This window comes from Streptomyces sp. NPDC058469, assembly GCF_042721125.1.
Lineage (GTDB): Bacteria > Actinomycetota > Actinomycetes > Streptomycetales > Streptomycetaceae > Streptomyces.
Genome location: NZ_JBHXME010000051.1, coordinates 4148 through 61558 on the forward strand (window position 1 = coordinate 4148; position 57411 = coordinate 61558).

At 70.2% G+C, this 57411-nt stretch carries 48 protein-coding genes and 1 pseudogene; 17 read left to right on the forward strand and 32 right to left on the reverse strand.

Features of this window, described 5'->3' with window-relative positions; genetic code table 11:
- The 4 genes from ACFWP5_RS22275 to ACFWP5_RS22290 all read left to right on the forward strand — a co-directional run.
- The coding region (locus tag ACFWP5_RS22275) for a subtype B tannase (RefSeq protein ID WP_384159115.1) at nt 1-1218 on the forward strand (1218 nt) is incomplete at its 5' end.
- 264 nt (nt 1219-1482) lie between these two features.
- Nucleotides 1483-2676, forward strand: coding sequence for a flavin-containing monooxygenase (locus ACFWP5_RS22280; protein WP_384159118.1), 1194 nt, complete (start codon nt 1483-1485; stop codon nt 2674-2676).
- A gap of 106 nt (nt 2677-2782) precedes the next feature.
- A complete protein-coding gene (locus tag ACFWP5_RS22285) occupies nt 2783-5008 on the forward strand; it encodes an acetate--CoA ligase family protein (RefSeq protein ID WP_384159121.1) in 2226 nt (741 codons plus the stop codon).
- Entirely contained in the window at nt 5005-5808 is an 804-nt protein-coding gene (locus tag ACFWP5_RS22290; RefSeq protein ID WP_384159124.1) for an enoyl-CoA hydratase/isomerase family protein, read from the forward strand. The genes ACFWP5_RS22285 and ACFWP5_RS22290 overlap by 4 nt, the downstream gene beginning before the upstream one ends.
- An 11-nt stretch (nt 5809-5819) precedes the next feature.
- Here the strand turns inward: ACFWP5_RS22290 and ACFWP5_RS22295 are convergent, their stop codons facing one another.
- Together ACFWP5_RS22295 and ACFWP5_RS22300 are read right to left on the reverse strand one after the other, a co-directional pair.
- Entirely contained in the window at nt 5820-6317 is a 498-nt protein-coding gene (locus ACFWP5_RS22295; protein WP_384159127.1) for a GNAT family N-acetyltransferase, read from the reverse strand.
- A 115-nt stretch (nt 6318-6432) separates the two neighbouring features.
- A complete protein-coding gene (locus tag ACFWP5_RS22300) occupies nt 6433-7026 on the reverse strand; it encodes an HAD family acid phosphatase (protein ID WP_384159130.1) in 594 nt (197 codons plus the stop codon).
- Nucleotides 7027-7300: 274 nt separating this feature from the next.
- Here ACFWP5_RS22300 and ACFWP5_RS22305 point away from each other — a divergent pair, with 274 nt between their 5' ends.
- Together ACFWP5_RS22305 and ACFWP5_RS22310 are read left to right on the forward strand one after the other, a co-directional pair.
- Nucleotides 7301-7909, forward strand: coding sequence for a flavin reductase family protein (locus tag ACFWP5_RS22305; protein WP_384159133.1), 609 nt, complete (start codon nt 7301-7303; stop codon nt 7907-7909).
- Nucleotides 7910-8098: 189 nt separating this feature from the next.
- Entirely contained in the window at nt 8099-8632 is a 534-nt protein-coding gene (locus tag ACFWP5_RS22310) for a VOC family protein (RefSeq protein WP_384159135.1), read from the forward strand.
- A 39-nt stretch (nt 8633-8671) separates the two neighbouring features.
- Here ACFWP5_RS22310 and ACFWP5_RS22315 read toward each other — a convergent pair whose 3' ends face one another.
- Nucleotides 8672-10018, reverse strand: a complete 1347-nt coding sequence (locus tag ACFWP5_RS22315; RefSeq protein WP_384159138.1) for an MFS transporter — start codon at nt 10016-10018, stop codon at nt 8672-8674.
- A 72-nt stretch (nt 10019-10090) separates the two neighbouring features.
- On the opposite strand from ACFWP5_RS22315, the gene ACFWP5_RS22320 reads away from it, so the two are divergent.
- Complete coding sequence (locus tag ACFWP5_RS22320; RefSeq protein WP_384159141.1) at nt 10091-11188, forward strand: GlxA family transcriptional regulator; 1098 nt, start codon at nt 10091-10093, stop codon at nt 11186-11188.
- A 57-nt stretch (nt 11189-11245) separates the two neighbouring features.
- On the opposite strand, the pseudogene ACFWP5_RS22325 reads toward ACFWP5_RS22320, so the two are convergent.
- The 4 genes and pseudogenes from ACFWP5_RS22325 to ACFWP5_RS22340 all read right to left on the reverse strand — a co-directional run.
- A pseudogene (locus ACFWP5_RS22325) lies at nt 11246-12478 on the reverse strand (MFS transporter); the annotation flags it as partial.
- 128 nt (nt 12479-12606) lie between these two features.
- Complete coding sequence (locus tag ACFWP5_RS22330; RefSeq protein WP_384159144.1) at nt 12607-13656, reverse strand: Zn-dependent alcohol dehydrogenase; 1050 nt, start codon at nt 13654-13656, stop codon at nt 12607-12609.
- The gene (locus ACFWP5_RS22335; RefSeq protein WP_384159147.1) at nt 13656-14810 is read right to left on the reverse strand and encodes an acyl-CoA dehydrogenase family protein; all 1155 of its coding nucleotides are present in this window, start codon (nt 14808-14810) and stop codon (nt 13656-13658) included. Before ACFWP5_RS22335 ends, ACFWP5_RS22330 begins: the two co-directional genes overlap by 1 nt.
- Before the next feature lie 135 nt (nt 14811-14945).
- Nucleotides 14946-15857 (reverse strand): SDR family NAD(P)-dependent oxidoreductase, encoded by a 912-nt coding sequence (locus ACFWP5_RS22340; protein ID WP_384159150.1) that lies wholly within the window; start codon nt 15855-15857, stop codon nt 14946-14948.
- Between the two features lie 95 nt (nt 15858-15952).
- Between ACFWP5_RS22340 and ACFWP5_RS22345 the strand changes: the two genes are divergently transcribed.
- Nucleotides 15953-16888, forward strand: a complete 936-nt coding sequence (locus ACFWP5_RS22345) for a cyclase family protein (protein ID WP_384159153.1) — start codon at nt 15953-15955, stop codon at nt 16886-16888.
- 375 nt (nt 16889-17263) lie between these two features.
- On the opposite strand, the gene ACFWP5_RS22350 is transcribed toward ACFWP5_RS22345, so the two are convergent.
- The 4 genes from ACFWP5_RS22350 to ACFWP5_RS22365 form a co-directional block, all read right to left on the reverse strand.
- A complete protein-coding gene (locus ACFWP5_RS22350) occupies nt 17264-17734 on the reverse strand; it encodes an ATP-binding protein (protein ID WP_384159242.1) in 471 nt (156 codons plus the stop codon).
- A 509-nt stretch (nt 17735-18243) separates the two neighbouring features.
- Nucleotides 18244-19185 (reverse strand): acyl-CoA dehydrogenase family protein, encoded by a 942-nt coding sequence (locus ACFWP5_RS22355; RefSeq protein WP_384159156.1) that lies wholly within the window; start codon nt 19183-19185, stop codon nt 18244-18246.
- Between the two features lie 3 nt (nt 19186-19188).
- Nucleotides 19189-20322, reverse strand: coding sequence for an acyl-CoA dehydrogenase family protein (locus ACFWP5_RS22360; RefSeq protein WP_384159159.1), 1134 nt, complete (start codon nt 20320-20322; stop codon nt 19189-19191).
- Between the two features lie 10 nt (nt 20323-20332).
- Complete coding sequence (locus ACFWP5_RS22365) at nt 20333-21529, reverse strand: amidohydrolase family protein (RefSeq protein WP_384159162.1); 1197 nt, start codon at nt 21527-21529, stop codon at nt 20333-20335.
- A gap of 85 nt (nt 21530-21614) precedes the next feature.
- Here ACFWP5_RS22365 and ACFWP5_RS22370 point away from each other — a divergent pair, with 85 nt between their 5' ends.
- Complete coding sequence (locus ACFWP5_RS22370) at nt 21615-23132, forward strand: class I adenylate-forming enzyme family protein (protein ID WP_384159165.1); 1518 nt, start codon at nt 21615-21617, stop codon at nt 23130-23132.
- Here the strand turns inward: ACFWP5_RS22370 and ACFWP5_RS22375 are convergent.
- On the reverse strand, nt 23111-23623 hold the full coding sequence (locus ACFWP5_RS22375) for an EF-hand domain-containing protein (RefSeq protein WP_317881955.1): 513 nt from the start codon (nt 23621-23623) through the stop codon (nt 23111-23113). The genes ACFWP5_RS22370 and ACFWP5_RS22375 overlap by 22 nt on opposite strands.
- Before the next feature lie 142 nt (nt 23624-23765).
- Nucleotides 23766-24155, reverse strand: coding sequence for an STAS domain-containing protein (locus ACFWP5_RS22380; protein WP_384159168.1), 390 nt, complete (start codon nt 24153-24155; stop codon nt 23766-23768).
- Between the two features lie 321 nt (nt 24156-24476).
- Here ACFWP5_RS22380 and ACFWP5_RS22385 point away from each other — a divergent pair, with 321 nt between their 5' ends.
- The gene (locus ACFWP5_RS22385) at nt 24477-25058 is read left to right on the forward strand and encodes a sigma-70 family RNA polymerase sigma factor (RefSeq protein WP_384159171.1); all 582 of its coding nucleotides are present in this window, start codon (nt 24477-24479) and stop codon (nt 25056-25058) included.
- A gap of 203 nt (nt 25059-25261) precedes the next feature.
- Nucleotides 25262-26596, forward strand: coding sequence for a zf-HC2 domain-containing protein (locus ACFWP5_RS22390; protein ID WP_384159245.1), 1335 nt, complete (start codon nt 25262-25264; stop codon nt 26594-26596).
- Between the two features lie 252 nt (nt 26597-26848).
- Here the strand turns inward: ACFWP5_RS22390 and purU are convergent, their stop codons facing one another.
- The gene (gene purU, locus ACFWP5_RS22395; protein ID WP_384159174.1) at nt 26849-27730 is read right to left on the reverse strand and encodes a formyltetrahydrofolate deformylase; all 882 of its coding nucleotides are present in this window, start codon (nt 27728-27730) and stop codon (nt 26849-26851) included.
- A gap of 93 nt (nt 27731-27823) precedes the next feature.
- The gene (locus ACFWP5_RS22400) at nt 27824-28324 is read right to left on the reverse strand and encodes a hypothetical protein (protein ID WP_384159177.1); all 501 of its coding nucleotides are present in this window, start codon (nt 28322-28324) and stop codon (nt 27824-27826) included.
- A gap of 117 nt (nt 28325-28441) precedes the next feature.
- Between ACFWP5_RS22400 and ACFWP5_RS22405 the strand changes: the two genes are divergently transcribed.
- On the forward strand, nt 28442-29752 hold the full coding sequence (locus ACFWP5_RS22405) for an ABC transporter substrate-binding protein (protein WP_384159180.1): 1311 nt from the start codon (nt 28442-28444) through the stop codon (nt 29750-29752).
- A gap of 19 nt (nt 29753-29771) precedes the next feature.
- Here ACFWP5_RS22405 and ACFWP5_RS22410 read toward each other — a convergent pair whose 3' ends face one another.
- Nucleotides 29772-31685 (reverse strand): hypothetical protein, encoded by a 1914-nt coding sequence (locus ACFWP5_RS22410; RefSeq protein ID WP_384159183.1) that lies wholly within the window; start codon nt 31683-31685, stop codon nt 29772-29774.
- A 212-nt stretch (nt 31686-31897) separates the two neighbouring features.
- A complete protein-coding gene (locus tag ACFWP5_RS22415) occupies nt 31898-33283 on the reverse strand; it encodes a transcriptional regulator (RefSeq protein ID WP_384159186.1) in 1386 nt (461 codons plus the stop codon).
- Nucleotides 33284-33539: 256 nt separating this feature from the next.
- Here ACFWP5_RS22415 and ACFWP5_RS22420 point away from each other — a divergent pair, with 256 nt between their 5' ends.
- The 3 genes from ACFWP5_RS22420 to ACFWP5_RS22430 all read left to right on the forward strand — a co-directional run bounded on the left by ACFWP5_RS22420 (nt 33540) and on the right by ACFWP5_RS22430 (nt 36707).
- Nucleotides 33540-34202 (forward strand): bifunctional DNA primase/polymerase, encoded by a 663-nt coding sequence (locus ACFWP5_RS22420; protein WP_384159189.1) that lies wholly within the window; start codon nt 33540-33542, stop codon nt 34200-34202.
- A 109-nt stretch (nt 34203-34311) separates the two neighbouring features.
- On the forward strand, nt 34312-35103 hold the full coding sequence (locus ACFWP5_RS22425) for an ABC transporter ATP-binding protein (protein ID WP_384159192.1): 792 nt from the start codon (nt 34312-34314) through the stop codon (nt 35101-35103).
- Nucleotides 35100-36707 (forward strand): transporter, encoded by a 1608-nt coding sequence (locus tag ACFWP5_RS22430; protein WP_384159195.1) that lies wholly within the window; start codon nt 35100-35102, stop codon nt 36705-36707. Before ACFWP5_RS22425 ends, ACFWP5_RS22430 begins: the two co-directional genes overlap by 4 nt.
- A gap of 169 nt (nt 36708-36876) precedes the next feature.
- Here the strand turns inward: ACFWP5_RS22430 and ACFWP5_RS22435 are convergent, their stop codons facing one another.
- Both ACFWP5_RS22435 and ACFWP5_RS22440 read right to left on the reverse strand, forming a co-directional pair.
- Complete coding sequence (locus tag ACFWP5_RS22435; protein ID WP_384159198.1) at nt 36877-37734, reverse strand: alpha/beta fold hydrolase; 858 nt, start codon at nt 37732-37734, stop codon at nt 36877-36879.
- Between the two features lie 596 nt (nt 37735-38330).
- On the reverse strand, nt 38331-39023 hold the full coding sequence (locus tag ACFWP5_RS22440; protein ID WP_019057324.1) for a metal-dependent transcriptional regulator: 693 nt from the start codon (nt 39021-39023) through the stop codon (nt 38331-38333).
- A 226-nt stretch (nt 39024-39249) separates the two neighbouring features.
- Between ACFWP5_RS22440 and ACFWP5_RS22445 the strand changes: the two genes are divergently transcribed.
- Nucleotides 39250-40005 carry an SIS domain-containing protein gene (locus ACFWP5_RS22445; RefSeq protein WP_384159202.1) on the forward strand — a complete coding sequence of 252 codons (756 nt, stop codon included), beginning with the start codon at nt 39250-39252 and terminating at the stop codon, nt 40003-40005.
- 51 nt (nt 40006-40056) lie between these two features.
- On the opposite strand, the gene ACFWP5_RS22450 is transcribed toward ACFWP5_RS22445, so the two are convergent.
- The 3 genes from ACFWP5_RS22450 to pdxH form a co-directional block, all read right to left on the reverse strand.
- Nucleotides 40057-41514, reverse strand: coding sequence for a PAS domain-containing protein (locus tag ACFWP5_RS22450; protein WP_384159205.1), 1458 nt, complete (start codon nt 41512-41514; stop codon nt 40057-40059).
- A 204-nt stretch (nt 41515-41718) separates the two neighbouring features.
- On the reverse strand, nt 41719-42177 hold the full coding sequence (locus ACFWP5_RS22455; RefSeq protein ID WP_384159207.1) for a GNAT family N-acetyltransferase: 459 nt from the start codon (nt 42175-42177) through the stop codon (nt 41719-41721).
- A 339-nt stretch (nt 42178-42516) separates the two neighbouring features.
- A complete protein-coding gene (gene pdxH, locus ACFWP5_RS22460) occupies nt 42517-43146 on the reverse strand; it encodes a pyridoxamine 5'-phosphate oxidase (RefSeq protein ID WP_384159249.1) in 630 nt (209 codons plus the stop codon).
- 263 nt (nt 43147-43409) lie between these two features.
- On the opposite strand from pdxH, the gene ACFWP5_RS22465 reads away from it, so the two are divergent.
- Entirely contained in the window at nt 43410-44522 is a 1113-nt protein-coding gene (locus ACFWP5_RS22465) for a citrate synthase 2 (protein ID WP_384159210.1), read from the forward strand.
- A 66-nt stretch (nt 44523-44588) separates the two neighbouring features.
- Here the strand turns inward: ACFWP5_RS22465 and ACFWP5_RS22470 are convergent, their stop codons facing one another.
- The 10 genes from ACFWP5_RS22470 to ACFWP5_RS22515 all read right to left on the reverse strand — a co-directional run bounded on the left by ACFWP5_RS22470 (nt 44589) and on the right by ACFWP5_RS22515 (nt 57208).
- Nucleotides 44589-45215, reverse strand: a complete 627-nt coding sequence (locus ACFWP5_RS22470) for a TetR/AcrR family transcriptional regulator (RefSeq protein ID WP_384159213.1) — start codon at nt 45213-45215, stop codon at nt 44589-44591.
- The gene (locus tag ACFWP5_RS22475) at nt 45203-45940 is read right to left on the reverse strand and encodes an enoyl-CoA hydratase family protein (RefSeq protein WP_384159215.1); all 738 of its coding nucleotides are present in this window, start codon (nt 45938-45940) and stop codon (nt 45203-45205) included. The genes ACFWP5_RS22470 and ACFWP5_RS22475 overlap by 13 nt, the downstream gene beginning before the upstream one ends.
- A complete protein-coding gene (locus tag ACFWP5_RS22480; RefSeq protein WP_384159218.1) occupies nt 45937-47532 on the reverse strand; it encodes a 4-coumarate--CoA ligase family protein in 1596 nt (531 codons plus the stop codon). Before ACFWP5_RS22480 ends, ACFWP5_RS22475 begins: the two co-directional genes overlap by 4 nt.
- A gap of 74 nt (nt 47533-47606) precedes the next feature.
- Nucleotides 47607-48737 (reverse strand): acyl-CoA dehydrogenase family protein, encoded by a 1131-nt coding sequence (locus ACFWP5_RS22485; protein WP_384159221.1) that lies wholly within the window; start codon nt 48735-48737, stop codon nt 47607-47609.
- A gap of 68 nt (nt 48738-48805) precedes the next feature.
- The gene (locus ACFWP5_RS22490; RefSeq protein WP_384159224.1) at nt 48806-50677 is read right to left on the reverse strand and encodes an acetyl/propionyl/methylcrotonyl-CoA carboxylase subunit alpha; all 1872 of its coding nucleotides are present in this window, start codon (nt 50675-50677) and stop codon (nt 48806-48808) included.
- 5 nt (nt 50678-50682) lie between these two features.
- Nucleotides 50683-52281, reverse strand: a complete 1599-nt coding sequence (locus ACFWP5_RS22495) for an acyl-CoA carboxylase subunit beta (protein ID WP_384159227.1) — start codon at nt 52279-52281, stop codon at nt 50683-50685.
- On the reverse strand, nt 52278-53993 hold the full coding sequence (locus ACFWP5_RS22500; protein WP_384159230.1) for an acyclic terpene utilization AtuA family protein: 1716 nt from the start codon (nt 53991-53993) through the stop codon (nt 52278-52280). The genes ACFWP5_RS22495 and ACFWP5_RS22500 overlap by 4 nt, the downstream gene beginning before the upstream one ends.
- Entirely contained in the window at nt 53990-54784 is a 795-nt protein-coding gene (locus ACFWP5_RS22505) for a TIGR03084 family metal-binding protein (protein WP_384159233.1), read from the reverse strand. Before ACFWP5_RS22505 ends, ACFWP5_RS22500 begins: the two co-directional genes overlap by 4 nt.
- 1567 nt (nt 54785-56351) lie before the next feature.
- The gene (locus ACFWP5_RS22510) at nt 56352-56747 is read right to left on the reverse strand and encodes a hypothetical protein (protein ID WP_384159236.1); all 396 of its coding nucleotides are present in this window, start codon (nt 56745-56747) and stop codon (nt 56352-56354) included.
- A gap of 59 nt (nt 56748-56806) precedes the next feature.
- Entirely contained in the window at nt 56807-57208 is a 402-nt protein-coding gene (locus ACFWP5_RS22515) for a hypothetical protein (RefSeq protein WP_384159239.1), read from the reverse strand.
- Nucleotides 57209-57411 lie beyond the last annotated feature (203 nt).

The window sequence follows — 57411 nt, forward strand, 5'->3', positions numbered from 1 at the left end:
GGCCCCGGCGCCGGTGCGCCCAGCGGCGCGGCCTCGTCCTCCGCCGGCCCCGCCCCCAGCGCCTCCGCCTCGAACGCGACCGGCGCGACCAACGGCACCGGCGGCGCCCTCTCCACCAACCAGCTCCTGGCACTGGCCGCCGGGTACGTGGTCGTCGAGCCCGGCGCCCGCGGCCGTACCCTCAAGAACTCCAGCGGCGCGTACTACGGCACAGCCCCGGCCGCGATCGTCGACCTCAAGGCCGCCGTCCGGTACGTGCGGTCCAACAAGGGCCGTATCCCCGGTGACACCGAGCGGATCGTTTCCGCAGGCACCAGCGCCGGTGGCGCCCTGTCCTCCCTGCTCGGCGCTTCCGGTGACAGCCCGATCTACGACACGTACCTCAAGGAGATCGGCGCGGCCGACGCCTCCGACGCGATCTTCGCGACCGGCGCCTGGTGCCCGATCACCGACCTGGAGCACGCCGACGGCGCCTACGAGTGGAACTGGGGCGCCAACGACCTGAGCACCGGCAAGCTGGTCGACCAGACGGTCTCCAAGGCGCTGCAGGCGCAGTTCGCCGAGTACGAGGCCGGGCTGAAGCTGCGCGGCCTCGGCGGCTTCGGTCCGCTGAACGCCCGCAACCTCGACGCGTACATGGTGAAGCAGTACCTGGAGCCCTCGGCCACCACCTACCTCGCCGCGCTCTCGGACTCCGCCCGCGAGACCTACCTGAAGGCCAACACCTTCATCACCTGGGCCGGCGGCAAGGCCACCTTCACCTGGGCCGACTTCCTCACCCACGTCGGCGCCCGCAAGAAGGACACCCCCGCCTTCGACGCCTTCGACCTGTCGGCCGGCGAGAACAACGAGTTCGGCGCGGGCACGACCCTGGCCCGCCACTTCACGGCGTACGGCGCGAAGAACGACTCAACCGGCCTGAGCAGCAAGCGAGTCGCGAGCGACATCCCCGCGAAGCTCGACCTGATGAACCCGATGTACCACCTGGTCGAGAAGGTCAACCCGAACCGTTCCCAGCACTGGTGGATCCGCCTCGGCACCAAGGACTCGGACACCTCGCTGACGGTCGCCGCCAACCTCGCCGCCCGCCTCGACAACCTCGGCGACGACGTGAACCACATCTACTACTGGGACGAGGGCCACGGCTCGAACACCGACCCGGCCGACTTCATCACCTGGATCGCCAAGGTGACGGGCCACAAGGCCAAGCGGAAGTAGGCACCTGGTCGCCCGCCCCCCAGAACGCGGTACCGGTTTCCCGTCATACGTTCCGGTCGCCGCCAGCACGACGCCGAGCCCCTTCGCGCACGATGCGGGCTCGGCGTCGTGTGCTTTCCCGGCCGCAGCGCCTTCATCCGCATCCCACAACCAGAGGCTCTACGCCACCAGCCTCACCCACTCCTCCACACCCGTGATCAATCCGCAACCAATTCCGGGCTTGACCGAGACCCATCAACGTAGTGCGTGATTACGCTCGCGCTCATGGCCGACTCCACAGCGTCCCCGAACCCCGCGGCGCAGAACCACATAGACCGCCCCGTGTACGTCATCGGCGGCGGCCCCGGCGGTCTCGCCGCCGCGTACGCGCTGCGCGCGCAGGGCATCCGTGCCGTCGTACTGGAGAAGTCGGACCGGGTCGGAGCGTCCTGGCGCGGGCACTACGACCGCCTGCACCTGCACACCACCCGGCGGCTGTCGGGGCTGCCCGGGCTCACGATGCCGCGCCGTTTCGGCCGCTGGGTCTCGCGGGACGACGTGGTGCGCTACCTGGAGAAGTACGCCGAGGTCCACGAGCTGGAGATCGTCACCGGCGTCGAGGTCTCCCGCATCGAGCGCTCGGCCGACGGCACCGGCTGGCTGCTGCACGCCACCGGCGGCCGTGAGCTGACCGGCCGCGCGGTCGTCGTCGCCACCGGCACCAACCACACACCCCGGTTCCCCGACTGGCCCGGCCGCGACACCTACACCGGCGAACTCCTGCACGCCGCCGACTACCGCAACGCCCAGCCCTACGCCGGGCAGGACGTCCTGGTCGTCGGCATCGGCAACACGGGTGCGGAGATCGCCGTGGACCTGATCGAGGGTGGCGCGTCCCGCGTACGCCTCTCCGTCCGCACGGCGCCGCACATCCTGCGCCGCTCGACCGCTGGCTGGGCGGCCCAGTACACAGGCGTTCTCGTACGACGGCTGCCGGTCGGCCTCGTCGACCGGCTCGCGGGGCCGGTGGCGAAGGTCAGCGTGCCGGACCTGTCGGCGCAGGGGCTGCCGCGCCCCGACACCGGGCTGTACAGCCGGGTCAACGAGGGGTCGATCCCCGTGCAGGACGTCGGGCTCATCGACGCCGTACGCAAGGGGCGGGTCGAGATCGTGCCGGCCGTGGAGAGCTTCGAGGACGGCAAGGTGGTCCTCGCCGGCGGCGACCGCATCGGGCCGGACGCCGTGATCGCGGCCACGGGGTACGTCCGCTCCCTGGAGCAACTCGTCGGTCACCTCGGCGTACTGGACGCCCGCGGCAAGCCGGTCGTACACGGCGCGCACACCCCGAAGGACGCGCCCGGCCTGTACTTCACCGGCTTCACCAACCCCATCAGCGGCATGCTCCGCGAACTGGCCATCGACGCGCAGAAGATCGCCAAGGCGGTCGCCAAGTCCGTCCGCAGGAGTGCCGTGAGCTAGGGTCCGTCCGTTCTTTGCGTGCACGACCGTTCCTGACGCAGTGTCAGTTCAGTAATCTGACACTGCGTCAGTTGACTATGCTGTCACACAGGAGCGGGGCGGACCGATGCTTGGATCAACCCACGGCACCCTCACCACCGACTCCCGCCGGGCCCGGGTCATCGCCTGCGGAGAGCAACCCGGCCCCGCCGTCCACGGCAGGCCCGCCGACGTCGACGATCTCGACGTCAGCGGGCGGCCGTTGTACGCGGGCGTACCCGACCTGGACCGTTTCTTCCGCCCCGAGTCGGTCGCCGTGATCGGCGCCTCGGACACGGAGGGCCGCCCGAACACCGGCATCACCCGCCAACTCATGGCCTGGGCGCAGAGGGTGGGTGCCCGCCTGCACCCGGTGCACCCCACCCGCGCCACGGTCTTCGACGTCCCCTGCTTCCCCTCCGTCACCGATCTCCCCGAACAAGTCGACTTGGCTGTGGTGTTGGTGGCCGACCCGCTCCCCGTGATCGAGCAACTCGCCGAGGCGAAGGTGAAGTTCGCGGTCGCCTTCGCGTCCGGCTTCGCGGAGACGGGCGAGGAGGGGACGCTGGCGCAGGCCCAACTGGCCGCCGCCGTAGGGAGGTCGGGTCTCCGTCTCTTGGGCCCGAACACCAACCTCAACGCCTTCGAGAACTTCCGCGAGGACCTCGAAGGACCCGCGATCGCCCTCATCACCCAGTCCGGCCACCAGGGCCGCCCGGTCTTCGCCCTGCAGGAACTGGGCATCCGCCTCTCCCACTGGGCACCCACCGGCAACGAGGCCGACCTGGAGACGGCCGACTTCATCTCCTACCTCGCCGAGCGTCCCGAAGTGGGCGCCATAGCCTGCTACATCGAGGGCCTCAAGGACGGCCGCTCCTTCCTCCTGGCCGCCGACCGCGCCGCCCGCCGCAAGGTCCCGGTGGTCGCGGTGAAGGTAGGCCGCACGGAGACCGGCGCGCGCACGGCCGCCTCCCACACCGGCAAACTCACCGGCGCGGACACGGTGGTGGACGCGGCGATGCGCCAGTACGGCGTGATCCGCGTCGACGGCCTGGACGAACTCCAGGACACGGCGACCCTGTTGGCGCGGGCGAAGGCTCCCGTGGCCGAGGGGGTGGTCGTGTACTCGATCTCGGGCGGCACGGGCGCCCACTTCGCCGACCTGGCGAGCGAGGCCGGCCTGCGACTGCCACAGCTGTCGGAGACAAAACAGTCCGAACTCCACGAGTGGATACCGCCGTACCTGAGCGTGGCGAACCCGGTCGACAACGGCGGGCACCCGGTGGGCGACTGGCGCGGCCGGAAGATCATCGACGCGATCCTCGACGACCCGGAGGTAGGGGTGCTGGTCTGCCCCATCACGGGCCCGTTCCCGCCGCTGAGCGACAAGCTGGTGGAGGACCTGGTGGCCGCGGCCGAGCGCACGGACAAGCTGGTGTGCGTGGTGTGGGGCTCACCGGTGGGCACCGAACCGGCGTACCGCGAGGCGCTGTTGGGCTCATCGCGAGTGGCGACGTTCCGCACGGTGGGCAACTGCATCACAGCCCTGCACGCCTACTTCTCCCACCACCGCTTCGTACGGTCCTACCGCTCCCCCTTCGACGAGGCCCCCCGCGCCGTCTCCCCCTCCTTCCGCAAGGCCCAGGCCCTGATGCGCCCGGGCCAGCAGCTGAGCGAGCACGCGGCGAAGCAACTGCTGCGGGCGTACGGAATCCGGGTGCCGCGCGAGCAGTTGGTGACCAGCGCGGCGGCGGCCGTACGGGCGGCGGGGCTGGTGGGCTACCCGGTGGTGATGAAGGCGTCCGGCGCGCGGATCGCGCACAAGACGGAGCTGGGCCTGGTGAAGGTGGGCCTGACATCGGCGAGTCAAGTCCGGGACGCGTACCGCGAGTTGACGGACATCGCGCGCTATGAGGACGTGGCCCTCGACGGTGTCCTCGTCTGCCAGATGGTCGAACGGGGCGTCGAGATGGTCGTGGGCGTCACCCAGGACGAGCTGTTCGGCCCGACGGTGACGGTCGGGTTGGGCGGGGTCCTGGTGGAGGTCCTGCGGGACGCGGCGGTACGGGTGCCACCGTTCGGCGAGGAGGCGGCGCGCGACATGCTCGCGGAACTGCGCGGCCGTCCCCTGCTGGACGGGGTACGGGGACGCCCCCCGGCGGACCTGGACGCGCTGGTGGAGGTGATCCTCCGGGTGCAGCGCATGGCCCTCGAACTGGGCGATGTGCTCTCGGAGTTGGACATCAACCCGCTGATGGTGCTGCCCAGGGGGCAGGGCGCGGTGGCGTTGGACGCGTTGGCGGTGTGCCGATGACCGAGCCGATGGCCGAGGTCACGCACACGATCGCGGGCGGCGTCGCGTACCTCACCCTCAACCGCCCCGAGGCACTGAACGCGATCACCCCGGCCCAACGGGACCGCCTGATAACCCTGTTGGGAGAGGCGTCGGCGGACCCGTCCGTACGGGCGGTGGTCCTCACCGGCACCGGCCGCGGCTTCTGCGCGGGCGCGGACCTACGGGGCGGCGGAGCGACGACCGGCGGCGAACGGGTGGCCGGTGACGTCGCCCGCGTGATCCGCCTGGGCGCGCAACGCCTCATCTCGGCGGTCCTGGACTGCGAGAAACCGGTGATCGCCGCGGTGAACGGCACGGCAGCCGGCCTGGGCGCCCACCTGGCCCTGGCCTGCGATCTCGTACTGGCCGCGGAATCCGCGAGGTTCATCGAGGTGTTCGTACGCCGCGGCCTGGTCCCGGACGGCGGCGGCGCGTATCTGCTGCCCCGCTTGATCGGCCCACAGCGTGCGAAGGAACTGATGTTCTTCGGCGACGCGGTGAGCGCGACGGACGCGGAACGGCTCGGCCTCGTCAACAGGGTCGTACCGGACGGGGAGTTGGAGAAGACGGCCCGGGAATGGGCGGAACGCCTGGCCACGGGCCCGACCCGCGCCCTCGCCCTCACCAAGCAGCTCGTCAACGCGTCCTTGGACAACGACCGGGCGACGGCGTTCACGGCGGAGGCGGCGGCCCAGGAGATCAACATGACGACGGAGGACGCGCGGGAGGGCGTGGCGAGCTTCGTGGAGCGGCGGAGTCCGGAGTATCGGGGGCGGTGACCCCCCGGGCCTCACGCCGAGGACGGCCGGTCCAGCGAGTACACCGCGACGGGGTTGCCCAGCAGCACGTCCTCGCGGAGCGGGGTGAACCCCAGTCGGCCGGCGACGCGCGCGGAAGCGGTGTTCTCGGGATGGATCATGGCGGTGAAGTAGTCCGCGTCCAGGGTCCCGAATCCCCACTCCAGGCATGCGCGAGCCGCCTCGGTCGCGTAACCGCGCCCCCACGCCTCGGCCTTCAGCGTCCAGCCGAGCTCCACCTCGTCGAAGGGCTGCCAGTAGTTCAACCCGGCCCGGCCGATGAAATCGCCGCCGTCCTTCAGCTCGATCGCACACAGCCCGTGACCGCGCTCCGTCCACTGACGGTCGATCAACCGCAGGCGCTCCAAGGCCTGTTGATGCGAGTAGGCGCCCACGAACCGGTTCACCCGGTCATCCGCGTGGAGCGCGACGAACGCCTCGACGTCACCCACGCCCAGAGGCAGCAACAGGAGCCGCTCAGTCTCGATCACCCGGCCCAGCGTATCCGGGTGATCGTGCGGGCCGCGCGAGAGTTCCCCGACCTCGACGACATCATCATGACGCTCGTTCGTTGAACTCCCCGCGGGCCCTGGGCCGTTGTGCGGGTCAGTCCAACAGGCCGTCGTAGTCCGGGAGTTTGTACGTCGTGTCGGCGTAACCGCCCGACAGGTCGGTCGTGTTGTTGCCGATGTTGGCGATGATGTCGTAGCCGTTCGCTTCGATCGCCTTGCGCTGGGAGGTCTTGAAGTCGGCGATGGACTCGGTCAGCAACTGGGCGACCGTGCGGGCGTAGAGGCCGTCGACCGTGTAGCCGACCGTCGTCAGGTTGGACTTGGTGACCGCGTTGAAGAGGTTGCTGCGGGCGCTGACGAAGAACACGCTGATGCCCTTGGCGTGCGCGTCCCGGGCGAGGGCGAGCACCGGCGGGGTGGCGGGGACGGTGATGCCGCCCTTGAAGTGGGTCTCCAGCGAGGTGTTGTCGATGTCGAGCACGATCGCCTGCTTGGCGCCCGAGGTGTTGGCGGCGGCGCGGGAGTCGATGTAGGTCTGCGCGGGGCCGGTGACGGTGGCGACGTCGGTCAGCCACTGGGACTCGGTCACGGCCGAGTCGGCGGCCTGCGCGGGCAGGGCGGCGGCGAGCGTCAGGGCGAGGCCGGCAACGGCGGCCACCGCGCCGCCGCGTGCGGTGAGACGGTTCATCGTGTGGGTGCTCCTCAGGTCACGGCAGCCACCGGTGATGTAACGGTGGCGGTCGTTCCGCAACACTGCTGGGGGTGGGCGTGCAGGGGGTGACCCGGAGGGGTCCGTGCGGCGACGTAACCCCCATGTTCTGCCCCGTAACCTGTGGTTTTCCCCTGAGGACGGACGAAGGACAGGCGAGGGACGGGCGACTTGAGCGAGCCTCCGGCTCCGGATGCCGGCGCTGCCGTACCCCTTCCTATCTGATGATCCGTCAGCTTCAATGGGTGATGTGATGGGACACGCAGGGGCGGCCGCGGCCGCCGTCCGGTACCTCAGGTCGGCCGGAAGCGCTCCGGCCGCGCAGCCTGTCGAGGCGCTGCCGCGGCCGGAGCTTCGGTGTGTCACGGACGACGAGCGGGCACCGGTCGACCAGGGTGAATTCCGGCGCGTACTGGGCACGTTCGCGACCGGCGTCACCGTGATCACCGCCCCCGCGGCCACCGGCGAGCCCGGCCCCGCCGGTTTCGCCTGCCAGTCCTTCTCCGCCCTCTCCCTCGACCCGCCCCTCGTCGTCTTCATGGTCGGCCGCACCTCCACGACCTGGCCCCGCATCGCCCGCGTCGGCGTCTTCTGCGTCAACGTACTCGCCGCCCACCAGGGCGAGTTGTGCCGCGGCTTCGCGGTGAGCGGCAGGGACAAGTTCGCGGACGTCCCCTACGACGCCTCCCCCATCTCCGGGTCCCCCCGCCTCACCGACGCCGCGGCCTGGGTCGACTGCACGATCCACGCGGTGCACACCGGGGGCGACCATCTGATCGTGGTGGGACGGGTGGACGGACTGGGGGTGGCGGACGACGGGGACGCGGCTCCGCTGTTGTTCCATCGAGGCCGGTTCCTCTGATCGACACCGACACCGGCGCCGGCATCGGCATCGACACCGGCGTCGACACCGCTCGTCCGCCCCTCAACTGGCCGAGCAGCGAACGCCGTTACGTGCGCCGTTACGCGTCTCCCCACCAGTGGGACAGAAACTGACCTACTCCGCCCCTACCGTCGCCCCCGACACCCGGCAGCGACGAAGGGACTCCCGATGCCCCACCAGACCAACCCCGCCCCGGAGGGCTACACCACCGTCGCCCCCTGGGTCGTCACCGACGACACGGGAGCCTTCCTCGACTTCGTCGCCACGGCGTTCGACGGGGAGGAACTCGGGCGGGTGGTGACCGAGGGCGGAGCGATCGGGCACGGCGAGATCCGGGTCGGTGACACCGTCGTGCTGGCCTTCGACCGAGCCGCGGACTGGCCCGTCATGCCGAGCCTGCTCCGCGTGTTCGTGCCCGACGCGGACCAGGCGTTCGCACGGGCCGTCGACGCCGGCAGCCGCATCGTCACCTCCCTGGCGAACGACGCCTTCGGACACCGCGGCGGGCGGGTCAAGGACCCCTTCGGCAACATCTGGTGGGTGGTCGCTCACGTCGAGGACGTCCCCGAGGACGAGATGTGGAAGCGCCTGCAGGAACCCGAGTACGCCGAGGCCATGCGCGTCGCCCAGGAGACGTTCGACGCCGAACTCAGCGGCCGGGGTCGCGGGCGCAGCAGCGCTCCGGTACGGACGGCCGACTGACGGCAGGGGGCGGAGGCCGCCCTCCTCACGCCGCCCTCCTCACGCAGCCGCCGGCATCACGCCCCGCCGCCGAATCACCAACGCCATCAACGCCGCCACCGCACACAGCGCCCCCGACACATACCAGACCATGTCGTACGACCCGAACGCGTCCCGGGCGACCCCGCCCAGGAAGGCGACCAGCGCCGCGCCGATCTGGTGGGAGGCGAGGACCCAGCCGAAGACGATCGCGCTGTCCTCGCCGTACTGCTCGCGGCACAGGGCGAGGGTGGGTGGGACCGTGGCGACCCAGTCGAGGCCGTAGAAGACGATGAAGAAGAGCATCGGGGGGTGGACGGTGGGGGCCAGCAGCATGGGGAGGAAGAGGAGGGAGATGCCGCGCAGGGCGTAGTAGACGGCGAGCAGGCGGCGGGGTTCGAAGCGGTCGGTGAACCAGCCGGAGGCGATCGTGCCGACGACGTCGAAGACGCCGATCACCGCGAGCAGCGAGGCCGCCGCCGTGATGGGCATGCCGTGGTCGTGGGCGGCGGGCACGAAGTGGGTCTGGATCAGTCCGTTCGTGGAGGCGCCGCAGATCGCGAAGGTGCCGGCCAGCAGCCAGAACGGGCCCGTGCGGACCGCCTTGAGGAGGACCGCGATCGTACGGCGGGCCGCTCCCGTCACCGGTTCCGGCTTCGGTACGAACTCGGTCGCCCCGTACGGCTTCACGCCCACGTCCGCGGGGTGGTCCCGCAGCAGCAGCCAGACGAAGGGGACCACGGCGAGGGCCGCGAGGGACACCGTGATCGCCGCCGGGCGCCATCCGTGCCCCTCGACCAGCCAGGACAGCAGCGGCAGGAAGATCAACTGGCCCGACGCCGACGCCGCCGTGAGGATGCCGGTGACCAGGCCCTTCCGCGCGGTGAACCAGCGGTTGGTGACCGTCGCCGCGAAGGCGAGCGCCATCGAACCGCTGCCCAGCCCCACCAACAGGCCCCAGCACAGCAGCAGTTGCCACGGCGCCGTCATCCACACCGTCAGGCCGGACCCGAGCGCGATCACGGTCAGCGCGACCGCGACGACGCGCCGGATGCCGAAGCGGTCCATGAGAGCCGCCGCGAAGGGGGCCGTCAGCCCGTACAGCGCCAGGTTGATGGAGGCCGCGGCCCCGATCGTGCCGCGCGACCAGCCGAACTCCTGGTGCAGCGGATCGATCAGCAGCCCGGGCAGCGAACGGAACGCCGCCGCACCGATGATCGTCACGAACGTGACGGCGGCGACGAACCAGGCGCGGTGCGGTGACATCATGCGGCTCCGCCACGGGCGGGTACGGCTACGGCCACTGGGTGCGGGGCCGGGCTCCTCGGCGGCGCTGGGGCCGGTCGTGGCATCGGTTGTCTGCGTCACGTCAATGAGCTTCCGGCATCCCACCCCTACCGAGCCACTGGCCCGAAGGACAGCATTCGCTAGAATCGGGCCATGGCCCCAGCCGCAGCCCCAGACCCAACCTCAGGCCCACCCCCAGGCCCCGCCACCACCGCCTTCCGCCCCCACCGCGTCGTCGTCCTCGCCCTCGACGGCCTCCTCCCCTTCGAGCTGGGCATCCCGCACCGCATCTTCGGCCGCCCCAAGGACCCCGAGACCGGCCGGCCCCTGTACGAGGTCGTCACCTGCTCGGTCCGCCCGCCCGGCCCCGTCGACACCGACGCCGACTTCTCCATCCACGTCCCGAACGGCCCGGAGGCCCTGGCCACCGCCGACACGGTGATCGTCCCGGCGTCGTACGAACTCGGCCCGGTCTTCGAGGAGGGCGTCCTCACCCCCGAACTCGCCGCCGCCCTCGCCCGCATCCGCCCCGGCACCCGCCTCGCCTCCATCTGCACCGGCGTCTACGTCCTCGCCGCCGCCGGCCTCCTCGACGGCCGCCCCGCCACCACGCACTGGGCCGACGCCGAACGCTTCCAGGAACTGTTCCCGCAGATCGAGGTCGACGCGGACGTCCTGTTCATCGACGACGGCGACGTCCTCACCTCCGCCGGTGTCGCCGCCGGGATCGACCTGTGCCTGCACATGGTCCGCCGCGACCACGGCACCGCGGTCGCCAACGACGTCGCCCGCCGCACCGTCGTACCGCCCCACCGCGACGGCGGCCAGGCGCAGTACATCCACCGCCCGGTCCCGGACCCGCAGGTGGCGACCACGACCGCCGCCCGTACCTGGGCCCTGGCCCGCCTCCACGAACCCCTCCAGCTCCGGGACATGGCCGAGCAGGAGGCGATGTCCGTCCGCACCTTCACCCGCCGCTTCCGCGAGGAGGTCGGCATCAGCCCCGGCCAGTGGCTCACCCAACAACGCGTCGAACGCGCCCGGCACCTCCTGGAGTCCACCGACCTCTCCATGGACCAGGTCGCCACGGACGCCGGCTTCGGCACCGCCCAGTCAATGCGCCAGCACCTCCAGACGGCCCTGGGAGTCACCCCGACCGGCTACCGCCGCACCTTCCGCACGGGGACGACGGGGGTTGCAGGGGCCAACACCGACTCCGTGCGCTACGGCGCGGTCGACGCCCTCAACTGACCTGGCGCTACGGCACGTTCGGCATCCGAACCGACCGGCCCCGGTGTCGAAATCCCCCATCCCTCCTTCCTCCAGTGCCGACGCCGTCCGCCCGGAACGCCGGGAACTCCCGGAACGTCTCGCCCGCCGAACCTCCCCCCACCACCCCACCCCGGTCATCACCACGGTCAGACACACCCCCGCCAGAATCGCCGTCGAAGGCGCAGCCACCTTCAGCAGCGCACCGGCCAACGACCCCGTCGCCGCGTACCCCGCCCCCGCCGCCGCGTACATCACCGAGTACCCCGCGGCCAGAGCCCTCGGCGGCAACACCTCTCGCAGCGAAAGGTTCCGGGTGAGCATCGCCCCCGACTGGAGCGTGCCGCCCATGACCAGCGCGACCGCGATCCCCGCCGTGGCCGGTATCACCGCGGCCAGCGCCACACACACCGAGGTGCCGCCCATCAGCACCAGACTGCGGGTGCGCAACAGCCCCGGCCAGCCGCGCAAGCCGTAGACGAACGCGCCGAGCCCGCCACCCACGGCCATCCCGGTCAGGAGTGGGCCGGACCAGCCGACGCCGATGCCGCGCTGTTCGAGGAGGGCGGGGAGGACGAGTTCGGACAGCCCGAGCAGGGCGAGGCTGGCCGCGCCCACGACGTACACCGGCCACGCACCGACCAGCACCCGGAGCAGCGGAGCACCAGCCCCACCCTCACCGTCCGTGTCACCGGCACCCGCGCCCAACCTGGCCGGAAGCAGCCACAGCCCCGCGACCGACCACGCCATCAGCCCGGCCGCGAGCAGCAGCGGAGCCCTCGGCGCGACACCGAGCGCCAGCCCGGCCACCGCGGCCGGAGACACGGCCCACACGCCCGCCGTCAGTATCGACTCGACGGACAACGCCTGCGCCACGGACCGCGCCGGCACCAACTCGCTGAGCAGCGTGCGCAATCCACCGGTGGCGGCGGCCGGCGCGCCCCCGGCGACGAACGCGAACCCGGCGAGCACCGCGGGATGGGCCCCCGGAAACACCCCGAGCCCCAGAAACCCCACCGTCCCGACCGCGAGCCCGACAGCCAGCTGAACCCGCGCCCGCTCCGGCCGCAACCGCATCCCGAGCACCGGCGCACCGCCGATCTCCCCCAGGACATAGGCCGCCGCGAGTATCGCGCCCAGCGAGTAGCCCCCCGGCCGCTCGCGCACCAGGAAGACCAGGGCCAGCGGCGCCATGGCCACGGGCATACGGGCACCGATGGCGGTACAGGACCAGGTCAGGACCTGTCGGGAGACCACATCGCGGTAAGTCATGCCAAAACGCTACGGCCCGTGAATGACAATGCCCCACGAATTTTCCCCGCCTGTGGATAACTCCAGCCATCCACGAAGCCCGGCCGCCAACAAGCGGCCGTCGTCAGTATCCCCGAGGCGCCAGGACGTCAGAACGTCAGAACCCCCCGAGCCACCCGCCCCGCCTCCGCATCCCCCGCCGCCTTCTCGAAGTCCTCGACGGGATACGTCTCGGTCACCAACTCGTCGAGCAGCAACCGCCCTTCGCGATACAACTGGGCGTACAGGGCGATGTCCCGCTGCGGCCGCGACGACCCGTACCGGCACCCCAGGATCGACTTGTCCAAATACATGGACGAGACGAGGAAGGACGCCTCGGCCGTAGCCGGCGGCACCCCGAGCAAAATCGCCTGCCCATGCCGATCCAGCAGATCCACGGCCTGCCGAATCAGTTCGACCCGTCCCACGCACTCGAAGGCGTGATCCGCCCCGTTCGGCAGAATCTCCCGCACGCCCTCCGTCGACGTGAGGAAGTGCGTGGCCCCGAACTGCCGCGCCACCCCCTCCTTCCCGGGGTTCGCGTCCACCGCGACGATCGTCAACGCCCCGGCGATCCGGGCCCCTTGAAGAACATTGAGCCCGATCCCCCCGGTCCCGATGACGACGACACTGTCTCCACGGTCGACCCGCGCCCGATTGAGAACGGCACCAACCCCCGTCAACACTCCGCACCCGATGAGCGCGGCGGACGGCATCGGGATGTCCTTGGGTATCCGTACGGCCTGCACGGCCTTCACCACGGTCCGTTCGGCGAAGGCCGAGTTGGAGGCGAACTGGTACACCGGCTGCCCGCCCCGCGTGAACGGCTGCCCCGGCCGCCCGATGGCCTGCCGGCACATGGTCGGCCGCCCCCGGTCGCACTCCGGGCACGTCCCGCAGTTGGCGAGCGTGGACAGGGCGACATGATCCCCAAGCGCCACATGGGTGACGCCCACACCCACCGCCTCGACCACCCCGGCACCCTCATGTCCCAGCACCACAGGAACGGGGAAAGGTATGGTCCCGTCCACCACAGACAGATCGCTGTGGCACAACCCGGCCGCCGAGATGGCGACCAGTACCTCACCGGGCCCCGGCTCCCGCACCTCCAGATCGTCCACGACCTGGATCTGCTTGCCGTCGAAGACCACACCGCGCATCAGACGACTCCCTTGGGTTCCCTGGGCAGACCGAGCACCCGCTCGGCGATGATCGTGCGCTGAACCTGGTCCGAGCCGCCGTAGATCGTGTCGGCCCGCGAAAAGAGGAACAGGTGCTGGAGAACGTCGAGTTCGTACGACGAGGAGGGCGTCCAGTCCACCGGTCCCACCGTCGCCGCGGCCCCCCGCACCTGCATCGCCAACTCCCCGAGCCGCTGATGCCACCCGCCCCACAACAGCTTGGCCACACTGGGAGCCCCCGCGTCGCCGGCCCGCCCCAAGGTCCGCAGGGCGTTCCACCGCATGGCCTTCAACTCGGCCCACTGCCGCACGAGTCGATCGCGCAGGACGGGATCACCCACCGCACCCGAGGCAACGGCAGCCTCGACCACCCGCCCCAACTCACTCGCGAACCCGATCTGTTGGGCGAGAGTCGACACCCCCCGCTCGAACCCGAGCAGGCTCATGGCGACCCGCCACCCCTCCCCCTCGCCCCCGACCACATGCTCGGCACGCACGCGTGCCCCATCAAAGAACACCTCGTTGAACTCACTGGTCCCGGTCAACTGCCGTATGGGCCGCACCTCGACACACCCCGGCTGGTCCATGGGCACCAGCAGAAAACTCAACCCCCGATGCCGCCGCGACCCCGCCTCGGTCCGAGCCAACACAAAACACCAGTCGGCCTCATGGGCGAGCGAGGTCCATATCTTCTGCCCGGTGACCCGATAGGACCCGTCCCCGGCATCCCGCACAGCAACGGTCCGCACCCCCGCAAGATCGGACCCGGCCCCCGGTTCGCTGTACCCCTGACACCACAACTCATCCCCGGCGGCAACGGCAGGCAGGAAACGGGACTTCTGCTCGTCCGAACCATGTGCGATAAGGGTAGGAGCCAGCAGATTCTCCCCAATATGCCCAGACCGAGGCGGAGCGTCCGACCGCGCATACTCCTCGGCCCAGGCAACCTGTTGAGTGAGAGTCCCGGAGCGATTCCCATACCCGGACTCCGGCCAACCCAGCCCGATCCACCCGGCTTTACCGAGAGCACGCTCCCAACTGCGCCGTTCCTGCCCGGACTCGGCATGCTCCGCCAGCCAGGCCCGCACATCCGCCCGAAACACTTCATCCTCGGCAGCAAATCCAAATTCCACAGGGGGCTCCTCAAGAACACCGTTCAGGTCAGTTACTTAAGGGGCGCGGGACTGTATCGATTTGCGGCTCCGCCGCGTGGGCGCGACCAGCCACAACGAACCCGCACACGCCACACAACGCACCGCCCCACCCCACTAGGCGTTAGGCCGCCCCCCACCCCGCGCAGCCCTCTCCATCTCCTGCAACCGCCCAAGCATCGGCATCGGATCCACCCCCACCGACCCCGGCAAAAACTCCGCGATCTTCTCAGCCGTCCAACCGCCGGAGGCATACGCCGCCCTCAGTTCCCGAGGCTGCGCCCACACCGCGATCTTCTCCCCGGCAACCGTATAAACCTGCCCGGTAATCCCCGCCTCCCGAGCCCGCTCGGACAGCAGATAGACAACCAGCGCCGCAACATCCTCCGGAGACCCGATCTCCGCCAACTCCATAGGAACGTTCGCCGACATCCGCGTACGAGCAACAGGAGCCACCGCGTTGGCGGTAACCCCATACTTGTTCAACCCGAGCGCAGCACTCCGCACGAGCGAGATGATCCCACCCTTGGCCGCACTGTAATTGGCCTGAGAAACCGACCCTTGATGATTCCCGCTGGTGAACCCGATCAACGTCCCGGCCCGCTGCTTCCGCATAACAGCCGACGCCGCCCGGAACACAGTGAACGTCCCCTTCAGGTGAGTAGCGAGAACGGGATCCCACTCCTCCTCGGACATATTGAAAAGCATCCGCTCCCGAAGAATCCCGGCAACACAGACAACCCCGTCGATCCGCCCGTACGACGACACCGCGACGTCAACAACCCGCTGCCCACCAGCCATGGTCGAGATGTCGTCGGCAACGGCGACCGCCTCCCCGCCCGCCGCCAAGATCTCCTTGACCACGCCCTCCGCGATCTCACTCGTCGGCGACGCCCCGTCCATCGAGACCCCGTAGTCGTTGACGACGACCCGCGCCCCCTCCGCCGCCGCCCCGAGCGCGACCGCCCGTCCGATCCCCCGCCCCGCGCCTGTCACGGCGATGACCTTGCCTGCCAAGAAGTTCCCCATGTCTGGCCCTTCCCGCGGTTTCTGACGGTCCGTTAGATTCGACTCAGATTCTACGACCCGTCAGATGCCTGGAGACAAGCCCCGGGGAGGCCCCGATGTCAGCGCCGACACTTGGTCCTGAGTTCCACGACATCGCCAAGCGCGTGAACAACTGGGGCCGTTGGGGGTCGGACGACGAGATCGGCACGCTGAACCTGATCACCGACGAGGTGGTCCGAGCGGCCGGCGCCGAGATCCGGACCGGCCGCCGCGTCCCCCTCGCGCTGCCCCTCCAACAGGACGGCGTCCAGACGGGGTTGATCCCCGGCAGGATCAACCCCCTGCACGCGATGGTGCAGATCAACCAGGAAATCTTCGGCCCGGGAACGGTCGCGTGCAGCGACGACGCCGTGACCATGGGGCTGCAGGCCGGCACCCACTGGGACGCGCTGACCCATGTCTCGCACTCCGCGAAGCTCTACAACGGCCGCCCGGCCGGCACCGTGACCCCGCACGGCGGCGCCGAGTTCAGCGGGATCGACAAGGCCCGGCACATCGTCTCGCGCGGGGTCCTGCTCGACGTGGCACGCGCGCGTGGCGTCGATCGGCTGGAGGGCGGTCACGTGGTCACGCCGGAGGACCTGGAGGCCGCCGAGGAACTCGCCGGCACACACGTCCGCGCGGGAGACATCGTGCTCGTACGGACCGGGCAGGTGCAGGTGTATCTGGCCGGCGACAAGCACGGGTACGGCTATCCGTCACCCGGGCTGTCGGTCCGTACGCCGGAGTGGTTCCACGCGCGCGATGTCGCGGCGGTCGCCAACGACACCCTGACCTTTGAGATATTTCCGCCGGAAATAGACGACTTGTGGCTGCCGGTACACGCTCTCGATCTGGTCGAGATGGGCATGCTGCAGGGCCAGAACTGGAATCTCGAAGAGTTGTCCACAGCCTGTGGACAAGAGAACCGCTACACGTTCTTCCTGTCGGCGATGCCCGAACCTTTCGTGGGCGCAACGGGAACCCCGGTGGCCCCTATCGCCATCCTCTAGGACAGTCCGGTTTTGACGAGGGCCGGACTTACGGTCGGATGGCGGCGCGCTACTGCCCGCCCCGAGCACGGCACCGCGTGCCGCCATCCGACTCCGGCGCCCCGTCCTGACCCCCGGCCCCGAGGGGGCCCACGCCGAACACGACCCACACTCGCCGAGGGCTCCCGTCACCGAAGCCCTCGCCGTCCCCTCGCGGCGAATCGCTGCCCATAAGCGTGACCACATGGTCACTTCGCGTCAACGCCCATCCGGGGATTTGTTCTGTAAGCCGCATTTGTCACAGGGCGCGTGCGGAAGCACAGCCCGGCGCATCTCCGCCCGGCACTTGCAAGCAGCACCTACACCGCCGCACCTGAACACCCGGAGGTGAGGCGGCTACACCGCCTCGTACGCGAAGCCCTCGAACTCGAAGCCCTCGTACGCCTCGACAGCGCCGTCGCACGCGACCTCCCGGGGTTCACTGTCCCGGTCGATCTCGCACCAGATGCGCTTGCCGGTGCCCTCGGCGCTCCAGCCCCAGCGGTCGGCGAGGCCGTCCACCAGGGCCAGGCCGCGGCCGCCGGTCTCGTCGCCGTCCGCGCAGCGCGGCACAGGCGCCTTGCAGCTGGTGTCGGCGACCTCCAGGCGCACGGTGGCCGACTCGGTCACCACACCCGGCAGGGAGAGCCGCAGCACGGCCGGACAGCCGGTGTGCACCACGGCGTTGGTCACCAGCTCGGAGACGAGCAGGATCAGCGTCTCCGCGAGCGGTTCGTCGGCCTCTATCCCGGACCCGGCGAGCCGTGAGCGCGCCCACCGCCGGGCTCGCCCCACCTCAGCGGGGTCGGGCCGGATCTCCAGCTGCACTTGAAGCACCTGCACCGCTCACACCATCCGAACCGGCGGACACTTAGCCTCGCGCCTCACGAGGGCCACGATCGTAGCCATTTCCTGCATGACCAGAACAACGGCCAGAACAAGGGTCACGGAACGTGAATCCCTTGCGAGACAGCATGATTGACGTTCAGTCACCCCAACAAGCGCTTCGGGCATATTCCAGCGCGAAGGAGTACGTGTGCGGGATACTGTGCGACGCTCACCGCGAGGAGTCGAACAGGCAGGGGTGAAAGCCCGTTCTGCCGTGCGAGCGGGGGCGCGCATCGCCCGATCCGGAGCCGCCTCACAGGCAGCACCGGCATGGCTCGTACCTTGAACCACTCGCATCCCACACAAGGTACCGGAGCCCACAGACGACTCCAGGCCGTGACAAGTCACGCGTAGGACACAACCCGATATCAACGCTCCGTGATTCCGATATGCCACGATCCGCGACACCGTTGTCGAACCCGTCCCGATCGCCGCAGGCAGGCGCCCCGCTACGCCGCGCGGGCCACCAGATCCGCCGCGAGCACCTCCTCACTCTCCGTGCCCCCGCCGCCACGCCGAGCGCGCACCCACGCCCGTTTCAGGTGCAGATGGACCTCGGACTCCCAGGTGAAGCCCATCCCGCCATGCACCTGCAGACAGTCCCGTGCCCCACGCACCGCCGCCTCGTCGGCCAGCAGCCGCGCCGCCGCGATGTCCACCGCGTCCGCCGTCACGGCCGCCGCGTACACCGCGGCCCGCGCCACCTCCACCCGCACCAACGACTGCGCGCACAGATGCTTGACGGCCTGGAACGCCCCGATCGGCTGCCCGAACTGCTCACGCGTCCGGGCGTGTTGCACGGCAAGACCGCACACACGCGTGGCGGTACCGAGCTGCTCGGCGGCGGTGAGGAGGACGGCGACGGGGTCGGTGCGCGCCGGGGCCGGCACCCGGTGCAGCGGCGTCAGCGGATCCACCGACCGCAGCGGTACGGCTCCCTCGGCGCCCGGCCGCACGACGTCGGCCTCGGCCAGCCACTCCACGAGGCTGCCGTCGGCAGCGGCGACCACCGTCTCCCCGGTGGCCGCGCCCGGCACCACCCCGGCCGCGAGATGCGTCGCCACCAACGGCCCGGGCACCAACGCCCACCCGGCCTCCTCGAACGCCAACACGGCCTCGGGCAGCCCGAGTCCGGCTCCTCCGTCCGCTTCGGCCAACCGCAGGGAGAACAGCCCGAGATCTCCGAGGGCCCGCCACAGCCCCCGATCGAGCCGACACTGAAAATCACCGGGCCGAGCAGCAGCGCCCCGTAGGGGCGCGGGGCTGTATCCATCAGCGGCTCCGCCGCGGGACGCGACCGGCCCCCACGCACCCGCGGACGACGAACGGCCGACCACATCCCGCACAGCGGCCCGCAACGCCCGGTGCTCCTCGGTCAGTTGAAACCGCACCGCTCACCTCCCCTTCGGCAACCCGAGAATCCGCTCGGCCACGATGTTCTGCTGGATCTGCGAGGTGCCCGCGGCGATCGTGTAGGAGAGCGAGGACAGCCGGTCCAGCACCCAAGGGCGGTCCAAGTCCAGGGAGTCCGGGCCGAGGACGTCCGCCGCCGCGTCGTACAACTCCTGCCGCGCATGCGAATACCGCAACTTGAAAACCGACCCCCCGACCCCCGGCACTCCCCCACTCGCCTCGGCCTCGCTCACATTCCACTGCGTCAACCGCCACAACGCCCGGAACTCGGCGTTCAACCGGCCCAGTCGGCGACGGAGCACCGGATCGTCCCAACGCCCGTTCCGCCGCGCCTCCACGGCCAGTTCCCCCAACACCCGCCGACAGGCGACGACTTCACCCACGAACGCCGTACCGCGCTCGAAGGACAGGGTCACCATGGTCACGCGCCACCCGTCGTTCTCGTCCCCCACCCGGTTGCCGACAGGCACCCGCACCTCGTCGAGGAACACCTCGGCGAACTCGGCGGACCCGGCGAGCGTCCGCAGCGGCCGTACAGTGATGCCTGGGGCGTCCATCGGCATCGCGAGCCAGCTGATGCCCCGGTGCTTGGGCGCCTCGGGGTCGGTGCGGACCAACAGCTCGCACCAGTCGGCGACTTCGGCGTGCGAGGTCCAGATCTTGGAACCGGTCACCACGTAGTCGTCGCCGTCCCGCCACGCGCGCGTGCGCAGTGCCGCGAGGTCGGAGCCGGCGTCGGGTTCGCTGAAGCCCTGGCACCACACCTCGTCGCCGCGCAGCACGGGCGGCAGCCAGCGCTCCCGCTGCTCGGGCGTACCCTCGGCGGCGATCGTCGGCCCGGCGTGCAACAGCCCCACGAAGTTGGCCCCTACGTAGGGCGCGCCCGCCTTCTCGGTCTCCTCCAGGAAGATCAGGCGGGTGGTCGGGGACGCGCCCCAGTGCACGTCGGCGTACCCGGCGTCGTACAGCATCCGCTGCCAGCCGAGGTCGTACGCGCGGCGGGCGGGCCAGTCGTCGGGGGACGGTTTCGGGGGCAGGGTGGGGAGCGCCTTGGCCAGCCAGTCCCGCAGTCGCGCGCGGAACTCCTCCTCCTCGGCCGTGTACGAGAGATCCATCAGTGATCCATCAGTTGTCGAGGTCCAGGCCCAGCATGCGGATCGCGTTGCCCCTCATCAGCTTGTAGACCGTCCCGTCGTCGAGGCCCTTCACGTGGTCGAGGGCGACCTCCTTGGTGTGCGGGAAGGTCGAGTCGACGTGCGGGTAGTCGGTTTCGAAGGTCGCGTTGTCCCGGCCGACGACGTCCAGGGACGCGACGCCGTGCTTGTCGCGGAAGAAGCAGCAGAACATCTGCCGGTAGTAGTACGTCGACGGGGGCTCGGGGATCAGGTCCCGCACCCCGCCCCACGCGCGGTGCTCCTCCCACACGTCGTCGGCGCGCTCCAGGGCGTACGGGATCCAGCCCATCTGCCCTTCGGAGTAGGCGAGTTTGAGGGTCGGGAACTTCACCAGGACCCCGCTGAAGAGGAAGTCCATCATCGAGGCCATGGCGTTGTTGAAGGAGAGCGAGGCCTGTACGGCGGGGGGCGCGTCCGGTGAGGCGGCGGGCATCTGGGAGCTGCTGCCGATGTGCATGTTGACGACCGTGCCGGTCTCCTGGCAGACCGCGAAGAACGGGTCCCAGTAGCCGGAGTGGATGGACGGCAGCCCGAGGTAGGTGGGGATCTCGGAGAAGGTCATCGCCCGTACGCCACGTGCCGCGTTGCGCTTGATCTCCGCTACGGCCAACTCCACGTCCCACAAAGGGATCAGGCACAGCGGGATGAGCCGGCCGCCGCTGTCGCCGCACCACTCCTCGACCATCCAGTCGTTGTAGGCGCGCACACAGGCGAGCGCGACCTCCTTGTCGTGCGCCTCGGCGAAGGTCTGGCCGCAGAAGCGCGGGAAGGTCGGGAAGCAGAGCGAGCCCTCGACGTGGTTGAGGTCCATGTCCTTGAGCCGCTCGACCGGGTCCCAGCAGCCCGGGCGCATCTGTTCGCGGGTGATGCCCTCCAGGGTCATCTCGTCGCGGTCGAAGCCGACGGCGGCGATGTTGCGCTTGTACGGGAACTTGAGGTCCTCGTAGATCCACCAGTCGGTGGGCGGGCCGTCCGGGTCCATCGTGATCTGGTATTTGCCCGCCACGTAGGCGAGTTCGCCGATTCCGGCGGTGAGCGGCTGGGGGCCGCGGTCCCGGTACTTCTTCGGCAGCCAGGTCTCGAAGAGGTGCGCGGGTTCGATCACGTGATCGTCGACGCTGATGATGCGGGGCAGTTCGGTGGCCATGGGTTCCCCTCCGCCGGACGGTACTTATCTGATGACCCGTCAGATAGCATGTCACCTGACGAGTCGTCAGCCAAGGAGGGGGACCATGAACGAGACGCCGTACTCCCTGAGTTCCTCCCGCACCCTCTGGGAACTGGTCGCCCGCCGCGCCGACCTCACCCCCGACCGCCCGGTCCTCCTCCAGGACGACCGGGCCCTGAGTTTCGGGGAGTTGCGCGACCGCTCCGAGCGGGTCGCGGCCGGCCTGTACGGCATGGGCGTTCGCCCCGGCACGGTCGTCGCCTGGCAGTTGCCCACCCGCATCGAGACGGCCCTGCTCTCCTTCGCGCTGGCCCGCCTGGGCGCCGTACAGACGCCGGTGATCCCCTTCTACCGCGACCGCGAAGTCGGCTTCGCGCTACGGGAGTCGAAGGCGGAGTACTTCGCGGTCCCCGGCACCTGGCGCGGCTTCGACCACACGGAGATGGCACGGCGGCTGGGCGCGAAGGGGATCTTCGAGGCGTACGACGGTGATCAACTCCCGGACGGCGACCCGGCCTTGCTCCCCGCCCCGCCCGCCGACGGCACCGCGGTCCGCTGGATCTACTGGACCTCCGGCACCACCTCCGACCCCAAAGGCGTTCTCCACACGGACCGTTCACTGATCGCGGGCGGCTCGTGTCTCGCGCACGCGCTCCGTCTCACGGCGGACGACGTGGGCTCGATGGCCTTCCCGTACGCGCACATCGCCGGGCCCGACTACACGGTGATGCTGCTGCTGTACGGCTTCCCGGCGGTGATGTTCGAGCAGTTCGCCCTGCCGGACGCGCTGGAGGGGTACCGCAAGCACGGCGTGACGGTGGCCGGCGGCTCAACCGCCTTCTATTCCATGTTCCTTGCCGAGCAGCGCAAACAGCCCGGCCAGAAGGTGATTCCCTCGCTACGGCTGCTCGCGGGCGGCGGCGCGCCCAAGCCGCCGGAGGTCTACCACTCCGTCGTACGGGAGATGGGGGTCCAACTCACCCACGGATACGGCATGACCGAGGTGCCGATGATCACGATGGGGGCGCCGGACGACACCGTGGAGAATCTGGCGACGACCGAGGGACGGCCGCCGGAGGGCATGGAGATACGGATCGCGGAGGGCGGGGAGGTGCGGCTGCGCGGGGAGGCGGTGTGCCAGGGGTACTTGGACCCGGCGCAGACGGCCGAGGCGTTCGACGCGGACGGGTTTCTGCGCACCGGGGATCTGGGGTTGGTGACGGACAGCGGGCATCTCATCCTCACCGGACGGCTCAAGGACGTGATCATCCGCAAGGGCGAGAACATCTCGGCGAAGGAGATCGAGGATCTGCTGGCCGCGCATCCGGACGTCGGGGACGTGGCCGTCGTGGGGCTGCCGGACGCGGAGCGTGGGGAGCGGGTGTGCGCGGTGGTCGAACAGGCGGCTGGGGCGGGCGGGTTGACCTTGGACGCGGTGACGGCCTATCTGCGCGCGGAAGGGCTGTCCGTGCACAAGCTGCCGGAGCAGCTGGAGATCGTGGACGCCCTTCCGCGCAACGACGCCTTGCGCAAGGTGCTCAAGTACAAGCTGCGGGAACGCTATTCGGGGACGGTGAAGTAGCGGGCGAAGGAGGAGACGATCTCCGCCTCGCCGACCTTTCCGTCGCTGTCCGTGTCGAGGGCGTCGGCGGCCATGGCTGCGATGTCGTCCGGCACGCCGAGGGCTTTGAGGACGCGCACGGTGTCCGCGATGGTGGCCGAGCCGTCGCCGTCCGGGTCCGCGACGTCGAGGGCCGCGTGCAGGAAGGGGCGGCCGATCTCGGCGAAGCGCTCCGGGTTGTCGCGCAGGCGCTTGACCGCGCCGTTCACGAACTCCTCGCGGCTGACGCGCTGGTCGCCGTCCCGGTCCGCGATGCCCGCCATGCCCTGCCAGAACGCCTCCGCGCCGATGTACAGGGCCTGTCCCTTGTCGGAGCGGGCCGCCGTACCGAACTCCGCGAGCAGCGCCTTGGCCGCCGAGCTGAAGTCCTCCCGGTCGATGAAGCCGTTGCCGTCCTGGTCGAAGGTGGCGAACCGGGCGGCGATCCGTCGCTCGTACTCGGTGCTGACCATGTCTTTCGGGCCGCCTTACTCATGTGGGGTGCGCTTGGCAGGGAGCGTACGACGCCGGGGCGGGTCCGGGAGCGGAAAACGTCGCTTGTACCAAGATCGGGGAAATTCCGAAACAACGGCGTCACGCCGGCAACCCACGGCGTCACGCAGAGAGGGGGTCGGCCTCCTCCTCGGGGTCCTCTTCCGTGGCCGCCATCACATCGGGATAGACGTCGAAGAGGCGGCGCACCCCGAGCGCGCCGAGGACCCGGTTGACATGCGAGCCGTCGACCGCGCCCTGTGCCGGGAGGACCACGCGCAGGTGGCCCTGGCAGGAGCGGATGAGGCGGCGGGCGGCGATGAGGACGCCGACCCCGCTGGAGTCGCAGAACAGCACCTCGGAGAGGTCCAGGACGAGGCTGTGCTGCCCCTCGGCCACCACGTCGTGCACCCGCTGGCGCAGCACGGGCGAGGTCACCAGGTCCAGCTCGCCGGACACGAGGAGTACGGACCAGGCGCCGCGCTCGCCGTCGTTCACTTTGAAGGCCACCATCGAGCCTTTCGCTAGCCGGAACTCCCGGAAACCGTCCGGAAACGGAAGCCGTACCTACGCTTCCTTGCAGCGCGGCTGCCCAGCGGCCGTTCCCTGAAACACCGCGACAGAAACGGAAACCGGCCGGAAGAGGCTTGTTTTAGTCGCCTTCGATCCTGTTCGATCAGGTGTGGGCAGGGTAGGCGCAGATCCGTTACCACCCGCGCCGCTTCGGGGGCGTGCAATTGCAGAATGGGGGGTGCGCTGTCAGACGTGCCCACTACATTCGAAGAGACGGTAAGCGCACGCTTGACTCGGGCACAGGCACGGTGAGGGGGCCGCATGGCGACGAAGGACGCACCGCCCCGTTGGGACCGCAAGATGCAGCAGCGGCTGGCCCGCGGCGAGGCGGCGGCCCTCGGTGAGCTGTACGACCGCTTCGCCTCACTCGTGCACTCCCTGGCCCACCGCGTGCTGGGCGACGAGCGCGCCGCCGACGGCATCACCCGCGAGGTCTTCGCCCACGTCTGGGAACACCCCGACGCCTACGACCCGAAGCAGGGTCCGCTGCGTTCCTGGGTGGCCGCGCTGGCCCACCGCCTCGCCGTGCAGCGCCTGCGTGCCACCGAGACCGCCGCCCTCGCGCGCGAGGGTCGCGAGGGCCGGGGCTGCGCGGAGGAGCTGGAGCGCAAGGTCCGCCGTGCCTCCGTCGCCGCCCGCGCCGACTACATCGTCACGTCCATGCCCGCCCCGCTGCGGGCCGCCCTGGAGCTGGCCTACTTCCAGCGCCGTGACTACCGCCAGACCGCCGTCGACCTCGGCGTCACCGAGGACGAGGCCCGCCGCCGCCTCCGCCTGGGCCTCCAGCTCCTCTCCACCGCCCACGACGCCGGCGCACCGCCGGGAGCGAGGGGTGGCGCGTGAGCGACGCGTTGCGGGACGCCGAGGGATACGACAGGTACAAGGACTACGAGGGGTACGGCGAAGGGGCCGGGCAAGGTGAGGAGGTCGTGCCGGCGCAGGGTGGGGCGAGCGGGGGTCCGGATGGGCCCCGTGGCTCCGAGGACGGCGGCTCTGTGCACGACGGCTCCGGGAACGGCGGTTCGGTGAACGACGACGGCGACGGCATGCAGGGTGGGCCGGGCGGTGGCGGCGGTTCCGTGGGCCGTGGTTCCGGGAGCGGTGACCGCTCGTACGGTGGGCCTGGCGGTCCCGGTGGTGGTTCCGCGGACGCTGGTTCCGTGAGCGGTGAGGGTGAGCCGCCGCGGATCCCGATGCCGCGTGCCTCCGTGGAGGACAGCGGGCGCCCGCTGCCCGAGCTCGACGCGGCCGAGTCCCGGGCCGTGCCACTCGTCCTGGAGCACCGGGTGCTGAAGGCGCTGCTCGGCGCGTGGGCGCTGGCCGCGTGCTCGGCGGCGGAGACGGCGGCCGTGGAGGAGCACCTCGGCGAGTGCGGGGCCTGCGCGGACGAGGCGCTGCGGCTGCGCGGCGCGGTCGGGCTGCTGCACCCGGTGGAGCCCCTGGACCTCGACCCCGGCCTGCGCACCCGCGTCCTGACCGGCTCCTTCAACCGCCGGCCGCCGCGCATCCCGGTACCGGAGTGGGCGACGCCGTACGACGCCGAAACCGCCCGCCTGGATGCCCTGTTGCAGGACATAGGTGACGCCGAGTGGCACGCGCCCGTGCGGCTGCGCTGGTTCGAGGGCGACGGGCCGACGAGCCGTCGTACGACTGTCGCCGGGGTCATCGCGCATCTGCTGACCGTCGACGGCCTGGTCGCGGCGGCGCTCGGCCTCGACGACCCGCTGGCCGGGGAGACCACCAAGGCCGCGACACCGGCCTCGCGCACCGAGGCGTACTGGAAGTCGTCGCACTTCCCGCCGACCCGGTCCATCCGCTCGCCCTGGCGCGAGCAGAGCCACAACATCGTCCGCACGGTGTCGTTCACCGGCGGCAGCACCGGCAAACTGGCCGTCTCCTACGGCGACTTCGAGCTTCCGTTGCACGATGCGATGCTCGACCGGGCCTTCGAGTGCTGGGTGCACGCGGGGGACATCGCGGACGCGGTGGACTATCCGTACCAGCCGCCGTCCCCGCGCTACCTGAACCGGATGATCGACCTCGCTGCGCGCATGTTGCCTGTTGTGCTGGCTGAGCGGCGGCGGCACGGGTTGGCTTCGCCGGGGAGCGGACGGCATCTCGTCGGTGCGGGTGAACCTGGGCGGAGTCTGCGGCTGGAGATCGAGGGGCATGGTGGGGGTGAGTGGCTGATCGCCCTCGACTCGCCCGGGGCGGTGGGGTCGGCCGAGCGTGAGGTGGCCCATATCGCCCTGGACGGTGTGGAGTTCTGCCACCTGGCCGCGGGGCATGTGTCGCCGGAGGAGGCGGCCGCGGGGCAACTCGGTGACCGGGAGGCGATCCGGGATGTGCTGTTCGCCACGGCGAGCTTGAGCCGGATGTAGGGGTGGGTTGCGGGTTCGTCGGCGGGTGCGGGTGCGTGGGGGCTGGTCGCGCAGTTCCCCGCGCCCCTTAGACGAACCGCCCGTTACGAAGGGGCGAGGGGAACTGCGCGAGCAACCACGGACTACCCGCGGCCGTCCCGAAACCGAACCCCTTCAGGGGCGCGGGGCTGTATCAATGTGCGGCTTCGCCGCGTGGGCGCGACCAGCCACGACGCACCCGCAGCCGCCCCTCAGACGCGAACCCCCGAGCTCCTAGGCGAACACAACCGTCCGGCGCCCGTTCAGCAGAATCCGGCGCTCCGCATGCCACTTGACGGCCCGCGCCAGCGCCTGGCACTCCACATCGCGCCCGATCGCCACCAGCTGGTCCGGCGTCACGTCGTGCCCCACCCGCTCGACCTCCTGCTCGATGATCGGCCCCTCGTCGAGGTCGGCGGTCACATAGTGCGCCGTGGCTCCGATCAGCTTCACACCCCGCAGGTGAGCCTGGTGATACGGCTTCGCGCCCTTGAAGCTCGGCAGGAACGAGTGGTGGATGTTGATGATCCGCCCGCTGAGCGCCTTGCAGAGGTCGTCGGAGAGGACCTGCATGTACCGGGCCAGGACGACGAGTTCGACGTTCTCCTCGCGGACCAGGTCGAGGATCTGCGCCTCGGCCTCGGCCTTGTTGTCCTTCGTCACCGGGATGTGGTGGAAGGGGATGTGGTACGACTCCACCAGCTCGGCGAAGTCCGTGTGGTTGGACACCACCGCCGCGATCTCCACCGGCAGCGCGCCGATCCGGGCCCGGAACAACAGGTCGTTCAGACAGTGCCCGAACTTGCTGACCATGAGCACGACCCGCATCCGGTCCGCGGCCCGGTTGATCTGCCAGTCCATGTGGAAGGAGTCACCGATCGCCGCGAAGCTCGCCCGCAGCTTCTCCACGGTCACCGGCGACTCCGCCGAGAAGTGGACGCGCATGAAGAACAGTCCCGTGTCGTGGTCACCGAACTGCTGGCTGTCCTCGATGTTGCAGCCGGTCATGAAGAGGTAGCTCGACACGGCGTGCACGATGCCCTGCTTGTCGGGGCACGACAGGGTGAGGACGTACTGGTCGGCGGGTGCCGCGGCTCGGGTGGACTGCGCGTTCATGCAGGACAGGGTCCCATATCCCCCTGGGCGGGGGCATCGGCGTCCGCCACCCGGACCGGCCGCCCCACCTGGGCCGGCCCTGCCCGGACCGGCTTACGCGGACCGCGTCATGATCTGCAGTACCTCCAGCGTGCGCGGCGGCGCGTCCGGTTCGTCCCCGTCGCTCACCGCCATCCGTACATGGGCGTCCCGCGCCGCCCGCACCGCCTCCGGCCACGCCTCGTGGTCGACGTACACGGAGACATGGGCGTCGGGGCCGACCTGGTGCATGATCCGCAGGACGCGCAGGACGGCGGTGTCGACGAGGGCCGCCTCCTGGGAGTCGCGGAAAATCGTGCCGACGTACTTCTCGGCGGACCAGTTGTCGAGCCAGGTGTCCTCGACGAGGCGGTAGACGGCGTCGGTGACGTCCCCGTACCCGTCGACACCGGCGAGCCAGACGTTCTGCTGGAACGCCGGATCGGAGAGCATGTGCAGCGCGGAACGCACGTTGCTGCGCCAGCGCCACCAGGGCATGTCGTTCAGTGGCATGCCGCCCATGGTGGAGGAGCGACGGGGGCGACGGGAAGAGTTCTCCGAACCTTGCACGGTCATCGATCGTACGTTCCTTGTCACACACACAGGAACGCCCCCCGTAATTCACCTCGGCGTCACCACTTGTTGACCCCGAGTCACTCCTCGGTTAGTGGTGTGGCGGAAGCGTGTCTGTCCATGACAGGCAGGCGGCGCAACCGCAGCACCTTCCTCCCCACCTTCACCCGGCCCGTCAGAGCGACCGTCATGTCGGCGGCGGCTCTGGGGGCGTGCGCGTCGCTCGTGGCCGGCTGCGGGGTCATCCCCGGTACCGCGGCGGGCTCCGGGGACGGGTCGATCACCGTCATGACCTGGGCGCCGTGGGACACCAACGCGACCAACAAGCCCGGCATGCCCGCCATGGCGACGGCGTACGCGAAGTGGATCAACAAGCACGGCGGTATCAACGGCCGCAAGCTCAAGGTCCTGACCTGCAACGACCACAACACCAACGTGTCCGCCGCGAAGTGCGCCCGGCAGGCCGTGCAGGAGAACGTCGTCGCGGTCGTCGGCTCCTACAGCGAGTTCAGCGACTCGTACTTCGCCCCGCTGGAGGGCGCCGGCATCCCGTACATAGGCGGCTACGGCGTGACGACCTCGGAGTTCACCCGCGCCCTGTCCTACCCCGTCAACGGCGGCCAGCCCGCGCTCCTGGCGGGCCTCGGCAAGGAACTCGCCCCGACCTGCGGCCCGGTGACCCTCGTACGGCCCGACTCCATCGCCGGCGACGACCTGCCCCCGCTGCTGAACGCCGGGCTCGCGGCGGGCGGCCACGCGGCGGCGACCGACCAGCTCGCGGCCGACGACGCCACCGAGTACTCGACCCAGTCGACGCGCGCCCTGGAGAGCGCGACCGGCGGCTCCGGCAAGGAGGGATGCGTGGTGCCCTCGCTCGGGGACCGTACCGACACCTTCATGGACTCCTTCCGGCGCGACCGCCAGGACTATCCCGCGGTGCACGCCGCGACCGTGCTCGGCAGCGTCGACCAGACCGAGATCAACTCGACGGGCGGGCAGTCCGGGCCGTACGAGGGGTCGTACATCACGGGCTGGTACCCGGTCGCGAGCGACGCGCGCTGGGACCCGATGAAGAAGGCGATCAACGAGGTGGCCTTCGGCGACAACCGCATCGACCCGGCGGACGCGGGGGTGCAGACCACCTGGATCGCGTACACCGCGTTCAAGACCGTCGTGAACTCGCTCGGCAGCGGTGACGTCACCGCCGACACCGTTCGGCACGCCCTCGACGACGGCGTGAAGGTCAGCACGGGCGGGCTCACGCCGACGCTGCAGTGGAGCTCCGGCGACGACAACCTCGCCTCGGTCGGCCTGGCCCGGCTGGTCAACGCGGCCGTGACCCTTCAGGTCGTACGGAAGGGTGTTCTGGTGTCCGCGAAGAAGGGCTTCTTCGACATGACGAGGACGCTGGACAGCGCGGACCTGGGATGAGACCCGCGCCCTCCCTCGCTCAGAGCTGGGTCGGCTGGCGCTGGGTCAGGCCGTAGGTCTTCGCGATCGTGTTCCAGAGTGCGGCGGCCTTGACCTTCTGGTTGCTGGCGACGCCGCTCGACGCGTTGCCGGCCGCGGTCTGGCCGGTGGTGCGGGCCTGGCCCTTCTTGCAGCCCTTCTTGCCGGCGGCCTGGTCCGCCCAGGCCGCGTAGTGGTTGTCGGCCGACGCTGACGCCTTCCACGCGTTGGTGAGGGCGGTGGTGAGCGCCGCGTTGGACGGCAGCTTGTCCAGGGTGAGCTGGGACAGCTTGGTCACCAGCTCGGCGCGCTGCTTGGCGGCGTCCCGCAGGTCGGAGGCGGACTCGCCGAGCTTGTTGCAGGCCTTCACATTGCCCACGGCGTTGATCACCGAGGCACGGCTGCTGCCGCTGTCGGCGAGCAACTTGTCCAGGGCGACGGCCTGTTCCTTCGCGGCATCGGTGCCCGCCGAGGAGGAACCGTCCGTCGCGGCCGACGTCGCGGCGACCGTCTTGTTGTCGTCGCTCTTGCTGCCGCCCCCGCTGAGCAGCGCCCCGGCGCCGACTCCGAGGATCGCGATGCCGACCCCGACCCCGGCGATCAGCGGCACCCGCGAACGGCGCCCGCCCCGGCCGCCGTCGTCGCCCTGCGCACCGCGCCGGCCGCCGCCGTCCCCGGGCGGGGCGTACGAGGGCTGGGCGTACGACGGCTGCGCGTACGGCGGTTGGGCCTGCGCGTAGCCCGGCTGCCCCGGCTGCTCGGCCCTCGGGGGCTGCTGGAAGCGGGGCATCTGCTGTGTGGACGCGGCGGGCTGCTCGCCCCCGGCGTCGCTGCGGAAGAGGTTGTCGAACTCGGCGGGCGGCTGCCGGTCGTCCGGGCCGCCCGGCCGCGCCCCGTACCCGGGAGCGGCGCCCTGCGCGGGCACCGGCGGGAGGAACTGCGTCGGCTGGGCGTCGGGATGCGCGGCCTGCGGCATCGGGCCCGCGGGCACCTCGGGCGGCAGCGCCCCGGGCCCGACGGGCGGGATGTACTGGGTCGCCCCCTCGTCCATGGGGGCGGCGGGCACCGGAGGCAGGAACTGGGTGGCACCCTCGTCGCCGGGCATGTTGACCACCGGCGGGATGTACTGCGTCGCGCCCTCGTCGGCGGGCGGCAGCGGGGCGCTCGGGAACGCGGTCGCGGCGGCCGGCAGGGGCGCGGGGGACGACGGCAGGGGCGCGCCCGAACCGGAAGCGGAAGCGCCGTATCCGTATCCATAGGCCTGGGCGTCGGTTCCGTAGGACTGCGCGTTGGGCCCGGCCTGGGGGTATCCGCCCGTTCCGGCCTGGGCGTATCCGTTGGTCCCGGCCGCTGCGTATCCGTCCGTCCCGGCCTGCGGGAGCTGTGCGGGCTGGGCGGCGGACCGGGGTATCGCGGGTGCCTGGTCGGAGGCGTAGCCCGCGCCGACGTACCCGGCGGAGTGCTCCGGGGCGTATCCCGGCGGGTACTCCTGTGCGTACGACTGCTGCTGCACGCCGTAGGCCGCGTGCTGGGCGCTCTCCTGGGGCAGGGCGCCCGGCTGGCTCGGGACGCCGTCCTGGGCGCCCCACGGGGACGGAGCGGACTGCTCGGGAGCGCTGCCCCACTGCTGCGGCGGCTGTTGTTGCTGCGGCTCTCCCCAGCCCTGGCCCGGCGGCGGGGCCGGGGTCCGGTGCTGGTGGTGATGCTGCTGGTCGTGCTGCTGATCGGGACCCCATGGCTGGCCCCAGGACTGGCCAGTGGTCGGGGGTGCGATCGGCGGCTGCTGGCCCGACTGCTGGTTACCGCGTCCGCCCGTCATACCCGGCAGGAGGGGTTCACCTCCGTCGGAGGGCAGCACGATGCCTTCGCGCGCGGGCCGCGCCGAGGGCTCCTCGCCCTGTCCACTCTGCGTCACCGGGACTCCTACGAATGGGGGACCTTCGGGATCGTCGGCTCACGCTACCGGGTACCCCGAGCCCGGTGCCACGCAGCACTGGACTGGACCTGCCCTCTTGTGACGGCGGTAACAGTTCCGGGCCCTCATCCGCTCCAAGTGCCGCCGTGCGCCCTCCTTTCAAGGGTAGAGCCTCCGTTTTCCGAAGAAGGGAGCCTTGGTTCACCCCTCGTTCACGCGGCGGCCTGCAACTCCATCCGCGCCCCGAACTCCCTCACCACCGGCTCGTCCCGGTACGGCTCCAGGCGCTGCTGGAAGTCCTCCAGGTACTCGGCGCCCCGGTTGGACCGCAGCGAACCGAGCAACTCCACTGCTTTCAGGCCCGTGTTGCAGGCCTGCTCGACCTCGCGCTGCTGCACCTGCGCGCTCGCGAGCAGCACGTACCCGATGGCCCGGCGGCGGGCCCGCGACTCCGGGTGCCCGTCCAGGGACTCCTGCGCGCTCCGCGCCGCCGCCTCGGCCTGGCCCAGGTCGCGGTGGCAGTGCGCCAACTCGTCGGCGAGATACGCCTCGTCGAAGTGCGCGATCCACGCCGGGTCGTCCCCGGTCGACGGATCCGCCGCGTCCAGCGCGCTCACCGCACGCCCCGACGCCAGCTGCGCGGACCGCGCGTCCCCCATCAGGGCATGCCCGCGCGCCTCCGCCGCGTAGAACATCGCCTCGGCCCGCGGGGTCACGCGCCCACGCGCCCCCTCCTGCGCCGCCCGCGCCAACTGGGCGATCTCACGCGGGTTTCCGAGCTGCGCGGCGAGGTGACTCATGGACGCGGCGAGCACATACCCGCCGTACCCCCTGTCTCCCGCCGCCTGGGCGAGGCGCAGCGCCTGGATGTAGTACCGCTGCGCCAGGCCGGGTTGACCCGTGTCCACGGCCATATAGCCGGCGAGTTCCGTCAACCGGGCGACGGCGGCGAACAGTTCACGCCCCACGGCCTCCCGGTACGACCCCGCGAGCAGCCCGGAGACGACGCTGTTGAGGTAGTGCACGACGACCGGGCGCACATGCCCGCTGCCGTACTGGTGGTCCAGCTCGCTCAGCGCCTGGGTCATCGCGCGGACCGCCGCCACGTCGGACTGCCCGACGCGTGGTCCGGCAGCGCGGGCGACCTGCGAGTCCGGCGAGGAGATCAGCCAGTCACGGCTCGGCTCGACCAGCGCGGACGCGGCGACCGACGAACCGGACAGGAAGTCCCGGCGCCCCACGTCACTGCGCCACAGCTCACACACCTGCTCGATGGCCCCGAGGACGGTCGGCGAGAACTGCAGACCCACGCCCGACGCGAGGTTCTTGCCGTTGGCCATGCCGATCTCGTCGATCGTGACCGTACGGCCCAGCTTGCGGCCCAGCGCCTCGGCGATGATCGCCGGAGCCCGCCCGCGCGGCTGCTGTCCCCGCAGCCAACGGGCCACGGACGTCTTGTCGTAGCGCAGGTCGAGACCGTGCTCGGCACCGCACATGTTGACCCGGCGGGCGAGCCCGGCGTTCGAGCACCCCGCCTCCTGGATGAGCGCCTGCAGCCGTTCGTTCGGCTGCCGCGCGACAAGTGGCCTTGCGGCCATGGCGTACCCCCTGGGAACAACCCCTGAAGCGAAAAGATCCGGCCGTGAAGATCAATGCCCAGCGAACATGGCGAAAATGCGAAGCATGCGAGGAATGCCGGGGTAAAAGCTGGTGCTCGCCCCACACCTGGCTACCCAACTCCCGCCGTCGTTCCTCCCGCGCGCCCCCGCACATGCCTCCATGCGCCCCAGTTGCGGAATCGATGCCCCTCCCCCGCGCGCGCTACGCCCGTAACTCCAGGTGGGTGCGGGAGTTGTGTTCATCGTGGAAGAGACGATCGCGGGCACCGAAGCCGCTCAGATTCCGAAGCAGCGCGGGGAATCGCTGCTGGAGACAGCCGTACGCTACGCCGAGGAGCGCCACTGGGACGTCTTCCCCGGCACCTGGCTGGAAGCCGTCGACGGGGTGCAGCACTGCTCGTGCGGCGACCCCGCGTGCGCCGCACCCGGCGCACACCCGGCGCGTGAGGACTGGGCGACGCAGGCGACGGGCAGCGCGACGGTCGCGCGGCGGATGTGGCAGAAGCAGCCGGGGGCGTCGATCCTGCTGCCTACGGGGCGCACGTTCGACGCGATTTCCGTCGCGGAGACCGCGGGGTTCCTGGCGCTGGCCCGGATGGAGCGCATGGAGTTGACGCTGGGTCCCGTGACGTTGACGCCGTCGCGGCGGATGGAGTTCTTCGTTCTGCCCGGGGCTTCGGTGAAGGTGCCGGATCTGGTGCGGAAGATCGGCTGGTCTCCGGCGTCGTTGGATCTCGTGGTGCTGGGTGAGGGTGCGTATGTGGCCGCGCCGCCCACGCGGTTCGGGTCTCGGGGGGCTGTGCAGTGGGCCTGCCGGCCTACCGCCGCGAACCGTTGGCTGCCGGACGCGGAGGAGTTGATCTCGCCGCTCGCCTATGCGTGTGGGCGGGATCGGTAGTTCGGGCGGCTGCGGGTGCGTCGTGGTCGCCCGCGCCCACGCGGCGGAGCCGCAGATCGGCACAGGCCCGCGCCCCTTCAGGGCGCCTGCTGCCCCGTAGGGTTCATGCATGACGTCGGGAATCGGAGTGGGAACAGCCGCCGTATCCGTCCGTGGGCTCTGGAAGCGGTTCGGGCAGCAGGTCGCTGTTGCCGGGATCGATCTGGAGTTGCCCGCGGGGAAGTTCATCGGGCTGGTCGGGCCCAATGGGGCCGGGAAGACGACCACTCTCTCCATGGTGACCGGGTTGCTGCGGCCCGATCAGGGAAGCGTCGAGGTCGTCGGGCACGACGTGTGGGCCGATCCGGTGGCCGTCAAAGCGCGGATCGGGGTGCTACCGGAAGGCCTACGGCTGTTCGAGCGGCTGTCGGGACGCGAACTCCTCGGCTACAGCGGGCGGTTGCGGGGGCTGCCCGGTGCCGAGGTCGACAAGCGGGCCACCCAGCTCCTCGACGTGCTCGACCTGGCCGGTGCCCAGCACAAGCTCGTCGTCGACTACTCGACCGGTATGCGCAAGAAGATCGGGCTCGCCGCCGCTCTCCTCCACAACCCCGAAGTCCTGTTCCTGGACGAGCCGTTCGAGGGCGTCGACCCGGTCTCCGCGCAGACCATCCGGGGCGTCCTGGAGCGCTACACCGCCTCCGGCGCCACCGTCGTCTTCTCCTCCCACGTCATGGAACTCGTCGAGTCGCTCTGCGACTGGGTGGCCGTGATGGCCGCGGGCCGCATCCGCGCGCAGGGCACCCTCGCCGAGGTCCGCGGTGAATCCCCCACCCTCCAGCAGGCGTTCCTCGAACTCGTCGGCGCGGGCGCCCGCGACCACAGCTCCGACCTCGACTGGCTGGGCGGCGGCACCCGATGAGCGACACCACGACGACCGCCTCGATCACCCCCGTCGTCGTACGACTGAAGTTGTCCCTGCTGCGCAACGGTCTACGGCAGTCCGGTGGCCGGCGGGCCGCGTACGTCGCGTCGGCGGTCGTGGCGCTCCTCTTCGCGGCGCTCCAACTGCTCGGGCTGATCGCGTTGCGCGGAGACGCGCACGCGGTCTCCGTGGTCGTCCTCCTGGTGGCGGTACTGGGGTTGGGCTGGGCGGTGATGCCGCTGTTCTTCCCGTCCGGCGACGAAACCCTCGACCCGACCCGCCTGGTGATGCTGCCGCTACGGCCCCAGCCATTGGTACGGGCGCTGCTGGCGGCCTCGCTGGTCGGCATCGGGCCGCTGTTCACGCTGGTGCTGCTGCTCGGTTCGGTGATCGCGGTCGCGCACGGCGCCGCCGCGTACGTCACGGCGGTCGTGGCACTCGCCCTCTCCCTCCTGATCTGCGTGGCCCTCGCGCGGGCGGTCGCCGCGGCCAACATCCGCCTGCTGACCAGCCGCAAGGGCCGGGACCTGGCGGTGCTGAGCGGGCTGGTGATCGCGGTCGGGGCGCAGTTGGTCAACTTCGGTGCGCAGCGCCTGGGTTCGTCCGGGCTGTCCCAACTCGACCCGGCGGCAGAGGTGTTGCGCTGGGTGCCGCCGGCGTCGGCGATCGGCGCGGTGGACTCGGTGAGCAAGGGTTCGTACGGCTTGGCGGTCACCCAACTCGCACTGTCCGTCTGCGCCTTGGCGGCCCTGCTGATCCTCTGGTCGCACAGCCTGACCAAGCTGATGACCGCACCGGACGGCTCCACGCTCCAGTCCGCGGAACCGGCCGCGAAGGACAAGTCATCCACCGGCGGCCTGGCCCGTCTCCTCCCGTCCGGCCGCACCGGCACGGTCATGGAACGCAGCCTGCGTTACGTCTGGCGCGACCCCAAGACCAAGGCCGCGTGGGTGACTTCGCTGGCGATCGGCCTGATCGTGCCGGTGTTCAACGCGTTGCAGGGCACCGGCTCGGTGTACTTCGCGTGCTTCGCGGCCGGGATGCTCGGCATCCAGATGTACAACCAGTTCGGCCAGGACACGTCCGCGTTCTGGATGGTCGCGATGACGATCTCCACGACGAGGGACGCCTACGTCGAACTCCGGGCCCGCGCCCTCGCGTTGCTGGTGATCACCCTGCCGTACGCGGCCCTGGTGACCGTGCTGACGACAGCGCTGCTCGGCGACTGGTCCCGGCTCCCGGAGGTCCTCGGCCTCTCCTTCGCCCTCCTCGGCGCGATGCTCGCGACCGGCGCCTGGACTTCCGCCCGCTTCCCCTACTCCATCCCCCAGGGCACCCACAAAAACGTGGCCCCCGGCCAGGCCGGCCTCGCCTGGATCTCCATCTTCGGCGGCATGATCTCCGCCGCCCTGCTGTGCGCCCCCGTCATCGCCCTCACCATCTGGGCGAACGTCAGCGCGGATGGGGATCAGTGGAGCTGGGTACTGCTGCCGACGGGGGCGGGGTACGGGGCGGCGCTCACGTACGCGGGGCTACGACTGGCAGCACCGGGGACGGCGAGGCGGTTGCCGGAGATCCTGGCGGCGGTCAGCAAGGGCTGAGGGGGCCCTTCCGACGCACAGGGAGGGGGCCCTTCCGACGCACGGGACTGCGACTTTCAGGGGCGCGGGGCTGTATCTATTTGCGGCTTCGCCGCGTGGGCGCGACCAGCCCCCACGCACCCGCACTCGCCCCCCCCAACCGCACACCCCGGGCTCCTAGGCGCCCAACTCACACCAGCACCCCATCAAGAAACGGCTCGATTGCCGCCCGCCAGGCCTCGGGCTGGTCGTAGTGCACCAGATGCCCGGCATCAGCAACCTCCGCGTATTCCCCCCTGGGAAGGACCCGCACCATCTCCTGCGCCTCAGCCCGCCCCAACTCACCGTCAAGCCCACGAACGACCAGCGCCGGACACTGCACCTGAGCCAGCTCCTCCCAGTGCGCGTCGTACACCCACGTCTCCCGGGACTTCAGCATCTGCTCCGGCTCGAACACCGGCCGCCACCCGTCGGCGGACTCGTGCATGACCTCGGCGTAGAACTCCCCCCGAGAAGGATTGGGCCGCTCCACCCACGGATCGTCCTCGCCGAACCACTTACGGACATCCGCGAGCGTGGCGAAGGGAACGGGCCACGACTTGAACCAGTCGGACCACTCCCGCTGCGACGCGGCGCCCAGCGCGGACGCGCGCATGTCGCAGATGATCAACCCCCGCACCAGATCGGGCCGCTTCGCCGCGAGCTGCCACGCGGTCAGCGCTCCCATCGCGTGGCCGATGAGGACGACCGGAGCCAGCCCCAGCTGCTCCAGCGCGGCCTCCGCGTCCTCGACGTAGGCCTCGCGGGTGAAGGCCGCCCGCGGCGGCTTGTCGCTCTGGCCGTGGCCGCGCTGGTCGAGTGCGACGGCGCGGTGCCGTTCGGAGAGCCAGCGGGCGGTGGACGCCCAGTGCGAGGCACGGCCCATCAGGCCGTGCAGTAACAGAACTCCGGGTGCCCGCTCGATCTCCCCCGACTTGGGCGGGTCCGCGAACTCCCATGCGGCCAGGCGTACGCCGCCTGCTCCGGTCACGTCGATGCGCCGCGCCATTGGTCCTGGCACCCCCCTAGCTCCGCACGGACCGCTCGCTCCCGCTTCGAGCCCACCGGTCCTGTGAACCACGCTCTGCCGCTTGTGCCGTTTCTTCTTGGTTCCGTCTCTTTTCCTGCTCGTCTCTTCCTACAGCTCACGCCCCGCGGGTTTCATCACCCACAGGTTATCGAATACAGATTCGAAAATGCCGCCTCCGGCCGCAACACCCCTCGTTCGAGTGACCCGCTTCAAGGAATGATCGCCGCCGCCGAGGGGAGATCTTCAGCGGGAGGCGGACCGCTCGGGGAAACCGGTCCGAGGGGAATGACCTTGAGAGCTCGGGGCTCCAGGTCAACACAGGGGAGGACAGGCCCCGGCGCCGCACGGCGCCGGGGCCCTCTCCACGTCTGCGGCACATCCTCCCGCCCCCTCACGGTCATATGCCCACGCGACAGCCTGGCACGCGAAGCGCCCGAGCGCTGCGATTCAGCACACTGAATCTTGGATCCGCCGAGATCGCCGACGGCCCCGCCGGAACGCCACAACTACCGCTCCCGCCCTACGAGTTGAACGACCCGCAGCTCAGCGCTCGACCCAGCCCTTGAACCCTTGGCTCAGCGCTTGGCCACGAACACATGCGAGGCGATCTCCGACTCCAGCTCGGCCGCCTCACCGCCGCTGCCCACCAGCACCCCGCCCGCCGACTCCGTCACACTCACCACCGAGCCGGGCTGCACGCCCGCCCGGCGCAGCGTGTACATCAACTGCGCGTCCGTCTGGATGGGCTCGCCGATCCGGCGCACGACGACCGTCTTGCCGTCGACACCCGGGTCCAGGTCGGCCAGCGACACCATGCCCTCGTCCAGGAACGGGTCGGCCCCGTCCTTCTCGCCGAGCTCCTCCAGGCCGGGGATCGGATTGCCGTACGGCGACTCGGTGGGGTGACGCAGCAGCTCAAGGACGCGGCGCTCCACGGCCTCGCTCATCACGTGCTCCCAGCGGCAGGCCTCGGCGTGCACCTGCTCCCACTCCAGGCCGATCACGTCGACGAGCAGACACTCGGCGAGCCGGTGCTTGCGCATCACGCGCGTGGCGAGCCGACGGCCCTCGTCGGTCAGCTCCAGGTGACGGTCGCTGGCCACGGCCACCAGGCCGTCGCGCTCCATGCGTGCCACCGTCTGGCTCACCGTCGGCCCGCTCTGGTCGAGCCGCTCGGCGATGCGGGCGCGCATGGGGACCACACCTTCCTCCTCCAGCTCGAGGATGGTGCGGAGATACATCTCCGTGGTGTCGATCAGTCCGGACATACGTGCCCCTCGATTACCTCTGCCCGAAGCTCGACGGCTCCGCGGCGCGTGCGCTGGCCCTGGACTCAATTCTGACGCATACCACCGACAACCGTGCCGCGCCGCTGAAACCAGCCGGTTACGACCGCCCACGGCGACCCTGGAGACGTGCTGTCGCCGTATTGACATCCCCTTGGTCCAGACCGCACGGTGATCCGCGACACAAACTCACCGAGGGGACTTCCGCATGAGCGACCGTACGCCTGCCGGCCAGTTCTTCGACGCCGCGATCACCCTGCTCCAGCGGGTCCGCGACGAAGAGGCCGACTCCGTCCAGGCGGCCGGCACGCTCCTCGCGGACACCGTCGCCGACGGCGGGCGCCTCTTCGCCTTCGGTGCCGGGCACTCCTCCCTCGCGGCCCAGGACGTCGTCTACCGCGCGGGCGGACTCGCCCTGATGAACCTGCTCACCGTCCCCGGAGTCGTCGGCGTCGACGTCATGCCGGCCACGCTGGGCTCCGCCCTGGAGCGCGTCGACGGCCTCGCGAGCGTCGTCCTGGAGACGTCACCGCTGCGCTCCGGCGACGCCCTGGTGATCATCTCGCTGTCCGGACGCAACGCCCTGCCCGTCGAGATGGCCATGAAGGCCCGCTCCCTCGGCGTCCGGGTCATCGGCGTGACGTCGGTGGCGTACGCCTCGGAGACGACGTCACGGCACGTCTCCGGGACGTATCTGAAGGACCACTGCGACGTCGTCCTCGACTCGAAGATCGCGATCGGCGACGCGGAACTCACCCTCGACACCATCCCGGCCCCCTTCGCCCCCGCCTCCACGGTCGTCACCGCGGCCCTCCTCCAGGCGGTCATGGCGACGGCGGCGGCGACGCTGGCCGAGCGCGGCATCGAGCCGCCGCTGCTGCGCTCCGGGAACGTGGACGGCGGCCACGAGTGGAACGGCCGGGTCTTCGAGGAGTACCGGGACCGGATCTTCTACCAGTACTGAGCACGCTCTTCTACGGCTGCCAGGTGACAGGCCGGGCGACGAGCAAGGGGCTCACTTCTCCCCCGGCTGCCCCGGCTGCCCCGCCCGGCCCACCTGCCCCGCCAGATCCAGCGCCGCCGCGATCCGTACGGCCACGTCCTCGGCGTAGATCGAGTCGGACCGTTCGAACTGGCTGCGCCCGGCGCCCCGTAGGAACGTCACGACGCCCAGGGTCCGCCCCCGGCTGCGCAGCACCGCGCACAGGGCGTGTACGGCGTCCGTGGGCCACTGCCGGGCCCGGGCCCACTCGCGGGCCTGTTCGGGCGGGACGGTGCCGATGCTGGCCCGCACGGAGCCGACACGTTCGACGCACTGCAGGGCGGGATGCCCCTCTCCGTAGCGCACGGGCAGTCCCGCCGCGCCGGTGAGCAGGCTGGGGCCGGGTGCCCCCGTGGGCGTGGCGGCGACCCGGATCAGCCGTACAGCCGCCGTCGTCGTACTACGTAGGCCGTCCCCATCGTTCAACGATCCGCCCGCGACCCGGTCGATGAGGGCGTGGTCGGCGAAGCCGGCGAGGGCGAAGTCGAGGTGGACGGTCGCCGCGTCGCGCGGGTCCTCGCACTCGGCGGCGGCGCGGGCGGCGCGGTGCAGTTGCTGGGCGCGGAAGCGCAGCAGCGAGGCCTCCTGTTCGAGCTGCTTGGCCTCGGTGACGTCCTGGAAGAGCCAGCCGACGCCGAGCGGCACCGGTTCCTCCGTGAGCGGCGAGGCCAGCCGTAGGAACCCGCTCCTCCAGCAGCGCCGCAGATTGCCCTCCGGCGTCCGTACGCTCACCCAGATCTCCGCCGGCGCCGGCGGCGCACCCTCGGCGAGCACGTGCGTGAGCGCGGCCTCCAACTCCTCGACCCCTTGGGCGAGCAACTCCCCAAGAGGCCGCCCGAGGACGGAGGTACGCCCGGTACCAAGCGCACGCGCGGCATGCGAGTTGACGACGGCGGGCCGCAAATCGGCATCCACAAGCACAACGCCCCACGAGGCATCCTCAAAGAGGGCCTCACTCAAGGCGATTGACCGCTCAAGGTCAATCTGGGCATGCACTTCACTGAAGGCGCAGTAGACCCCGGCGGGCTTCCCGTCGGGCCCGCGCACGGCGGCGGACTGGGTCCGCACAAGCACCCGCCCACCATCCTTCGTAAGAAGGGCGAACTCATTCACTTGCCGCCCGGGGGCCTGCATGGCGGACATCAGCCGCCCCTCGACCTCCTCGGCGTCCGCACCCCGTACGGCCCACCCTGCCAGCCCGTGCCGCCCCACGGCCTCGGCCGCGGTCCAGCCCAGAATGCGCTCCGCCTCGCGGTTCCAGTGGGTCAGCACCCCGTCCGCGTCGAACGCACACAGCGCCGCGTCCATCCCGTCCAGCAACGCGGCCAACAGATCCGACCCACCGACCCCTTCGGGCCCACCGTCCCGCTCGGGCTCGGGCTCGTCGGGACCCAACTCATCGGTGGTCCCACTACGCCGGGAAGCACTCACCTGGACCCCCTGCAGGCTGCGTCCGCGGACACGACGCGTCGGTTCACTCACTCCCCCTCATTCAACTCGAACGTGACGCAGCACACACCGAGTTCCCGCAAGATTGAAGGAATCGTTGTAAGACACCGCTCGGCCCCCGGCACACTCGACCGACGCCGACCCGCCGGCGACAGGCCTGGCCGGAGTTGACGGCCCTGTCCTGGCCTACGGAATCCACGACCCCAATCGCAGAGTGATCCACAAGTCGCTCTCGCCGTCCAGCACATAGCGCTCGGTCTCGACGAAACCCCGCGCCTCGGCGAACCGCACCCCGTCCGCGTTGGCGGCCAGGACGACGGTCTCGATCGCACCGGCGCCGAGCGCACGCGCGCGCGTGAGGCCGTTTTCGTAGAGGGCGACTCCGTAGCCGCGCCGCCGGAACTCGGGCAGCACGCGCGCGATGACGGTCGCCACCGCGTCCTCGCCCTGCGGGGACCGCACGGTGGAGCACCCCACGAGCACGTCCCCCAGGTACGCGTTCCCCAGCCGGTTCCGCCCGCTCCGCTCCCGCACCTCGTCGAGGGACATCGAGGCGGGCGGCACGATCAGGTTGTGGACGTACCGCCAGTCCTGGAGGGCGTTCTCCTCGTCCGGGTCCACCGGTTCTATATCCAGGTCGGTCATGGGCCGGAACCTAGGTGACCAGCGCATTGGCGTCCAGTGAGTTCAAGGGTCGTAAAAAGCGGTTGATCCGTCGGCGAGGGGTTCTTAGGGTGGCGAGTACTTCGGAAAGGAGGTGGTTCGGCAGATGTATGGATACCGGACGGAAGAGGTGACTGCGGGCTAGTGGCCCGCCGTCGTACTCGGTTCGGCGCCGGACCAGCGTGTGTGAGTAGCGCGCAACCGGCCTAACCCAACGCAGTCACCCGACCCGCGAGCTCGCCGGTACGTCCGGCCGGCTCCCCCGCCGTGAGGTGGGGGACCTGAGCTCGCGGGTCGCCTGCGTTTGCCCGGGCCTGCGGGTCAGGGGCTCAGGCGGTCCAGGCGCCAGGTGCCGGCCGGCTCCGCTGTGTAGCGGAGGCGGTCGTGGAGGCGGTTTTCCCGGCCCTGCCAGAACTCGACCGTTTGGGGGGCGATGCGGAAGCCGCCCCAGTGCGGGGGGACCGGGACCTGTTCGCCCTCCGGGTAGCGGGCGAGGAGTTCGGCGTACGACGACTCCAGTTCGGTTCGGGAGTGGATCACCGAGGACTGGGTGCTGGCCCAGGCGCCGAGTTGGGAGCCGTGCGGGCGGGTGCGGAAGTACGCGGCGGTCTCGTCGCGGCCGGTGCGGCGGGCGGTGCCGGTGACCAGGACCTGGCGGGCCATCGGGTGCCAGGGGAAGAGCAGCGAGACGTACGGGTTGGCGCCGAGTTCGCGGGCCTTGCGGGAGTCGTAGTTCGTGTAGAAGACGAAGCCCTGGTCGTCGTAGTGCTTCATGAGGACCGTGCGGGAGCTGGGGCGGCCCTCGGCGTCGGCGGTGGAGACGACCATGGCGTTCGGCTCGTAGACGAGCTCCCGGACCACCGCCTCCTCGAACCAGCGGCCGAACTGTTCCATCGGGCCGGGGGCCAGGTGTGTCTCGTCGAGGCCCTCCACGCGGTACTGCTTGCGCATCGCGGCGGGGTCGAGGCGGGGATCACGGTCGGTGGGAGCGCGGTCGGTCACGCGGTCATCCTGCCGTACGGCGCTGTGGGGCGGTGTGTGGTTGCGTGCAGCCGCCTACGGCTGTGCACGGCTCTGTACGGCCACGAGTTCAGGTGGCACTCAGTGCCGCAGGCCCTCCCTATGGATGGCACCCGGCGTTATGGTGCTGATGTCTCTATCTTCGGCCCGCGAGTCCCGAGCGACCGTGGAGCCACAGCATGAGGAGCCGCCTGATGTCCGACTTCGACCCCTCCTTTGTACCCGGACTCGAAGGAGTCGTCGCGTTCGAGACGGAGATCGCCGAACCGGACAAGGAAGGCGGCGCCCTGCGGTACAGGGGCGTCGACATCGAGGATCTGGTCGGTCACGTCTCGTTCGGCAACGTCTGGGGGCTGCTCGTCGACGGCGCCTTCAACCCCGGACTGCCGCCGGCGGAACCGTTCCCGATCCCGGTGCACTCCGGTGACATCCGCGTCGACGTACAGTCCGCGCTGGCCATGCTCGCGCCCGTGTGGGGCCTCAAGCCGCTCCTCGACATCGATGAGGAGGAGGCCCGCGACAACCTCGCCCGCGCCGCCGTGATGGCCCTGTCGTACGTGGCTCAGTCCGCGCGTGGGCAGGGGCACGCGATGGTGCCGCAGAGCGAGATCGACAAGGCGCACTCGGTCGTCGAGCGGTTCATGATCCGGTGGCGGGGTGAGCCGGATCCCAAGCATGTCGCTGCGGTGGATGCCTACTGGACGTCTGCCGCCGAGCACGGCATGAACGCGTCCACCTTCACCGCTCGGGTCATCGCCTCCACCGGGGCCGATGTCGCCGCCGCGCTGTCCGGGGCCGTGGGTGCGATGTCCGGGCCTCTGCATGGGGGTGCGCCGTCCCGGGTGCTCGGGATGATCGAGGAGATCGAGCGGACGGGGGATGCCGAGGCGTACGTCCGGCAGGCGCTCGACAAGGGTGAACGGCTGATGGGGTTCGGGCACCGGGTGTACCGGGCCGAGGATCCTCGGGCTCGGGTACTGCGGCGTACGGCGCGGGAGTTGGGGGCGCCGCGGTTCGAGATCGCGGAGGCGTTGGAGAAGGCGGCGCTTGCGGAGTTGCATGCGCGGCGGCCTGATCGGGTGCTGGCGACCAACGTCGAGTTCTGGGCGGCTATCGTGCTGGACTTCGCCGAGGTGCCGGCGCACATGTTCACGTCGATGTTCACGTGTGCGCGTACGGCGGGGTGGTCGGCGCACATTCTTGAGCAGAAGCGGACGGGGCGGTTGGTGCGGCCTTCTGCTCGGTATGTGGGGCCGGAGTCTCGTGGGCCTCAGTCGATCGAGGGGTACTCGGATATCGCCCACTGAAGAGGGGCCTGAGGAGCGGGGGCGACTGCGGGCTCGATGTGGCTGGTCGCGCAGTTCCCCGCGCCCCTAGGTGGGTTGCCCCAAGGTTTCTTCCACGAGTGAGGCCCATTGGGCTACCACTCTCTCCCGCCTGCTCCTGTCGTCGGTGAGCAGGTTGGCCAGGCCCAGGCCCCTTGCCATGTCGAGGAGGCCCTGGACCGTTTCTCGTACGCCCGGTCTCGACTCGTCGGCGGCCAGCAATTCCACTGCGATGCGGTGGGTCTCTCGGCCCACCTTTGCCTCCAACTCCGTTACCTGGGGACGGAGTTGGTCCTCGTTCGACGCGGCTACCCAGAGATGGAGGGCCGCGCGGAACAAGGGGCCGGTGTAGAGGTCGACCAGGGCCCTGACCACCGTGACGCGGTCCTTGGCGCCCTGGGGGAACAGGGCACGCAGGGCCGTGGAGCGTTCCTCGGCGACGTACTCGACGGCCGCCGTGAAGAGGTCCTCGCGGGTGGGGAAGTGGTGTTGGGCGGCGCCTCGGGAGACGCCGGCGCGTTCGGCCACGACGGAGACCGTGGAGCCGGCCCAGCCGTGTTCGGCGAGGCAGGACACGGCGGCTTCCAGGAGGCGTTGCCGGGTGGCCCGGCTGCGGTCCTGCTTGGGTCTGCGGTCGACCGCGCCCGGCGCCGTCGACGCGCTCACACCACCCATGCGGGATCCCGTCGTTCGAGGAAGGCCGTCATCCCCTCGCGGGCCTGCGCGGAGGCGAACAGCCGTGCCGAGAGCGCGGTCAGATCGGCCGCGTCCCGGTCGAAGGTTTCCAGCACCCTAGCCGTGAGCAGCCGTTTCGTCTCGGCCAGGGCCTCGGGAGCGGCTCTGCGCAGGCCGTCGAGGATCGGTGCGAGTACTTCGTCCACGTCCTCTCCCGCCGCCGTGAGGAGGCCCGTGCGGGCCGCTTCCGTCGCGTCGAAACGTTCGCCGGTGAGGTAGTAGCGGGCCAGGGCTCGCGGGTCCGTGCGAGGCAGGAGCGGGAGGGAGATCACCGCCGGGGCCACCCCGATCCGTACCTCTGTGAACGCGAAGGTGGCGGACGGGGTCGACGCTGCCGCGATGTCACAGGCCGAGAGGAGGCCGAGGCCGCCTGCTCGTACGTGGCCCGTCACTCTCGCCACCACCGGCTTGGGGAGTTCGATGATCTGCCGGAGCAGGGTCACCAGTGCCTCCGGGGGTGGCGGGTCCCGTAGGTCCGCGCCCGCGCAGAACGTGTTGCCGGTGTGCGTGAGGACGATCGCCCGTACGTCTTCGTCCTTCGCGCATTCCGTCAGCGCGTCCGCCAACTCGCCCACCAGGGAGGCCGACAGCGCGTTCCTCGTGTCCGGTGAGTCCAGGCTCAGGGTCTCGATGCCACGCGCGCGTGCACGACCGATCAACGTCATGACCGGCCTCGCAGTTCCCGGCGCAGGATCTTGCCGGAGGCGGCTCGGGGGACGGCGTCGATGAAGGTGACCATGCGGACGCGTTTGTACGGGGCGACGCGTTCGGCGACGTACATCAGGACCTCCCCTTCGGAGAGTTCGGAGAGTTCGGAGGGCTCGGTGCGGTCTACGGCGGTCTGTTGGCGGACCACGTACGCGTGCGGGACCTCGTTGTTGTCGTCGTTGTACTCGCCCACGACGGCCGCGTCGGCGATGCCGGGGTGGGTGAGCAGGAGGGCCTCCAGTTCGGCGGGGGCCACCTGGAAGCCCTTGTACTTGATGAGTTCCTTGACCCGGTCGATGACGAACAGCCAGCCGCCGCCGTCCACATAGCCGACGTCCCCGGTGCGCAGCCAGCCGTCCTGGTCGATCATCGCGGCGGTGTCGTCGGGTCGGCCCAGGTAGCCCTTCATCACCTGCGGGCCGCGGATGAGGAGTTCGCCCGCCTCGCCGATGCCCAGATCCTTGTCGGGGTCGTCGAGGGAGACGATCCGCATCTCGGTGCCGGCGATGAGTTTGCCGACCGTCCCCGGGGGCGCTGTGGGCATGTCCCGTACGGGGACCACGTGGGTGCCCGGGGACAGTTCCGTCATGCCGTACGCCTGGCCTACGGGCGGCAGGCCCAGGCGTTGGGAGCAGGCGGCGGCGAGGTTCGCGTCGAGGGGGGCGGCGGCGCTGATGATGTATTTCAGGGAGGAGAGGTCGTACTGCGCGACCGCCGGGTGTTTGGCCAGGGCCAGGACTATGGGCGGGGCCACGTAGAGGCCGGTGATCCGGTGGTTCTCGATGGCCGCGAGGAAGGTCTCCAGCTCGAAGCGCGGGAGGACCACGACCGCGGCGCCCTTCCTCAGGGGTGCGTTCATCAGGGCCGTAAGACCGTAGATGTGGAAGAAGGGCAGGACGGCCAGGATGCGGTCGCCGGGGCCGGTGGGGACCGCGGGCTCCAACTGGGCCAGGTTCGTGGCTATTTGACGGTGTGTGAGCATCACACCCTTGGGGCTGCCGGTCGTGCCCGAGGAGTACGGGAGGGCCGCCACGTCCGTCACGGGGTCGATGTCGACCACCGGTTCGGGGGCCGTGCAGCCGAGCATGTCGGCGAGTGAGCGGTGTCCGGGGGCACTGTCGCAGACGAATATCTCCTCGACGCCGCCCGCGAGTTCGGCGGCACGGCGTGCCGCGTCCAGGAGCGGTGACAGGGTGACGATCCAGCGGGCCGCCGAGTCGCGCAGCTGCTTGGCGAACTCCTCCGGGGTGGCGAGCGGGTGCACCGTCGTGACGGAGGCACCCGCGCGCGTGGCGGCGTAGAACGCCAGCGGGAAAGCGACCGTGTTGGGACTGTGCAGGGCGAGAACGTCCCCCTTGCGCACGCCCGCGTCCGCGAGCCCGGCCGCGATCCGCCGGTGGAACGCGTCGAGTTGGGCGTACGTCAGGGTGGTGCCGTCCGTGCCGTCGACCAGCGCGGGTTCGTCCCCGAACTCGGCGGCCCGGGCCAACACCGCGTCGTGTATGGGGAGTTCGACGGCCGGAACGTCTGCGTACTCGCTGCGGAACATGGTTCCTCCTGGCACGGCGCGGAGCTTCGGGCTGCCTTGGGGCCTCGGGCTTCGGGCGGGCTTCGGGCCTCGGGCTAGTACGACTTGGGGAGGCCCAGGGTCTGGTGGGAGACGTAGTTGAGAATCATCTCCCGGCTCACCGGAGCAATACGAGCCACACGCGCGGCAGTTATCAACGAGGCGAGCCCGAACTCGCGCGTGAGGCCGTTCCCGCCGAGGGTGTGCACGGACTGGTCGACGGCCCGCACGCACGCCTCCCCGGCCGCGTACTTGGCCATGTTGGCCGCCTCACCGGCGCCGGCGTCGTCACCGGCGTCGTACAGGTACGCCGCCTTCTGCATCATCAGACGGGCGAGTTCGAGGTCGATGTGCGCCTGGGCGAGGGGGTGCGCGATGGCCTGGTGGGCGCCGATGGGGGCGTCCCATACGGTGCGTTCGCGCGCGTACTCGATCGCTCGGCCGAGCGCGAAGCGGCCCATGCCGATCGCGAAGGCGGCGGTCATGATGCGCTCCGGGTTGAGACCGGCGAAGAGTTGGAGCAGGCCCGCGTCCTCGTCTCCGACGAGTGCGTCGGCGGGGAGTCGTACGTCGTCCAGGGTCAGCTCGAACTGCTTCTCCGCTGCCTGGAGTTCCATGTCTATCCGGCGGCGGGTGAAGCCCTCCGCGTCTCGGGGGACGATGAACAGGCAGGGCTTGAGGCGGCCGGTTCGCGAGTCCTCGGTGCGGCCGACTATGAGGGTCGCGTCGGCCAGGTCCACGCCGGAGATGAAGACCTTGCGGCCGGTGAGCAGCCAGTCCGTGCCGTCTTTGCGGGCGGTGGTGGTGATGCGGTGGCTGTTGGAGCCGGCGTCTGGTTCTGTGATGCCGAAAGCCATGGTGCGGGTGCCGTCCGCCAGCGCGGGCAGCCATGTCTGTTTCTGTTCCTCGGTGCCGAAGCGGGCGATTACCGTGCCGCAGATTGCCGGGGAGACGACCATCATCAGCAGGGGGCAGCCCGCCGCCCCCAACTCCTCCAGGACTATGGAGAGTTCGGAGATGCCGCCGCCTCCGCCTCCGTATTCCTCCGGGAGGTTGACGCCCAAGTAGCCGAGTTTTGCTGCCTCGGACCAGAGTGCTTCTCGGTCGTAGGTACGGCCGTGGCGTTTACCTAGGGCGGATACGGCTGAACGTAGGGCCTTGTGCTCGTCTGTTTCGGTTGTGGGCATGTGGCTCCTTCGTCGTGGCTGGTCGCGCTCGCGCGGCGGTAGCCGCATATCGATACAGCCCCGCGCCCCTAAGTGGGTTGCACTACTGCCAAGAGAGAGGCGAGCTGTACCTGTTGGCCAGGTACGGCGTTCAGGGCCGTTAGCTTTCCCGTGACCGGGGCTGTGATCTTGTGTTCCATCTTCATTGCCTCCAGCCACAACAGGGGCTCACCGGCCGTGACTTGAGCTCCTACGGCCAAGCCCTCCGCAACCCTCACCACCGTGCCCGGCATCGGCGCCAGCAGTGAGCCTGGGGCCAGTTGGGCGGCTGGGTCGGGGAAGCGAGGGAGGGCTGTCAGGGCGCTCGCGTTCACGTAGACCTGGTCGTCGCCGTACCTCGCGACCTCGAACTTCCTGCGTACGCCGTCCACTTCGAGTACGACGAGACGCGCGTCGGTATGCACTACGCGCACCCCGTCCGCCGTCAGGCCCTCCCTCGTGTGGCGGTACTGGACCTCGCACTCGGTGTCGCCCATGGCGTACCGCTTCACCTGCGGCTGGGACGGTACGTTGCGCCAGCCGGCGGCGAAGCGGGAGCGGCCGTGGGTGTCGGCCAGGGCGGCGGCCAGGGGGGCGTGCGGGTCGGGGGTCGGCTGTGTGAGGTCGGGGAGGTGGCGGTCGTAGAAACCCGTGTCCATGTGGGCGGTCGTGAACTCCTTGTGGCGCAGGGAGTTGACGAGGAGGGCGCGGTTGGTGATCGGGCCGTGGATCGTTGTCCGCTCCAGGGCGCCCGCGAGTTTGCGGAGGGCCTCCGCGCGGGTGGGGGCGTGGGCGACGAGCTTGGCGAGCATCGGGTCGTAGTGGACGCCGATGTCGTCGCCGTCGGTGTAGCCGGTGTCGAGGCGGACGCCGTCCGGTACGGCGAGGCGGTGCAGGGTGCCGGTCTGGGGGGTCCAGTCGGTCGCCGGGTCCTCGGCGTAGAGGCGGGCCTCTATCGCGTGGCCACGCGCGCGGGGAGGTTCGCTTTCGAGGGGCTCGCCCTCGGCGACCCTCAGTTGCAGGGCCACCAGGTCGATGCCGAACACGGCTTCCGTGACGGGGTGTTCGACCTGGAGGCGGGTGTTCATCTCCAGGAAGTGCGCTTTGTTGTCGGCGGAGACGAGGAACTCGACGGTTCCGGCGCCCTCGTAGGCGACCGCTCGGGCGGCGCGTACGGCCAACTCGCTTAGTTCCTCGGCGAGTTGCTCGGGGAGGCCCGGCGCCGGGGACTCCTCGATCACCTTCTGGTGGCGGCGTTGGAGGGAACAGTCCCGGGTGCCCAGGGCCCACACCGTGCCGTGGGTGTCGGCGAGGATCTGCACCTCGATGTGCCGGCCGCCCTCTACATAGGGCTCGACGAAGACCTCGCCGTCACCGAAGGCGCTGGTCGCCTCGGCACGCGCGGCCGTCAACTCGGCTTTCAAGTCGGCGAGTTGGCGTACAACCCGCATGCCCCGCCCTCCACCACCCGCAGCCGCCTTGACCAGGACCGGGAGGTCGGCCTCGGTGACTTGCTCCAGGGGCGCGATGCCCATCAGTTGCTTGGCGCGGGTCTTGGAGGCCATCGCCTCGATCGCCTCGGGCGGCGGGCCGATCCACACCAGGCCGGCGTCCAGGACCGCGCGGGCGAAGTCGGCGTTCTCGGAGAGGAAGCCGTAGCCGGGGTGCACGGCGTCCGCGCCCGCCGCGACGGCCGCCTTCACGATCAACTCCCCGCGCAGATAGGTCTCCGTGGGCGTCGACCCGGGCAGCCGTACAGTCACGTCGGCGACGCGCGCGTGGAGCGCGTTCTCGTCGGCGTCCGAGTGCACGGCGACCGTCCGGATGCCCAGCTCGCGGCACGTACGGAAGATCCGGCAGGCGATCTCGCCCCGGTTGGCGACGAGGACGGTCGAAATCAAGTGGTCCCTCACATCGGTCATGGCCCTCACATCCGGAAGACGCCGAAGCCACCGCGCGCGCCCTCGTAGGGCGCGGTGTGGAGGGCGGACAGGCACAGGCCGAGGACGGTGCGGGTGTCGCGCGGGTCGATGACACCGTCGTCGTACAGCCGCCCCGACAGGAACATCGGCAGGGACTCGGACTCGATCTGCTGCTCCACCATGGCGCGCAGCGCCGCGTCCGCGTCCTCGTCGTAGGGCTGCCCCTTCGCTACGGCCGACTGCCGGGCGACGATCGACAGCACGCCGGCGAGCTGCTGGGGGCCCATGACGGCGGACTTGGCGCTGGGCCAGGCGAACAGGAAGCGGGGGTCGAAGGCGCGCCCGCACATGCCGTAGTGCCCGGCGCCGTACGAGGCGCCCATGAGCACGGACAGATGCGGTACGCGGCTGTTGCTGACGGCGTTGATCATCATCGCGCCGTGCTTGATGATGCCGCCCTGTTCGTACTCCTTGCCGACCATGTAGCCGGTGGTGTTGTGCAGGAAGAGGAGCGGGATGTCGCGCTGGTTGGCCAACTGGACGAACTGGGCGGCCTTTTGGGACTCCTGGCTGAAGAGGACCCCTTGGGCGTTCGCCAGGATGCCGACGGGATAGCCGTGCAAGGTGGCCCAACCCGTCACCAGGCTCGTGCCGTAGAGGGGCTTGAACTCGTCGAAGTCCGAGCCGTCGACGAGCCGGGCGACGACCTCGCGCGGATCGAACGGTGTCTTCAGATCCCCCGGGACGATGCCGAGGAGCTCGTCCTCGTCGTACTTGGGAGGTGCCGCCGGCCCCGGATCGCCGTACGCCTTGCGGTGGTTGAGGCGGGCGACGACGCGGCGCGCCTGCCGCAGCGCGTCCTGCTCGTCGACGGCGAAGTGGTCCGCGAGCCCCGATACGCGCGCGTGCATCTCGGCGCCGCCGAGCGACTCGTCGTCGCTCTCCTCGCCGGTCGCCATCTTCACGAGCGGCGGCCCGCCGAGGAACACTTTCGCGCGCTCCTTGACCATGATCACGTGGTCGGACATGCCGGGGATGTACGCGCCGCCGGCGGTCGAGTTGCCGAAGACGACGGCGATCGTCGGAATGCCGGCGGCCGAAAGCCGGGTCAGATCACGGAAGATGGCACCGCCCGGGATGAAGATCTCCTTCTGGGACGGCAGATCGGCACCACCGGACTCCACGAGACTGATGCAGGGCAGCCGGTTGGCGAGGGCGATGTCGTTCGCCCTCAGGGCCTTCTTCAGTGACCAGGGATTGCTCGCACCCCCACGCACGGTCGGGTCGTTGGCGGTGATCAGGCACTCCACGCCTTCCACCACCCCGATGCCGGTGACGAGCGAGGCTCCGACCGCGTACTCGCTGCCCCAGGCAGCGAGCGGGGACAGTTCGAGGAAGGGCGTGTCGGGGTCGAGGAGCAGCTCGATGCGCTCACGGGCGAGCAACTTGCCGCGTTTACGGTGCCGTTCGACATACTTCGGCCCGCCACCCGCAAGAGCCTTCGCATGCTCGGCTTCAAGGTCGGTGAGCTTGGCGAGCATGGCCTGGCGATTGGCCGCGTAGTCGGGACCGTTGGTGTCCAGGGCGGTCGGAAGGACGGTCACAGGAGGACCTCCGGTATGTCCAGACGACGGGAACGCAGCCATTCGCCCAGCGCCTTGGCCTGCGGATCGAAACGATGCTGGGCGGCGACGCCCTCGCCGAGAATCCCCTCGACAACGAAGTTGAGGGCACGAAGGTTGGGCAGAACATGCCGCGTCACACCCAACTCAGCCGTCTCCGGGAGGAGTTGCCGGAACCGCTCGACGGTCAACGCATGGGCGAGCCAGCGCCACGCCGCATCCGAACGCGCCCACACCCCCACGTTGGCGTTCCCTCCCTTGTCACCGCTACGGGCCCCGGCGACCAGACCAAGGGGCGCCCGCGCCGTGGGCCCGTCCGGCAGAGGCTCGGGGAGGGCCGGCTGCGGAAGGTCTTCCAGTACGCGGGTGTCGTGGGCCGGGGCCACAGCAACCCGGCGCCCGTCGTGGAGAACGGCCACATGGTCGACGGCCCCATGGGGGACATACACATCATCGAAGACGCCATAGGGCGCTCCCTTTCCAGGTGGGGTCAGCACATGGAAGCCGGGGTAACTGGCGAGCGCGAGCTCGACGGCGGCGGCACTCAGCGCCCGTCCGACGACCTCCTGATCGGCATCCCGCACGACGAGCCGCAACAGCGCGCTGGCGGTCTCCTCGGTGGAGGCATCGGCATGGTCGGTACGGGCAAGGTCCCAACGAACGTCAGTCGGCCGCGACTTGGCGCCCTCCTCGCCAAACACGGCACCCATCTGCTCCCGGACGAGAGTGGCCTTGCGCTCGATGTCGAGCCCGGTGAGCACGAAGGTGACCTCGTTGCGGAAGCCACCCAGCCGATTGAGCCCAACCTTGAGACTCGGCGGCGGAGCCTCCCCCCGGACCCCCTCAATCCGAACCCGATCGGCCTCGGTCCCGTCTTCACTGAGCCGGACGGTGTCGAGGCGAGCGGTGACGTCGGGCCCGGCGTAGCGCGCGCCATGCGTCTCGTACAGGAGCTGAGCGGTGACGGTGCCGACGTCCACCACTCCCCCCGTGCCGGGATGCTTGGTGATGACGCAGGAGCCGTCTTCAGCGATCTCGGCAAGGGGAAAGCCGGGCCGCCGAAGCTTCTCCGGCGCATGCTCGGTGAAGAACGCGTAGTTGCCACCGGTCGCCTGGGTCCCGCACTCCAGCACATGTCCGGCGACCACGGCCCCCGCGAGCCGGTCGTAGTCGCCGACCCCCCACCCGAAGTGAGCAACGGCAGGCCCGGTGACCAGGGCGGCATCGGTAACCCGCCCGGTGACCACGACGTCGGCCCCCGCATCAAGACAAGCGGCAATACCGAAGCCACCGAGATAGGCGTGCGCGGCGAGGGCATCCGGATACCGCCCGGCGAGATCGTCCCCCTCAACATGCGCAACCCGTACGGCTACCCCAACCCGATCGGCCAACTTCCGTACGGCATCGGCAAGTCCAGCGGGATTCAGCCCCCCGGCGTTGGCGACAATCCGCACCCCACGCTCATGAGCAAGCCCAAGACACTCCTCCAGTTGCCTGAGGAAGGTACGGGCATACCCGGCGCCGGGGTCCTTGAGCCGGTCCCGCCCCAGGATGAGCATGGTCAACTCGGCGAGATAGTCACCGGTAAGGAAATCCAGTTGACCGCCGGTGAGCATCTCGCGCAGGGCGTCGAACCGGTCGCCGTAGAAGCCGGAGGCGTTGCCTATACGGAGGGGGGCGACGGCGGAAGTCACTGTCCGGCTCCCTTCGGCGGACGCCCGGCACCGGGTGGTCCGGCGAAGGCCTGGGCGATGTCGAGCCACCGGTCGGCGTCGGCACCGACCGCCTCCACTCCCAGGTCGGCGCGGTGGGCGCGCTGGGTGACGAGGAGACAGAAGTCGAGGGCGGGGCCGGTGACACGTTGCGGGGCGCCTTCGGGGCCGTAGGCCCACACCTCGCCTGACGGGGCTCGGAGTTCAACACGGAACTCCTCACTCGGCGGGGTGAGCCCATGCACACCGAAGGCGAAGTCACGCGCACGCACACCGATGCGCACCACATGCCGGAGCCGATCAGTAGGTGGCCGAACCACACCAACCGCATCGGCGACATCCTGCCCATGGGCCCAGGTCTCCATAAGCCGACCGGTGGCCATAGAGGCGGCCGACATGGGTGGCCCGTACCAGGGGAAGCGGGTTCCTGTGGGCGCGGCATACAGGGCGGCCAACAGGGCCGTCCGCCCGGCCCGCCAGTCGGCGAGCAGCCGGGCGGGCGTCTTCGCGGCCCCCTCCTGCGCCCCCTCGTCCACGAACGTCTCGGGAGCGGCGAGCGCCTTCTCGACCAGTACACGGAACGCTTCCTCGTCCGTCACGGCGAGCAGGGCGGAGTGGTCGGTCCAGGCCAGGTGGGCGATCTGGTGGGCGACGGTCCAGCGGGCAGCGGGGGTCTCGAAGGCCCAGCCCTCCGGCCTCAACTCGGCCACAAGCCGGTCGAGTTCCTCGCTCTCCTCACGCAGGTCGTCGAACACGCGCGTCGGATCGGACATGGGGGGAGCATGGCAGGGGCGCCAGAAACAATCAAGCGTGCTTGCATTATTCAAGTCTGGATGGGACGGACGGGACGGGGAGGGGAGGGGAGGGGAGGGGAGATGCTGTGGGCCTGAGTTGTGAGACGTGACCGTTGGGCCGCCCGCTTCTTTGTCAGTGTCGGGATTGCGTGAGCCGAGTAAAGGGCGCTCCCTGCGGTCGCGTCGGCTACGCCGATTCCGCTGCGCTCCACCCTTGACTCGTCTCACACAATCCCGTTTCAGAAGCGAGCGGGCGGCCCCGAGGGATGGGTGGCCAAGGGATGAACCCCCTTGCCTGTACTGCGTTCCGGGCCGGAGCGGAGGGAGCGCGCTCGCGTCTCGCCAGCACGCCGGGCCGGCTCAGCGGCCAGCCCCGAGTGGGGGGAGGGGGGTACGGGTGGGGGCCGACCCCATGGGCGTGCACGCAACTCCGGTCCGGGGGGTGAGGGGACGCGCGCTGGCGTCTCGCCTGCACGCCGGGCCGGCTCAGCGGCTACCGGCCGGTGGGGACTTACTGCGCAAGAGACCAAGAGACCAAGAGGCAGGGAGTGCTGGGGAGCTCGTGGCCGAGGGTGACGGGCAAGAGGGGCAGCTCTGGGCCATGAGTGTGGAGGAAGGGCCGCTCCGGGCCGGTTCTGGGCGGCGGCCCAGGCGGCGGCCCAGGCGGCGGCCCGGGCGGTGGCTTGGGCGATGTCCCGGGCGGTGGCTCGCATCTGCCAATCGGCCCTCCCCGGGGCACCCGGCCCACCGAAGTGTGACAGCCGAAGCGGAAGTGTCACACTTCCCGGCCCATCTCCCCCGCCCCGGCCCCGACCCTGCCACCTCTGGAGGCCGGGGTCTTCTCTAACCAGTCACAGACCATGACAGTGGTTAGATTTATCCCCAGCTTCCAGCAACCACCCACCCGGGGTTGGCCGCTGAGCCGAGGCGGCGTGCAGGCGAGATGCCAGCGTGCTCCCTCACATCGGCCTGGATCTGCCCATGGCCCGTGGAGGCAGTCCCCACGCGTGCTCTCTCCTCCCCGCCGGGCGGTAGCCGCTAAGCGGCCCGGCGTGCAGGCGAGACGGCAGCGCGCCCCCTCACCCGCGGCCCGGCCCTCTCTGGAGGCTGGGGTCTTTTGTAACCAGTCAAAGGTCATGGCGGTGGTTAGGTTTACCCCCGGCTTCCAGCAACCATCCACCCGGGGTTGGCCGCTGAGCCGAGGCGGCGTGCTGGCGAGGCGCGAACGCGCCCCCTCCCACCGGCCGGTAGCCGCTAAGCCGGCCCGGCGTGCAGGCGAGACGCGAACGCGCCCCTATGCTCCGGCCCGGAACGCAGTACAGGCAGGGGAATTCATGCCTGAGCCACCCGTTTCTTCGGGCCGCTCGCTCGCTTCTCAAACGGGCTGGAGCGGGTCGAGTCAAGGGTGGAGCGCAGCGGAATCGGCGTAGCCGACGCGACCGTAGGGAGCGCCCTTTACTCGGGCCGTGGAAGCCCGACACTGGCAAAGAAGCGAGTGGCCCAACGTCCACGTATCAAGCCGCGTCCGCTCTTCCTACGTCGCGTCTTACGACATGCAGACGTTCTTGAGTCGGCTCGCGGCCGCGTCGATCTTGCTGGCGTCGGGGTTTGTGTCGCCGTTCAGGACGGACTTGTTGTAGTCGGAGATCGCCTTGTTGAGGTTGTCGATTGCCTGGTTGACCTTGGTGTCGTCCGAGTTGGCGTCGATCTTGTCGATGGATTCGTTGGTCTGGGCTGGGTCCTTCGCCGTGTCGTGGATCGCCTTGAGGCTGTCGGAGATCGTGTTCCAGTTCTTCAGACAGCTCAGGGAGTTGGAGGTGTCGGAGGTGTGGGAAGGGTTGGTTGGGTCGCAGGCCGTCAGCAGTCCGGCAGTGAGTGCTAGGGCTGCCGCAGTCGTCGCGAGGGTGGCCGTACGGCGGATGCGGTGGTGGTTTGTGGTCATGGAAGCGTCCTTCGGAGGTGAGTTCCGTCTGAGGGGACTGCGGGGCCATCGGGTCGGGCTCAGGCCCAGGGCTCTTCCATCCGCGCCTTGGCGGTCGGCTCGCGGCGGCCCGCTATCAGGCCGCCCGCCGCGCCCAGGGAGACCAGGCCCATGCCGACGGCGGTCGCGATGCCCTTGACGCCGTCCATGGAGAGGTAACAGAACGCGGCTACACCGCCGTTGAAGAGGAACAGGAACCACAGCGTCGACGGCTTCGACAGGAACGCCTTGATCCTCGGTTTCTTCGCGATGCGCGAGCCGGTCAGCAGCGAGACGGCGATGCCCGCGCAGGTGGCGGCGGTCTTCGCCGTACCGTCCAGCACCGCCCCGGAGGCCGTGCTCGCGGCGAGACCGCCGACGAAGAACGACCAAAGCAGCAGGTTGGCGACTAACGACTTCACGGTGGCGAGCAGCGATTTCACGGGATTTCCTTCGGCGGGGAACGGAGGTATCGGAGGGGAGGGGCGTGATCTCTGTCCTCTACGATTCCGTCGCGCGCTCGCCGTCACGAGGGACCGCTCTCCCGGATTCAGGGTGTAGCCCGCTACACCCTGGGCCTCGAATCCGGTGCGGATACGACGTTGCCCCGCGCCCTTTCAGCAAGGGCGCGGGGCAACCTCGTAGT

What these genes read in the sequence shown, in the direction of transcription:
- ACFWP5_RS22280 (WP_384159118.1), top strand. Translation starts at nt 1,483, where the DNA reads ATGGCCGACTCCACAGCGTCCCCGAACCCCGCGGCGCAGAACCACATA.
- ACFWP5_RS22285 (WP_384159121.1), top strand. Translation starts at nt 2,783, where the DNA reads ATGCTTGGATCAACCCACGGCACCCTCACCACCGACTCCCGCCGGGCC.
- ACFWP5_RS22290 (WP_384159124.1), top strand. Translation starts at nt 5,005, where the DNA reads ATGACCGAGCCGATGGCCGAGGTCACGCACACGATCGCGGGCGGCGTC.
- ACFWP5_RS22300 (WP_384159130.1), bottom strand. Translation starts at nt 7,026, where the DNA reads ATGAACCGTCTCACCGCACGCGGCGGCGCGGTGGCCGCCGTTGCCGGC.
- ACFWP5_RS22305 (WP_384159133.1), top strand. Translation starts at nt 7,301, where the DNA reads ATGGGACACGCAGGGGCGGCCGCGGCCGCCGTCCGGTACCTCAGGTCG.
- ACFWP5_RS22310 (WP_384159135.1), top strand. Translation starts at nt 8,099, where the DNA reads ATGCCCCACCAGACCAACCCCGCCCCGGAGGGCTACACCACCGTCGCC.
- ACFWP5_RS22320 (WP_384159141.1), top strand. Translation starts at nt 10,091, where the DNA reads ATGGCCCCAGCCGCAGCCCCAGACCCAACCTCAGGCCCACCCCCAGGC.
- ACFWP5_RS22330 (WP_384159144.1), bottom strand. Translation starts at nt 13,656, where the DNA reads ATGCGCGGTGTGGTCTTCGACGGCAAGCAGATCCAGGTCGTGGACGAT.
- ACFWP5_RS22340 (WP_384159150.1), bottom strand. Translation starts at nt 15,857, where the DNA reads ATGGGGAACTTCTTGGCAGGCAAGGTCATCGCCGTGACAGGCGCGGGG.
- ACFWP5_RS22345 (WP_384159153.1), top strand. Translation starts at nt 15,953, where the DNA reads ATGTCAGCGCCGACACTTGGTCCTGAGTTCCACGACATCGCCAAGCGC.
- ACFWP5_RS22360 (WP_384159159.1), bottom strand. Translation starts at nt 20,322, where the DNA reads ATGGATCTCTCGTACACGGCCGAGGAGGAGGAGTTCCGCGCGCGACTG.
- ACFWP5_RS22365 (WP_384159162.1), bottom strand. Translation starts at nt 21,529, where the DNA reads ATGGCCACCGAACTGCCCCGCATCATCAGCGTCGACGATCACGTGATC.
- ACFWP5_RS22370 (WP_384159165.1), top strand. Translation starts at nt 21,615, where the DNA reads ATGAACGAGACGCCGTACTCCCTGAGTTCCTCCCGCACCCTCTGGGAA.
- ACFWP5_RS22375 (WP_317881955.1), bottom strand. Translation starts at nt 23,623, where the DNA reads ATGGTCAGCACCGAGTACGAGCGACGGATCGCCGCCCGGTTCGCCACC.
- ACFWP5_RS22380 (WP_384159168.1), bottom strand. Translation starts at nt 24,155, where the DNA reads ATGGTGGCCTTCAAAGTGAACGACGGCGAGCGCGGCGCCTGGTCCGTA.
- ACFWP5_RS22385 (WP_384159171.1), top strand. Translation starts at nt 24,477, where the DNA reads ATGGCGACGAAGGACGCACCGCCCCGTTGGGACCGCAAGATGCAGCAG.
- ACFWP5_RS22390 (WP_384159245.1), top strand. Translation starts at nt 25,262, where the DNA reads ATGCAGGGTGGGCCGGGCGGTGGCGGCGGTTCCGTGGGCCGTGGTTCC.
- purU (WP_384159174.1), bottom strand. Translation starts at nt 27,730, where the DNA reads ATGAACGCGCAGTCCACCCGAGCCGCGGCACCCGCCGACCAGTACGTC.
- ACFWP5_RS22400 (WP_384159177.1), bottom strand. Translation starts at nt 28,324, where the DNA reads ATGACCGTGCAAGGTTCGGAGAACTCTTCCCGTCGCCCCCGTCGCTCC.
- ACFWP5_RS22405 (WP_384159180.1), top strand. Translation starts at nt 28,442, where the DNA reads ATGACAGGCAGGCGGCGCAACCGCAGCACCTTCCTCCCCACCTTCACC.
- ACFWP5_RS22415 (WP_384159186.1), bottom strand. Translation starts at nt 33,283, where the DNA reads ATGGCCGCAAGGCCACTTGTCGCGCGGCAGCCGAACGAACGGCTGCAG.
- ACFWP5_RS22425 (WP_384159192.1), top strand. Translation starts at nt 34,312, where the DNA reads ATGACGTCGGGAATCGGAGTGGGAACAGCCGCCGTATCCGTCCGTGGG.
- ACFWP5_RS22430 (WP_384159195.1), top strand. Translation starts at nt 35,100, where the DNA reads ATGAGCGACACCACGACGACCGCCTCGATCACCCCCGTCGTCGTACGA.
- ACFWP5_RS22435 (WP_384159198.1), bottom strand. Translation starts at nt 37,734, where the DNA reads ATGGCGCGGCGCATCGACGTGACCGGAGCAGGCGGCGTACGCCTGGCC.
- ACFWP5_RS22440 (WP_019057324.1), bottom strand. Translation starts at nt 39,023, where the DNA reads ATGTCCGGACTGATCGACACCACGGAGATGTATCTCCGCACCATCCTC.
- ACFWP5_RS22445 (WP_384159202.1), top strand. Translation starts at nt 39,250, where the DNA reads ATGAGCGACCGTACGCCTGCCGGCCAGTTCTTCGACGCCGCGATCACC.
- ACFWP5_RS22455 (WP_384159207.1), bottom strand. Translation starts at nt 42,177, where the DNA reads ATGACCGACCTGGATATAGAACCGGTGGACCCGGACGAGGAGAACGCC.
- pdxH (WP_384159249.1), bottom strand. Translation starts at nt 43,146, where the DNA reads ATGCGCAAGCAGTACCGCGTGGAGGGCCTCGACGAGACACACCTGGCC.
- ACFWP5_RS22465 (WP_384159210.1), top strand. Translation starts at nt 43,410, where the DNA reads ATGTCCGACTTCGACCCCTCCTTTGTACCCGGACTCGAAGGAGTCGTC.
- ACFWP5_RS22470 (WP_384159213.1), bottom strand. Translation starts at nt 45,215, where the DNA reads ATGGGTGGTGTGAGCGCGTCGACGGCGCCGGGCGCGGTCGACCGCAGA.
- ACFWP5_RS22475 (WP_384159215.1), bottom strand. Translation starts at nt 45,940, where the DNA reads ATGACGTTGATCGGTCGTGCACGCGCGCGTGGCATCGAGACCCTGAGC.
- ACFWP5_RS22480 (WP_384159218.1), bottom strand. Translation starts at nt 47,532, where the DNA reads ATGTTCCGCAGCGAGTACGCAGACGTTCCGGCCGTCGAACTCCCCATA.
- ACFWP5_RS22485 (WP_384159221.1), bottom strand. Translation starts at nt 48,737, where the DNA reads ATGCCCACAACCGAAACAGACGAGCACAAGGCCCTACGTTCAGCCGTA.
- ACFWP5_RS22490 (WP_384159224.1), bottom strand. Translation starts at nt 50,677, where the DNA reads ATGACCGATGTGAGGGACCACTTGATTTCGACCGTCCTCGTCGCCAAC.
- ACFWP5_RS22505 (WP_384159233.1), bottom strand. Translation starts at nt 54,784, where the DNA reads ATGTCCGATCCGACGCGCGTGTTCGACGACCTGCGTGAGGAGAGCGAG.
- ACFWP5_RS22510 (WP_384159236.1), bottom strand. Translation starts at nt 56,747, where the DNA reads ATGACCACAAACCACCACCGCATCCGCCGTACGGCCACCCTCGCGACG.